We start from the raw sequence: 57,671 nt of genomic DNA on the forward strand, positions 1-57,671 counted from the left end.
GAGGACATTAATAATGAGCTATATTTTAGCCCTCTCTTTATCTTCGGAAATGAGGTAGACGAGTTTAATGATACTGAAAGAAAATATCCTTTAGACTTTAGATTTCCGTATCATAAGAGTTACAAGATAAATTTTACCATTCCAGATAATTATAAAGTAGTAAGCTTATTAGAGCCAAAAAATTTAGCGATGCCCGATGGGATTGCGAGCTTAAAGTATGATAATAATGTTTCGGGAAATCAAATACAGATCTCGATGGATTTTGAAATTAATTATTCGCTTTTAGGAGCTGATTATTATGAAGGTATAAAAAAAATTTTCACAGAATATTTTAAAATTTCTAACGCTAAAATTGTTTTAGCAAAAAAATGAAACAATGAAGTTTGTTTATTTATTACTAGTGAGTGTTGTTTGTCACATTTCGGCGTATGCCCAAGACTATAAATTTGGAGATGTGAGCATCGCAGAGTTACAAGAAAAGAGTGATACAGAGTTTCCCGAAGCAGATGCAAAAGTAATCACACGGGATGTGGAGTATAATTTTGGCGAAGTATTATATGTTTTTGAACGTATAAAAATTTATACAAAAGAAGGTTTTGAATATGCTAAATGGCAGATTGATTTTGACGATGTGGAATCATTAAAGGCAAATACTTATAATCTTGAAAACGGAAAAATAGTTGTCACAAAAGTTGAAAAGGGGAGTATTTTTAATGAGGAGATAAATGATGGAGAAGAGGTGAGTAAAATTTCGTTTCCCAATGTAAAAGAAGGATCCGTTTTAGAGTTAAAATATAAAGTGAGAGATATAGGACTTCGTTCCATTAATTCGCAAAGTTATATTCCTATTGAGAGTGTGAAAGTACTTATTAAAAATCCATATTCAAGAGAGCTAAAAATAACTCAGAATCCACTTAGTGATATAGCCTTAAAAACACTTGAAAAACCTTATGAACTTTTATACGTAGGAAAGGATATTCCACCGTTGAAAAAGGAAAATTATGTGACTAGCTTGAGTACTTATCAAGGAAAAATTTACATAGAGCAAGTAGGAACGTACGGTCAAAATAAAATGAAGAACTGGACAGATGTAGCAGAGTTTTATAATGATGCACATTATTTTGGCGCAGAGGTAAAGAGAAGCGGTTATTTTAAAAGCGACCTTGATCCCTTACTAGTAAATGAGATAGAGCCACTAGAACTTGCAAAAAACATTTACTACTTTTTACAAAAAAGGATGAAGTGGAATGAATTTTATAGTCGTGGCGCAGATGAAACTAGAACAGCTTATAAGGAAAAGGAAGGAAGTATAAGCCAGATTAATGTAACGCTTACAGCAATGTTACGAAAGGCAGGTCTTAAGGCAAATCCAGTACTGGCTGCTACAAAAAGCCGTGGTTATATTTTATTCCCCACAATAATTGGGTTTAATGCTATATTAACAGCCGTTGAGATTGATGACAAAATTTACTTATTAGATGCATCAAGAAAAAATGCCGCTTTTGGTGAGCTTCCTAGTAACTTAATTAATGGAATAGGACTTATCGTATATGAGAATGATATGTTTAAAACTATCCCTACTAGTCCTACAAAATCCTCAAAGAGTTTTGTGATTGCTAATGCAACATTAGATGTTACTTCTGGTGCTATCATAGGAGATTATAAACAACGATTAAGCGGTTATTTTGCAAATAGATATAGAAAAGACTATACAGATAAACAAGCAAATGCTTACTGGAATGATCTTCAAAAAGAAAATAATTTACTTTATTTTTCAAAGACAGATACTAAAGATATGGCAAATTTGACAAAGCCTATTATGCTGGAAACATCGTTTAAAAAAGAGTCTTATCTAGAAGAAATTTCAGGTAACTTATATTTAGATCCCTTGTTTATTTTTGGGTTAAAGGAAAATAAATTTACTGATGAAAACCGAAAATACCCTATAGATTTTGTGTTTCCTTATTCAAAAACTTATAAAATTACATTTAAAATACCAGATGGCTACACCGTAGAAAGTTTACCTGAAGGTGTTAATATTGCTATGCAGGATAACATAGCATCTATTAAATATGATAATAAAGTTTCAGGAAATTCCATTATGGTTTCGTTAGATGTTGAGGTAAATTACCCATTGATAGCGGCAGATTATTATGAGGGAATTAAAACCATATTTACAGAATATTATAAAATTTCAAACTCGAAAATAGTACTTTCAAAAAACTAATTTATATGAAAAAGATAGTTACATTAATAGCATTATTAATCGTTGTTGTTGCATTTCCGCAGAATTTTAAACCAGGGAAAGTTTCAAAAAAAGAATTAGAAGAAACTGAGAATGCATTGAATCCAAAATCTAATGCTGCAGTACTCTATAGGGAACACAGAACGGCTTTTGTGTATAATCAATCTAAAGGCTTTGAGCAAGTGACCAATGTCTTTGAGCGTATTAAAATCTATAACCCAGAAGGCTATCGTTGGGCTACTAAAAAAATAAAATCATATAATCATGGGTCTGATAGAGAAGAAGTAAGCTCAATTAAAGGAACTACTTTTAATCTTGTTGGCGGGAAAGTTAAAAAAACAAAGCTTGATAAAAGTAATGTTTTTAAAGAGCGATTAAATGATTATTTTATGGAGAACAAGCTTACGATGCCTAATCTACAGCCAGGTAGTGTGATTGAGATAGAATATACCGTGCAGTCTCCTTTTTTAGGAATTACAGACATACCATTGCAATACGAGATTCCCATTAATAAAATGATGGTGGATGTTAAAATTCCAGATTTTTATGTATACCGAAATTATGCAAATCCACAAGCTTCAAATTCATTCACATTTGAAGAGAGCGATAAAAATATAGAAGTTGTCATCAGAGAACGAAGTGGTTTAGGTACTGCTAATTATGGTAACTTTAAAAGAGGTGGTGGATCATCTGGTATACAAAGTTATAAAGAAAGGCGCTATTTATTAGAAGAGGTGAATGTGCCACCTATAAAAAGGGCTGCTTATATTGATAATCTAGATAACTATGCGGCAAAAGCAGTTTGGGAATTGACTGTTATAAAAAATGGAAATGGTATTCCTAAAATGCTATCAAACTCTTGGGAGAGTGTTTCAAAAACAATCTATGAACGAGATGATTTTATAAATAGCATAAATAACTCATCATTTTATGAAGATGATTTAAAAAACGCGCTTGGAGCTGAGACAGATCCTTCTGTTAAAATGCAAATTGTGTATGATTTAGTCAAAAATAAAGTACGATGGAATGGGTATTACGGGTATTTTCCAGAGCAAGGAACAAAGAAGGCTTATAAAGAAGGAAAAGGAAATGTTGGCGATGTAAACTTGTTACTAATATCTATGTTGCGAAAAGCTCAAATTAACGTGCTACCTGTATTAATTAGTTCAAAATCTAATGGAATTCCTTTATTCCCTACGCGTTATGGATTTAATTATCTAATTGCTCAAGTAGAAATAGGAGGAAATACCTATTTGCTAGATGCTACCAAATTATACACAACAATTAATGTGCTTCCAGAACGTGCCATAAACTGGCAAGGTCGAGTAATTCTCCCAGACGGAAGCTCAGATTGGGTGCCATTGTACCCAGATTTTAGTTCTCAAAAATTATCGTATGTTCAAGCCGAAATTAACCCCGATGGAACATTAAGTGCTAAAGTAAGAGGCCGAATGGGCGATCATTATGCAAAAGAATATAGAACCGAATTTTATGGTAAAAATGCTAATGACCAAATTGATGGAATGGATAAAAATGGTGAGGACGTCAAATTTTCAAATCTAGAAACGAAAGATTTAAATGCATTTACAAAGAATATTACATTAAGTTATGATGCAAATGCAACATCATTGGTTGAGACTATTAACGATGAAATTTATATTTCACCTATGTTGTTTTTTGCGCAAAAGGAAAATCCCTTTAAAGAAAACACTAGGGAATATCCTGTGTTTTTTGATTTTCCAAAATCTGATAAATACAATATCACAATAAAAATACCTGAAGGATATACCGTAAAATCATTACCTGAATCTGCAAAATCAGCATTAGCTGGAGATGCCGTGACTTATTCTTATTTGATAAGTGAGTCCAATGGAATGATTCAACTTGCAGTGGCTATGGATATAAATAAACCCATTTTACTTCCCAGCGATTATCAATTTATTAAGGATATGTTTGGACAAATCGTTGGAAAAGAAAATGAAAAAATAGTGCTCTCAAAAATCTAAATCATGGATATAAAAAACGCGCAAAAAGAAGTAGATAGTTGGATTAAAAACCATGGTGTTCGTTATTTTAACGAACTTACAAATATGGCGCAACTTACAGAGGAAGTAGGAGAGGTAGCCCGTATTATAGCAAGAAGATATGGTGAGCAAAGCGAAAAAGAGAGTGATAAAAATAAAGACCTAGGAGAAGAGCTAGCAGATGTCATGTTTGTAGTTTTGTGTCTCGCCAATCAAACAGGTGTTAATTTGCAAGAGGCTTTTGATAAAAAGTTAGACATTAAAACTAAACGCGATCACGACCGTCATCATAACAATGAAAAACTTAAATAATGTTTAAAAGGATAATAAATTATAAAGGTTTTTGGAAGTCCGTTTTAATTCTAGGTGTGAGTTTTGGGGTTATACTATTTCTTTTAAAATGGGCGTTTTCTGGTTTTTCATTTGAAAATCTATCACCCACACCTCGTTTTTTTATTGGTTGGGCGATGACCTCGCTTTTTTATGGTTTAATAATGACTTTCATAAAATTTTGGGCAAAGCTCAAAGAAAAAGACAATCGTAGTAAATGATAGCACAGCTAAAAAAAATAAATACAGTAAAAAACGCAGTCGTTGCTATCACTGGATCAAAAAGTGAGAGTAATCGATTGTTGATTTTACAAGCATTATTTCCAGACATTGCAATTGAAAACCTATCAAATAGTGACGATACTGTTGTGCTTAGTAAAGCATTAAAAAGCACTAACCCCGTTGTAGATATTCACCATGCGGGAACTGCAATGCGGTTTTTAACAGCGTATTTTGTAGCAAAAAAAGACTCAAATGTTGTGCTAACAGGTAGTTCAAGAATGCAAGAAAGGCCCATAGGGTTATTAGTACAAGCGTTACGAGAAATGGGTGCAAATATTGAATATCAAGAAAACGAAGGCTTTCCGCCACTGCAAATTAAAGGTGTTGAAAAGTTAAAAAATAAAGTAACAATAGCCGCGGGCGTGAGTAGTCAATATATTTCGGCATTAATGCTTATTGCGCCTAGTTTAAAAGAAGGACTAAAGATTGAATTGATAGGTGATATTACATCGCGTCCTTATCTTGAAATGACATTAAAATTACTAAAAGAAATAGGTGTCACATATCATTTTCAAGGTCAAAACATTACAATTTCTCCTCTTACAAAGATAGCTCCGCAAACAATAACAGTAGAGTCAGATTGGTCTTCGGCTTCTTATTTTTATAGTTTGGTAGCGCTCTCGAGTAACATGTCTGTGACGCTCTCTGCCTATAAAAAAGATAGCTTGCAAGGAGATGCTTCGCTAGCAACGGTGTATGAAAATTTTGGCGTGATTACTCAATTTAATGGCGATAATACCATTACTATAACTAAAGAAAAAGAGGTTGATTTAACAGAGATACACCTTAATTTAATCAACACGCCAGATATTGCTCAAACAATTGCAGTGACAAGTTTTGGGTTGGGTATTTCTTGTAATCTAACAGGTTTACATACGTTGAAAATTAAAGAGACAGACCGCCTTGAAGCTCTTAAAACTGAGCTCTCAAAACTTGGTGCTTCTATCAATGTCACTAATAAATCCTTGCACCTTAAAGCAAATAGTGTAGCAAAAATTTCAGAAGTTAAAACAATTGAGACATACCAAGATCACCGTATGGCGATGGCATTTGCTCCGTTAGCTTTGCTGTTTCCTGTCGCAATTGAAGATCCAATGGTTGTTTCAAAATCGTATCCAGAATTTTATAGTGATTTAGAAAAAATAGGAATTAGCACTACATTTTTAGAATAAATTTTTGATGTTAATATTTACTTCGGAAATGTGACTATTTTTAAATAACTGCTATTAATTAAACCTATTGTTTGCATTTTTCGTGATTATACAACTTAGTTTAATGAGATAAGAGCGCTTTGATACTTAATATTTCCGAAGAAATTAAAGAGTTTTGAAATTTCGGGAAAGAAAAGACTGCAAATTTCAACGTTTTATTTTTGTTTTTACCCTCATAATGAGATTCTTCAAAAGATAAATGCCGTTTTACTTGACAACGCCTATCGCCAGATTGTATATTTGCAGCTTTTAAAACCTAAAATCAAGAACTTATGGGGATGAAACTCTCACATTTTAATTTCGAATTACCTGAAGAACTTTTAGCTGAATATCCAAGTGAAGAAAGAGATGAGGCCAGATTGATGGTCTTAAACCGAAAAGAACAAACTATTGAGCATAAAATGTTCAAGGATTTAATTAACTACTTTGATGAGGATGATATTCTTGTATTAAATAATACGAAGGTTTTTCCTGCTAGATTGTACGGAAATAAAGAAAAAACTGGTGCGAGAATTGAGGTATTTTTGTTGCGTGAGTTAAATCCAGAAACAAGGCTTTGGGATGTATTAGTTGACCCAGCTAGAAAAATAAGAATAGGAAATAAATTATATTTTGGCGATGACGAAACATTAGTTGCTGAGGTGATTGATAATACAACATCAAGAGGAAGAACGCTACGTTTTTTGTATGATGGGTCTTATGAAGAGTTTAGAAATAAATTAACTGAGCTTGGTGAAACACCACTTCCTAAATATATTAAGCGTGAGGTTCAGCCAGAAGATGCTGAGCGTTACCAAACAATTTTTGCTAAGGAAGAAGGTGCTGTTGCAGCTCCAACTGCAGGATTACACTTTTCTAAGCATTTATTAAAACGCCTAGAGATTAAGGGTGTTAAATTTCCAGAAGTTACTTTACATGTAGGTTTAGGAACTTTTAGTGCTGTTGAGGTTGAAGATCTTTCTAAGCACAAAATGGATAGCGAAGAGATGCATATTCCTGAGTCTTCTGTAGAGGTTATTAATGATGCAATTGCAAAACAAAAACGTATTTGCGCAGTAGGTACTACTGTAATGCGCGCATTAGAAAGTTCAGTTTCATCAAAAGGAACTTTGAATGCTTATGATGGTTGGACAAATAAGTTTGTTTTTCCTCCTTATGATTTTAGTATTGCTAATACAATGGTTACTAATTTTCATACACCTAAATCAACATTATTAATGATGGTGAGTGCATTTGCGGGTCATGAATTTACTAAGAAGGCATACGAAGAAGCAATTAAAGAGAAGTACCGTTTTTACACTTACGGTGATGCTATGTTGATTATATAATCAACTTTTAAAATTAAAAAATCCCGATGGCAACACCGGGATTTTTTAATTTGTAGTGATTTGCTATTGATATGTGCTCTTTTTAAGTTATTTTAGTTGAGTTATTTATGGAGTTATATTAAGATTATTTTGAAAAAAATTACATATTTATTTTTTTTAATGGCAACAGGACTTTTGTTTTCACAAGAGCCCATAAGTTGGTCTTATGATTTTGATGTTGCGCCAGAAATTATAGAGCTTCCTCGTCTTGATTTAGAAATAATTCAAGAACAAGATAGTATTAATGATCTTGATAAAAGCCAGCCTTGGCGTTACGGAATTGAAAGACCTGTTAGTTTAGATTTACAAAATCAAGGGACATGGACAGATCTTCCAGATGAGAATGGCCGACTATGGCAGGCTGCTATATGGAGCAGAGGTGCAGTTAATTTGAGTGTTAACTTTGATTCGTTTTATTTACCAGAAGGAAGCAAATTGCAGTTTTTCAATGAGGATAAAACCGATGTTTCAAAATTGTATGGAAATAAAGAGAATACTCCAAATAATAAAATAGCCTCTTGGTTTGTGGAGGGTGATTTGATTTACGTAGAGTATTTTGAGCCTTATTCTGTTGCTACAAATGTTGTATTAAAAATTGGTAGTGTTATTCATGGTTATAGAATGGGTAAAGTACATGAGTTGTTTGATACTAATCGGGGGTTGAATGATAGTGGTGATTGTAATTATGATGTAAATTGTCCTGTGGGAGAGGATTTTGATAATTATAAAGTTATTATAAAAAAAGCTGTTGCCTTGCTTACACTAGGTAATGGGTATTTATGTTCTGCTTCTATGGTAAATAATACTGCTATGGATAAGACTCCGTATTTATTGACAGCAAATCATTGTTTACAAAATAGTGATCCATCTTTATGGAGCATCCGTTTTAACTGGGTAAGCCCAGATCCTGTTTGTGGAGAAGCTGTTAATAGCCTAGATATTCAAACAAATTTTACAATGAGTGGTACCGAGCTTATTTCTGCAAATGAGATAAGTGATTTTGCTTTAGTTAAGTTATATAATCCAGTACCAGTTTCATGGGATATTACATTTGCAGGTTGGGACAGGAGTGATTTGTTGCCGCAATTTCAAATTGGGATTCATCATCCTAACGGTGATATTATGAAAATATCTAGAGACGACGATGGTGCAACAAAAGAAAATGCAAATGGAACAGATGTTTGGCTTATAGGTGGAGTAAATGCTGGAAACGGCAACGGATGGGAAATAGGGACTACCGAAAGTGGATCCTCAGGGTCACCTCTATTTAATGAAAATGGAAAAATTATAGGGCAACTTTATGCTGGTCAAGCTTCTTGCTTAGGAACTGAAACTAATAATGACTATGATATTTATGGTAGATTCGCTAGTTCTTGGGATTCTGGAAACACGCCACAAACAAGGCTTAAAGATTGGTTGGACCCAATTAATAGTGGACAAACCTCAATAGAGTCTGTTCAAAACATTCTTGGTTTACCAGATAATCAAATTACAGGAATTCTTGAAATTTATCCTAATCCAGCAACAACATCACTAACCATAACAAATAGTAAATATCCACATTTAGTATATAGTTTCTATAGTGCTACTGGCCATAAGATAATGTCTGGTTCGCTTTCAAATACAGATAATAATTTGAATATAGCCAACTGTGCTGATGGTATCTATTTTTTAAATTTGGTTGATGAAGACTCAAATCAACAGATTACTAAAAAAATAGTAATTAATAAATAGGCACATTTTGATATTTGATATGGATTCCGTTTTCTACGGAATTTTTTTTGCTTCATTGCCATCCATAAATTGTATTTTTGCCATTAAATGAAATCAGATAAAAAAGACATACGGTCACTTTCTAAGGAACAGTTAAGAGAATTTTTCACAAGTATTGGGGACAAGCCTTTTCGTGGAAATCAAGTTTATGAATGGCTGTGGAGTAAAGGCGCTCATACATTTGATGGAATGACTAACATATCAAAAGAAACAAGAGCGCACCTTGAAGATAATTTTGTGATTAATCATATAGAAGTTGATAGTCTTCAACGTAGTGCAGATGGCACGGTTAAGAACGCTGTAAAACTCCATGATGGTCTTATTGTAGAATCTGTGCTTATTCCTACGAATAAAAGAACAACGGCTTGTGTGTCCTCTCAAGTGGGTTGTAGTTTAGATTGTAAGTTTTGTGCAACGGCGAAGCTTAAGCGAATGCGAAATCTTAACCCTGACGAAATCTACGACCAAGTGGTTGCTATTGATAAGGAAAGTAGGCTCTACCATAATCGTCCACTTTCAAATATTGTATTTATGGGGATGGGAGAACCACTTATGAACTACAAAAATGTTTTAGCTTCCATAGAAAAGATTACTAGCGAAGAAGGACTTGGGATGTCACCAAAACGAATTGTTGTATCAACTTCTGGTGTTCCTAAAATGATAAAAAAAATGGCAGATGATGATGTTAAATTTAATCTTGCAGTTTCACTTCATTCGGCAATTCAAGAAACAAGAGAGCAAATTATGCCTTTTGCTAAGTCATTTACGTTAACTGATTTAAAAGAAGCTTTAGAATACTGGTATCAACAAACAGGTAAGAGCGTTACCTATGAATATATTGTTTGGGGTGGTATTAATGATAAAGATGTGGATGTTAAAGCGCTCGTTCAATTTTGTAGTTATATTCCTTGCAAGGTGAATATTATTGAATACAACCCTATTGATGATGGGGAATTTCAGCAAGCAGAAAATGCAGCTATTGATAATTATATTTCAACTTTAGAAAAAGCCAGAATTCCTGTAACTGTTAGAAGAAGTAGAGGTAAAGATATTGATGCTGCTTGTGGACAATTAGCAAATAAGGCATAAAAAAAAGAGCGTTACAATATTGTAACGCTCTTTTTGATTAAAAGACGAATCTTTATTTTTTTACAAATTTGAAAGACTTTTCAGCTCCTTCTATTGAAACTTTACCAATGTAAACACCAGTGTTAAGATTTCCTAAGTTGATTTGAGCTTCAGTTAGGCCAATTGTTTGAGTCATAACTTGTTTTCCTGTAATATCAAAAACTGTAATATTATTCATTGCAACACGATTAGAAATGTTAAGCGTATTGTTTGCGTCTACAAAAAAGCTAAATGCTAAAAGATTTTGTTCTGGAGTATTTAACGCTCCTTGATCTCCAGCTGCAATTGCTGTGTCAGGAGTAGACTCATATGCAAAATCAGTTACTGTGAATCCGTCAGCTGTTACTCCTTCAAAACCAACCCACCCGTAGTGAGTATTACCATCAATTTGAAAAGCTACACCAGCAAAACCGTCAGGAGTGTTGTTTCCATCACCACAAAAAGTACCAGCAATTCCATCTAAATAACATAGTGATCCTACATTACCAAAATCTCCAGTTCCAGCGCTAATCATATCGCCTTCGTCAAGGTTAAGTGCATATGTGTAGTTACCTACTAAAGACCCTACAGTTAATCCAGAAACTTCAAGCATTTCATTATTAATAGCTGTAAACGCTTCACCAGCACCACCAACTAATCCATAAATCATTCTTAAGTCATCAGTCCCATCTGCATTAAAGTCAATGTAGAAAGGGTCAGTTCCAGCTGCTGATACAGCTACAAAATCAGGGTCAAGATCTGTGTAAACAACTTGTCCAGATGCATCTGCAACACCAGCAATGGCTAGTGATAAAGCTCCGTACTTAGCAACATTGTTTGATAAGTTTTTTTTAGTATTTTTTTTCATGATTTTTATTTTTAAAAGTTTACTTTCGTTTTTTTACGAAAAAAATTCAAGCGTAAATATACAAAAAAATAATAAACTCCTAATTTAGTTTGTATGAAAGGAAGAGGAAAAATTGTAACTAAAACATTATCAAATAGTAAGGGTTTAGATCCTTTAAGGCCAACCATTAATAGCTCTTTAGCTCATTTGGCATATGGTCATTTATCTTTTGTCGCATGGAGAGAATTAAAAAAGAAGAGCAATGAAGAAAAATAAAGTATTACTGATAGGTTGGGATGCAGCTGATTGGAAAATTATAGGACCTTTAATTGCTAAGGGGTTGATGCCTAATTTAAAAAAAATGATTCAGAATGGTGTTTATGGTAATATGAGTACAATGGATCCTCCATATAGTCCTATGTTATGGAGTTCTGTTGCTACTGGTAAGACACCTGATAAGCATGGAGTTTTAGGTTTTATTGAGGTTTCACCTCAAAACTCTCTTCGTCCAGTAACTGCTCATTCTAGGAAGTCTAGAGCTTTATGGAATATACTTCATAATCAAAATTTGAAAAGTAACATGGTTGGCTGGTGGCCTAGCTTTCCTGCTGAACCTATCAACGGGGTTATTGTTACAGATAAGTTTCAAAAAGTAGGGAAAGAGATTAACAAACTTAAAGTAATCAATGAAAATGCGATACACCCGCAAAGTTTGGCAAGTGATTTGAAGAAATTAAGAATGCATCCAAGTGAAATCACGAAAGAGCATATTTTGCCATTTATTCCTAAAGCCGCAAAAGTAGATCAAACAAACCCTGAGAAAGCAAAAAAGAATGGCTTGATTCCATTTGCACAAGTCATGGCTGAAAATGTTTCAATTCATAATGCGGCTACGTACTTATTAGATAATACTGAATGGGATTTTATGGGCATATATTATGATTATATAGATCATATGTGTCATGGTTTTATGAAATTTCACCCTCCAAAACTCGCTAGAATTGAACCTGAGGATTTTGAAATTTATAATGATGTTGTTAATAGTGCATATCGTTTTCAAGATATGATGCTAGGTCGTACTTTGGATATGGTAGACAGTAATACTACGGTTATAGTTATGTCTGATCATGGTTTTGAATCTGGAGATAAGAGGATATTAGAAATGCCTAAAGTTAATGCAGCACCTGCACTAGATCACAGGCAATTTGGGATGTTTGTAGCAATGGGACCCAACATTAAAAAGAATGAAAAAATATTTGGCATTAGTTTAATTGATATTGCACCAACTATTTTAAATCATTTTAATCTTCCTGTAGGGAAAGATATGGATGGAAAAGTTATTCTTGATATGTATGAAAAGCCCAAAGCTCCAAAATATATTAATAGCTGGGAGGATATAGAAGGTGATTTTGGTGAGCTTAAAAAAGAGGACGAGTCTGTTTTTTCTGATGAAGAAACAATGCAACAGCTTATTGAGTTAGGCTACATAGATAAGCCTGATGATAAAATTGAAGTTGCAGTCCATAATACTAAATGTGATTTAAAACATAATCTTGCAAGAGTTTATTCTGGTAAAAGGGATTTCATTTCTTCAAAAGAATTATTGTTAGAATTAGTCCAAGAGAAAAGTTCTAAGCATTTAGCTCATTATTATATTGATTTAATAAATGTATGCTTGAGATTAAAAGAATTTAATGATGCAGAAAAATTTATTAATGAATTTAAGGAAATAGATACAGATGTCAAATTTAACATTCATTATCTTGAGGCAGATATGTTTATTGGTAAAGGCAATTTAAGGGGAGCTGAAAAAGTACTAAAAGAAAAATTTAAAAATGGTGGGAATTCAGAAACATTATATAGGCTTGGTGAAGTGTTTAAAGCACAAAGCAAGTTTGATTTAGCTAAAGAGTGTTTTGAAAAAGCAATCGATAATGAGCCAGATAAGGCAAAATTTAATAAAGCATTAGCCGAAGTTCTAATTGAACTTGGGGAATATGAAGAGGCAGCAGAATATGCTTTTACAAGTATTGAATTAGTAAAATTCTACCCAGAAGCTCATTATGTATTAGGTAGAGCGTTAGAAAAGCTAGGTGATGTAGAAAATGCAAAACTAGCATTTGAAACTGCCGCAAAATTAAGGCCTCAAACTTATCACAGAGCACAAAAAGCTGCTGAGAATATGAGTGAAAAACTAGCTATGATTGAGCTAAATGATAAAATAACATTTAAACATAGAAAAAATCAAATAGTTATAGTATCGGGTTTACCTAGATCAGGAACTTCTTTAATGATGCAAATGCTAAATGAAGGAGGGCTACAACCGTTGGTCGATGGTAAAAGAGAGGCAGATGTTTCAAACCCCAAAGGATATTTTGAATTTGAACCAGTCATGTCAATTCATAAAGATAATTCTTGGTTAGATAGAGGGCAAGATAAAGCGGTAAAGATAGTTGCTCCCTTATTAAAGTATATAGACCCACAATTTCGCTATAAAATTATCTTTATGAAAAGAGATTTAAATGAGATTATTAAGTCTCAACGCGTAATGACTGGAAAGGATGCAGAAATAATGCCTGTTAACATATATAATTCCTATGTTAAACTTTTAGGAGATATTGATAAATGGAAAGAAAATGAACCAGGTGTAGAAGTTATCTATATGGATTATAAAGATGTATTAGAAAATCCAACTGTTGCCGCATCTAAAGTAAAATCGTTTGTAGGAACAGATTTAGATATTGACAAAATGGCTAGTTGTATAGATGTAAGTTTATATAGAAATAAGATTACAACTACAGCTAAATAAAAATTAAAGAAAATTTAGGATAGATAAAGGCACATTATTATTGATTTAATACTGTGCCTTATTTTTTACTGTATTTTTGATAAACAAATGAAAATAGTAGCGCAGATAAAATTACCCATAGTAGCCGAAATGGAACTTTTTGAAAAGAAGTTTTCAAAATCCATGACTTCAAAAGTTGCGCTTCTCAATCGCATAACACATTACGTTGTTAATAGAAAAGGAAAACAAATGAGACCTATGTTTGTTTTTTTAATAGCAAAAATGAACGGCGCTGGCGAAGTTAATGAGCGTACCTATCGAGGTGCCTCAGTCATTGAGTTGATTCATACAGCAACACTCGTTCATGATGATGTAGTTGATGATAGTAATAGAAGACGAGGTTTTTTCTCAGTCAATGCGCTTTGGAAAAATAAAATTGCTGTGCTTGTTGGAGATTTTCTGCTCTCAAAGGGATTGCTACTTTCAATAGATAACGGCGATTTTGATTTACTTAAAATAATATCAGTCGCAGTACGGGAGATGAGCGAAGGTGAGTTACTACAAATTGAAAAAGCGAGAAACCTTGATATTACTGAAGAAATTTATTTCGAAATAATCCGCCAGAAAACCGCTACATTAATTGCTGCATGTTGCGCCATGGGAGCCCAATCTGTAAATGCACCTCAAAATGCCGTAGCACAAATGCGTAAATTTGGAGAGCTAATAGGTATCGCATTCCAGATAAAAGATGATTTATTTGATTACGGAGAAGAAGCAATTGGTAAACCTACCGGAATAGATATTAAAGAAAAAAAAATGACGCTTCCTTTAATATATGTTATAAATAATGCTTCAGCTAAAGAAAAGCGATGGCTCATTAATTCTGTAAAAAATAAAAACCACGATAAAAAACGAGTTAAAGAAGTAATTACTTTTGTTAAAAATAATGGAGGGTTAGAATACGCTATAAAAACTATGAAAAGTTATCAGCATAAAGCATTACAAATTCTTCAAGAATACCCAAAATCTCAATATAGAGACTCCTTAGAGCTCATGGTCAACTATGTTATTGATAGAAAGAAATAATGGCAAGTTTAAATCATTCTTCTTTTAATGATAAAAATAAATCCTTTCTTCGGAAATTTTAATTAAATTAAAAACACTGAATATCAGTAGTTTGTGTCGTTTTGTTTCTAAGATTTAAATTTTCTTCACTTTTTTTTAAATCTCCAGACAACCATACCAACAATTGCTGCGTCTTTAAAATAGAAACCATCTGTAAGCTATATTTTGAAACTCATTTCATTACATAAAAATTACACCACTCTTATTGCAAAAGCAAGCAAAGGAAATAGAAAAGCGCAGCAGCAATTGTTTGAGCTTTTCGCTCCAAAAATGCTTAGCGTATGTCGTAAGTATATGAAACATCAAGACGCAGCAGAGTCTGTAATGTTAGCAGGCTTTTTAAAAGTGTTTACAAACTTAAACTCATTTAAAGCAGAAGGTAGTTTTGAAGGTTGGATACGAAGGATAATGGTGAACGAATCAATTTCGCAGCTTAGAAAAGATAAAAAGCTGGATTTTAAAGACACTGTGGTGATTGAGAATTCAATTGAGCATGTTACTTATCTAGAAAGTGAAATGGAAGTCGAAGAGATTCAAATAATAATAGACACATTACCAGATGGATACAAAACAGTTTTTATTCTATATGCTATTGAAGGATACAAACACAGCGAAATTAGCGAGATGTTGCAAATAAGTGAAAGCACATCAAAAACACAGTTGTTTAAAGCACGAAAAGTGTTACAACAACGCATTAATAAACTAGAAAATACGCATTATGGAACCCATTAAATTTGAAGAAAACAGCCGGGAGAAGTTTGAGGAGCGTGAGTTACAACCTTCGGCCGGAGCCTGGGACAAGTTAGAGGCTATGCTTGAAAAAGAGCAGCCTATTAAAAAAACTGGAGGATTCCCGTGGCTGGCAATTGCTGCAAGTTTTATAGGCTTTGTCATTATTGCATCTATTTATTTTAATCAAAATGATACAAAAGATAGTCTTGTAAATGAGGATATTCCTTCTGAAATTTTAAAAGAAGACCCAGCAAAATCTCCATACAAAACTGTAGAAGAAATTCAAAAAGAAAAAGAAGCGGTTGCCGAAACTGTAAAACAACATAAAAAAGCAAATCAAGCCGAAGATGAGAAAGTTAATGCAAATGAAAATCAAGTTGTTTCTGTGACTAATAAAAACACAAAGATTAAAAATAAAATTAATAACAATAATGCTGGCAAATTGCAAAAATCGCAGCAAGTAAATAGTAATACGCTAAAAAATATAAACAATACCCTTATTGATAATTTAGGTCAAATTTCGGCTTTGCCAATTAAAGAAAAACCAACAACGATAAATACAAATAAAGAGGACTTAAACTTACAAGTTACACCATCTTTAAATAAGGTTGACGCAGTTGTTGCTCAAATTAAAGACATTAAAAACAAAAATGGCAATGTTACCGAAAACGAAATTAATGCGCTACTTGCTACTGCTCAAGAGGAAATAAAATTACAACGTTTGTTTAATGCCTCGTCTGGCAAGGTAGATGCAATGGCACTGCTGGGAGAGGTTGAGATGGAAATGCAACAATCGTTTAGGGAGAAAGTTTTTTATGCTTTAGGCGAAGGGTTTGAGCAATTGCGAACCACTATAGCAGACCGTAATAATTAAATATAAATTATTGATTAAAAGTAAATTAAAAATAAAAACAATGTTTTGACTGTAAGACCTTCCGTCTTGCGGAAGGGACACTTAAACTCAAAAAACAATGAAAACACACACACTAGTATTCGCATTATCACTTTGGATTATATCAATTTTTGCAGCAGTTGCGCAAGAAGCCGAGATGGATAAAAAAAGAGATTTAATTGTGCAAGCTGAAAAAGCAGCATTAAAAGCAGAAGTTGATAATATTAATAAAAGGCTTGATAATGGAACAATTAATTTGCAAGAAGCAGAAGGGTTAAAAGTGGATGCTGCTACAAAACATGCTTTAAACATTGAAAATAAAGTTGCGATACTAGAAAATAGAGTAGCCTTAAATGAGCGTAATGGAGAGACGGTAGAAAGTAAAAGTAAATTTAAAATTACATTTGGAGATGACGGTTTAGATTTTAATAATTCAAATGATACAACTTATAAACGTAAAGAAGACATTCGCACGTACTCAAGCTTTACTTTTGCCTTTGGTCTTAATAATGCAATAGCAGATGGACGATCATTAGATGATTCGCCTTATAAAATAGGAGGTAGTCGTTTTGCCGAAATAGGGCTATCATGGTCAACAAGAGTATTTAAAGAAAGTAATTTTTTAAGGGTGCGATACGGACTTTCATTTCAATTCAACGGTCTAAAAGCTGATGATAATAAGTACTTTGTAGAAAATGGAGCGCAAACAGAATTAGAAGAATATCCGTTAGATCTTAACAAACAAAAATTAAGAATGGATCACCTAGTAATCCCACTTCATTTTGAGTTTGGTCCATCAAAAAAAATTGTTAGAGATGACTATTTTAGATACAATACAGAGAATAGTCTTAGAATAGGATTAGGAGGATATGCTGGAGTTAACTTATCTACAGTCCAAAAATTAAAATTTGATGATGAAGGGCAAGATGTGAAGCAAAAACAAAAAGGCAATTTTAATACAAACAATTTTATTTATGGTTTGAGTGCTTATGCAGGCTGGGGAGAAACTTCTATATATTTAAAATACGACTTAAACCCTATATTTAAAAACAATATTATCGAAGAGCGCAATGTCTCATTAGGGATACGTTTTGATTTTGAATAAACTACATTTGTGTTAGTTAGAAAAAAGAGATTTCAGGGAAACCAGAAATCTCTTTTTGATATTTTAGTAAAGTGTGGCCAAATTTTAAGGCAAAGCCGAAATGTGGTCAACATGCTACAAATTGTATTTCATTTATGTAATTTTGTTTTCTTCAATGAATACAAATGATTAGCCGTACCACCATAGATAATGTTTTTGAAACTGCTCGCGTAGAGGAAGTTATTGGTGATTTTGTGCAACTCAAAAAGTCTGGAAGTAATTTTAAAGGATTGAGTCCATTTACAGATGAGCGCTCTCCCAGTTTTATGGTGAGTCCCGTAAAACAAATTTGGAAAGATTTTTCTAGTGGAAAAGGTGGAAATGCAGTTACATTTTTAATGGAGCATGAGCACTTTACCTACCCAGAAGCCATTAAATACCTCGCAAAAAAATACGGTATTGAAATTGAGGAAACCGAACAAACCAGCGAACAAAAAGAACAAGCAAATGAACGAGAGAGTTTGTATCTCGTCAATGAATTTGCAAAGCAATATTTTCACAATACACTCTTAAAAACAGAGCCAGGAAAGGCTATTGGACTTTCTTACTTTAAAGAGCGTGGGTTTACAGATGATACAATTGAAGCATTTTCACTGGGTTATTCTATAGATGATTGGTCTGCTTTTACAGATGCTGCTGTCAAAAAAGGCTACAAATTAGAATTTCTAGAAAAAACGGGACTTACTATTATAAAAGGTGAGAAACAGTTTGACCGTTTTAAAGGACGGATAATGTTTCCTATATTGAGTATGAGTGGGCGCACGTTAGGTTTTGGAGGACGTATTTTAGTCAATGATAAAAAAGCTGCAAAATACTTAAACTCTCCAGAGAGTGAAGTGTATCATAAAAGTAAAGTGCTTTATGGTATTTATCATGCAAAGCAAAGTATTGCAAAGGAAGATAACTGTTATTTAGTAGAAGGATATACAGATGTTATCCAACTATATCAAAGAGGAATTCAAAATGTTGTTTCATCTTCAGGAACAGCATTAACACCAGAGCAAATAAGGCTTGTTAATAGACTTACAAATAACATAACAGTACTCTTTGATGGTGACGCTGCAGGACTAAGAGCATCTTTGCGTGGTGTAGATTTGATATTAGAGCAGGGGATGAATGTTCGTATTTGCACCTTTCCGGAGGGGGAAGACCCAGATAGTTTTGCAAAGAATAATACGCTAGAGGATATACAAGCATATTTATTGGAACAGTCACAAGACTTCATTTCATTTAAAGCATCACTCTTAGCAAACGAAGCTAAAAATGATCCTATAAAAAAAGCTGAAACCATTCGAGATATGGTGATAAGCATTTCTAAAATTCCTGATGTTATTAAACAGGAAGTTTATATTAAAGAGTGTTCTCGTATAATGGATATTAGCGAGGAGGTATTGTTCAACACACTAGCGCAAATCCAGCAAAAAGATAATAAGGAAGCTTCAAAAAAACAAGCAGAACCAAGTAAGCCTTTTGAAGTTATAACTGCTGAAAAGCAACCAGCTAAAAAGGTAGATGTTCAATTTGAGTTGGAACGAAAAATTATTCAATTGTTGCTTCTCTACGGAATGCAAGAAGAAGAGTTTGAGGATTTAATTCTTGAAACAAATGAAAAAGGAGATATATCATTTCAGCCCGAAATAATTACTACAAAAGTATTTGAGAAAGTCTACTTAGATCTACAAGAAGACGAAATAGAATTTACGAATGATGATTTTAAAAATTTGTATTTCATAATAATTGATAGCCTTAATCAGCAACAGGATTTTAAAGTAGATACATTTATCAATGAGCTAGAACCAGAAAATGCAAATGTGGTCTCTACCATATTGATGGAAGAGGAAAAGTATGTATTACACGACTGGAGTAGCAAAGAGATTTATGTGAAGCAAAAGACAACCACAGTTGCACAAGTAGTGAGCGAAACTATTTTAAACCTTCGCAGGTATTTAGTGACTAAAAAAATAAACGAGTTAATAACTTCGCCAGTTGAAGGCGGTGAGTATAAAGACAGAAGCGTATTGGAAACCGTTAAGGATTACAATACGCTACATCATATAATTTCAGAAAAGCTAAGACGCGTTGTTTAGCTTTATAATTTTTTACCCAAATTGAAACATTCTTGATTGGTGAATCAAATCTGCAAGATTATCAACTTTAAGTTTCTTTAATAATCTAGTTTTGTATGTGCTAACGGTTTTTTCGTTAATATCAAGCGCATTTGCGATGTCCTTATTTCTTTTTCCGCTAGAAAGTAAGTTAAGTACTTCAATCTCTCTTGAAGACAATTTTTTGTAACGGCTAATAGCGTTGCTCTCACCTACATTTCTACTTGTAAAGGTTGAAGTTAACTCTTCATTTAAGAATATACCCCCTTTAGCAATCTGCTTCATAGCTTTCATGAAGGTCTTTGTGTTAGCCGTTTTAGGAACATAACCAGCTGCGCCAGATTTGATAGAGCGTAAAGCATAAATCTCTTCAGGGTGACATGAAAAAATTAAAACACGCATTCCAGGAAATTCAGTTTTAATACCTCTTAGTGCATTTATACCATTAATGTTTGGAATATCAATCTCCATAATTAAAATATCAGGAGTGTTTTCTCTTAAACTATCGTAAAGTTCTTCTGCATTTGTAGCCTTACCTATAATAGAAAAAGTTTCATTTTTCTTAAGCATGCTAGTGATTCCCTTTCGGGTTATTGGGTGGTGATCTGCAATTAAAACGGTCTTCATAAAGCTTTTACTGTAAGGTTGCTGCTAGTTTATTATTAGAGGGAATAATCCTGTAATACTAATACTACAAACCAAATGTAGGTAAACATGTGATTCCTACATTTTCTTTTCGTTATAAGACTTATAAACTCGTTTAATAACGGTTATTTGCGTAAATTCGATGGAATTTCGCACACCGGGATAGGGTTCATTTTATGTTGATTAGCTCTGTTTAGCCTAGTGTATATATCAAAAACCTCTTTTTTTCGACCTGTAAAATCGTCAATATTTTTTCCTACATCAACCATTTGCATTGCCCATTCTAATTCGTCATAACTAGCCCCTATTTGATCTTCATCGGTTCTACTGTCGCCAAAGAGTCCATCAGTAGGTGCAGCTTTTAAAATGCTGTCTTGAACTTCTATATGTGCTCCAATCGCATAAACTTCACTCTTCATTAAATCTGCTATAGGACTTAAATCTACACCGCCATCACCATATTTTGTGTAAAACCCCACGCCAAAATCCTCAACTTTATTCCCCGTTCCTGCTACTAAGTACCTGTGTAATCCTGCAAAATAATAAAGTGTTGTCATGCGTAGTCTAGCACGTGTATTTGCAAGAGATAAGTCTAAAAAGGTGTCATCTGCTGTAAAAGGTACCTGAGATTTAAAACTCTCAAAAGTGGGAGTGAGGTTTACCTCTACATTAGTTACATTTAAAAAACGCTTTTTAAGTTGTGCAATATGTTCATCACCACGCGTTACTTGACTTTTCGCTTGGTGAATAGGCATTGTAACGCAAAGAGTTCTCAAACCTGTCATAGCGCATAGTGTTGAAGTTACCGCGCTATCTATACCACCGCTTACGCCTACTACAAAGCCATCCATTCCCGCTTTTTGAGCATACTCTTTTAACCAGTTTACAATATGGTTTGTTACTTTTTCTGTGTGCATATCTTTTTGTGTTTTTATCTTTAATTTACAATGCTTCGGAAATATAAAACCTCCTATTTTTTTTGGATATGTTTAAAGTATCACCAACCATTAAATTGTATTTTTGCAATCAACCAAATGATAAAAATAGCATTGCACTGTAAAATTAATAAAAAGGAATTGCGTTCCATAGGTTCATCATGTTTTAATTCTATGAAAAAGTTATTGTTGTTATTCATTTCCGTAGGCATGCTTATAGCTTGTGAGCAAAAAAGTACGGTTGAAAAGGAAATTGAAAAAATCTCTGTTGATGTTTCGGTATTGCGTTTTGATAAAGTTTTTGCAAAAGCATCTATTACAGATTTGCCAAAACTTAAATCTCAGTATCCAATGTTCTTCTCACCTCGTGTGTCAGATAGTATCTACGAGCAAAGATTGAACGATACATTACAGCACCAACTTGAAGATGAGGTCTTAAAAGCATTCCCGTCTGAAGAAAAATTAAGCGATGAATTAGGGCCTTTATTTCAGCATATAAAATATTATTTTCCACGATTTAATGAACCAACGATTGCAACTGTTATTTCAGATGTTGATTATGATAATAAAGTAATTATTGCAGATACGCTATTAGTAGTTTCACTTGACACGTATTTGGGGTCAGATCATTTTTTCTATTCAGACATCAGTAAGTTTATAACTAAGAATATGCGATCTGAACAGATAATGCCAGATATAGCAACGCAGTATGTAAGAAAATTAGTGAGTCCTCCAGGCTCAAACAGTCTCCTTTCTCAAATGATTTACTTCGGAAAAGAGCTGTATTTAAAAGATATTTGGTTACCAGAAATTTCCGAAGCAGAAAGAATAGGATATACAGATGCCGAAATGCAGTGGGCAAAAGCCAACGAAGAACAAATATGGCGTTATTTTGTAGAGCGAGAAATGCTATTTAATACTGACCCTAAACTGTCTCCACGTTTTATAAACCCTGCGCCTTTTACAAAATTTTATCTTGATATAGATAATGAATCTCCTGGAATGATGGGTAGATATATGGGATGGCAAATTGTACGCTCATTTATGGAAAAAAACGAAGTTACTCCGCAACAATTATTATTATTTGATGCCGAAACTTTATATCAAAAATCAAAATACAAACCAAAAAAATAAAAAGCTCATGGCAAAACAGCATACTTCACAAATTTCAATTAATGTAGCACTTGATGAAAATAAAGTTCCAGAAAAATTACATTGGACAGCTCAAGATGGCGGTATAAATAATCAAGAAACAAAAGCACTTTTGTTATCTGTATGGGACCAAAAAAACCAAGAGTCTTTACGTATTGATTTGTGGACAAAAGATATGCCGCTTGATGAGATGAAAGTCTTTTTTCATCAAACACTTAGCGCAATGACAGATACATTTCAACGAGCAACAAATGATGAGAAAATGGCAGATACCATGCGTGATTTTTGTGATTATTTTGCAGAAAAATTAGAAATTAAGAAAAAATAAATTTGTCTTTTAAGGCTTTTTTACTTTAGCTTATGAAGCTCATATTCGTCTATAATGCAAACTCTGGAGTTGTCAATGGGTTGTTGGACAGCGTGCATAAAATGGTAAGTCCTTCGACTTACGATTGCAGACTGTGCGATGTTACTTTTGGATTTTTTGCAGAAAAAGAGGAATGGAAAGAATTTAGAGAAACTTCAAATCTGGACATGGTGTTTTTGCATAAAGACGAGTTTTTAAAAAAATATCGTTCAAAGTGGTTAGCAAAATATACATTTCCTGTTATACTTCAAGAAGAGGGTGGGGAGCTTTTTGTATTTATAAATACCCCAACGTTGAATATAGTAGAAAATACAACTCAATTGATGACTGAAATAAATGAGAGGGTTTAATTTTGTAATTTAATAATCAAGTTTATCAATTGAGTCTGCAACTTCATCATTTACATTTTCAACATAGTCTAATAGCTCATCTCTCCCTATGTATTTGCTAGAAGATGTTATAAAGTACTGTGGCATTTCTTCCCATGTTTCGAGCATTTTTTGTTCGTAAGAGGCTAAATTTCTTTCAAGTGCACCTGGTTTTAGTTTGTCTGCTTTGGTAAAAATAATGTTGAATGGAATAGCGCTTTCGCCTAAATATTGCATAAACTCCATATCAATAGGTTGAGGTTCGTGACGACAATCTATGAGCACAAAAGCAAGTACCAATTGCTTGCGTTTTTCAAAATAATCGGTAATAAATTTTTGAAAAGTTTTTTTTGCTTTTTTTGATACACGCGCATAACCATAACCAGGTAAATCTACTAAAAACCAATTTTTGTTAATCAAAAAATGGTTTATTAACTGTGTCTTTCCAGGCCGCCCTGAGGTTTTTGCGAGATTTTTTTGGTCAACAAGCATGTTGATAAGTGAAGATTTACCCACATTACTTCGGCCTATAAAGGCATACTCTGGTAACCTGTCTTTAGGGCATTTAGCAACTTCACTGTTGCTCATCGTAAATTCTGCGCTTTTTATTTTCATATTTATTGTCGCGTATGCGGGTAGCTTTAAATTATTAGCTAATGTTTGAAGTGCGCTAAGGTGCGCTAGAGTTCATTCTGATTACAAAGATATGTAAAATGGATAGTGAGTACTATATGTAATTTTTTTAGGATTTAAAAACTGTATCATCCAAATGAAAAATTGTTGGTACGATTATTTATAAATTTAAGCTGAGCGGAATGAGGTATAATGTGGAAAAATTAGTTTTTGACTAAACTCTAAACCTTAGATTAATACCCTCGTTTTTCTAACCAAGCAAATAAAAGTTCATTGAAAGCATCTGGATGTTCCATCATTGCGGCGTGACCACATTTTTCAATCCAAAACAAATCACTATCAGGTAATTTTTCATTGAATTCTTTTGCAACTTCGGGTGGAGTAACGTTGTCATTCTCACCCCAAATAATGCAAACAGGAGTATTCATTTTAGGCAAATCTTTACCCATATTATGTCGTATCGCACTTTTTGCAATCGAAAGTGTGCGAATCAATTTATTACGATCATTAACTGTTTCGTAAACTTCATCAACAATTTCTTTAGTAGCTACTTTAGGGTCGTAAAAAACGTTTTCAGCTTTTTTCTGTATGTAGTCACGGTCGCCTCTTTTAGGGTAGCTTTCACCCATTGCGCTTTCGTAAAGTCCAGAACTTCCAGTGATTACTAAGGCTTTTATAAGTTCAGGATACAATTTTGTACATAGTAAACCTATGTGTCCCCCAAGTGAATTACCTAGCAATATTACATCTTTCATTTTTTTATGATCGATGAATTCCTTTACATATTTAGAGAAATTTTTAACATTAGTTTTAAGAATAGGCATGTCGTAAATAGGCAATACCGGAATTAAAACTTTATAACCTTTAGGTGGAAAAAAATTAGCAACCCCGTCAAAATTACTAAGACCTCCCATCAACCCATGAAGTATAATTATTGGAGTGCCTTCGCCAATTTCTAGATAGCTAAACTTTCCTTCTTTTTTAAGTTGATTGGTCATTGAGTTGATTGCAATTATAGAAACAAAAGTACATTATTTTTTTCGGAAATATTAACCACTTGTTAACCGATTAATTTCAAATTACTATCCGTTTTACGGAAGTTGTTGAAAACAATCTGATATTGTTGAGGCACAATGATTTATAGATTATTTGATGTGCATAAAATTTCCGAAGTGGTAAAACTTATCAACAAAGTGGTAAAGAGTGGGAAAAAGTGGGAAATACTTTTTATATTTGACTTCTATCGTTGTCGTATATAGTTTCGGCATTTTCAAGTAGTTAGCTCAAAAATCATGACCAATTTAATTGGAACATACGAATGTAAGGCAGACGTCAAAGGACGTGTGATGGTTCCTTCGGCTTTAAAAAAGCAGTTGGACCCTGTTGCAACGGGTGGTTTTGTGATTAAAAGAGCTGTATTTCAACCTTGCTTGGAGTTGTATCCAATGGTAGAATGGGATGCGTTGATGGAGAAAATGAGTAAGCTTAACCGGTTTAACCGCAAGAATGTGGATTTCATTCGCAGGTTTACTGCGGGGGTAAAAACGGTTGAGCTTGATGCGTCTGGTAGGTTAAACATACCTAAAGATCTTGCTTTGTTTGCAGGTATCACTAAGGAGATAGTCATTTCTTCGGCAATTAATATTGTTGAGATTTGGGATAAAGAAAAATATGAACAGGCTATTGACGATGCTGCCAACGACTTTGCGGACTTGGCAGAACAAGTAATGGGCGACGTAGAAAACAGCGATGGAATATCATAATCCAGTATTGTTACATGAGACGGTTGATGGTTTGGCTATTAAGCCAGATGGGGTGTATGTAGATGTTACGTTTGGCGGAGGTGGTCATTCAAGAGAGATTTTGAGAAGGCTTGGTGAAAACGGAAAATTAATTGCTTTTGATCAAGACAAGGATGCATTAGAGAATGCGCTTGATGATCCTAGGTTTTTGTTGGTAAATGAGAATTTTAGGTTTTTAAAGCGATTTTTAAGATTTCATGGTTACAAAGAAGTTGATGGAATTTTAGGAGACTTTGGAGTTTCTTCGCATCAATTTGATGTTGCGGAGAGAGGCTTTTCAACAAGATTTGAGGCTGATTTAGATATGCGAATGAATCAAGATAGTCCATTTTCTGCTTACGATGTTATTAATAAGTATGAGGAATCTCAATTGCGAGATGTGTTTTTTAAGTATGGCGAATTAAGGGCAGCAGCAGGAATGGCTAGAATAATTTGTGAGAACCGAAAAGAGACTCGAATTACGTCAAGTGATCAGTTAAAAAGTGCCTTAGGGCGATTTTTGCCTAAACACAGAGAAAATAAAATTTTAGCACAAATCTATCAAGCAATCCGTATAGAGGTTAATCAGGAGTTGGATGTTTTAAAAGAGTTTTTAGAGCAAACTGTAGATGTTTTAAAAGTAGATGGAAGGTTGAGTCTTATAAGTTATCATAGTTTAGAGGATAGATTAGTAAAACGATTTATGCGTAATGGTATGTTTGAGGGCGAGCCAGAGAAGGATGTTTTTGGTAGGGTAGAAGTGCCATTGAAGCCAGTAGGTAAATTCATTATACCTACTCCCGAAGAGATAAAAATAAATAACAGAGCAAGAAGTGCAAAATTGCGAGTTGCAAAAAAGCTATAAATGAAAAAAAGCTTTTTAAATTTTATTAAAGGAAAATTTTTAGTCAATGATGATGCTTTTAGCAATTGGAGGTTCATTATTTTTTTAAGTCTATTAGCCTTGGTGATGATTGGTAGCAGTCATACTGCAGATAAGAAAGTTCATCGCATAGCGGCACTTAATAATAAGGTGAAAGAGTTGAAAAGTGAGCGGTTAGATTTGCGAAAACAAGTTACTCAGCTAAAAATGGAAAGTAAAATTACAGCAGTAATGTTAAAAAAAGGGTTGGTTCCTAGTGAAACACCTCCACAAGTAATAACAATTATAAATAAAGAAAACTAGCGCGGTGCCTATACAAGAAAAAAACATATTAAACCGCTTATATTTTATTGCCGGAGGTATGTTTCTCTTCGCGCTTTTAATTGCGTTAAAATTAGTCGACATTCAATTTGTAGATGGAGATAAATATCGTGAACTCGCTACTAAGAACACGACAAAAAATGCAATAATCCCAGCAAATAGAGGTAACGTTTATGCAGATGATGGGAGTCTTCTTGCGAGCTCTGTGCCCAAATATGATATTAGGTTTGACGCTGTGACAGTTGCTTCAAAAGATTTTAAAGAATTTTTAGTTCCGCTTTCAAAAGAGCTAGGGGTAATGTTTGGAAAGCCAGCATCTTATTATCAAAATGTATTTAGAAAAGCACGAGCAAATAAAAACAGGTATTTGCTAATTGCAAAAAATCTTGGCTATTCAGATTATATAAAAATAAAATCAATGCCGCTTTTTGAAAAGGGGCCTTATAAGGGTGGAATTATAGTTGATCAAAAGACTGTTCGTGAACACCCTATGGGAAAAATAGGAGAACGTCTAGTTGGGAGTGAAGACAGAAATATTCCGGGTCATTATTCAATAGGATTGGAGGGTGCGTTTCATCAAATGTTAAGTGGGAAAGAGGGAAAACGATTAAAACAAAAAATTGCTAAAGGGCAATGGAAGCCTGTTTATGATGAAAATGAAGTAGAGCCACAAGATGGATATGATGTAATTTCTACTATAAATGTAAATATGCAAGACATTGCGCATCATGCGTTATTAAAACAATTAGAGGAGTATGAAGCAGATCATGGTAGTGTAATTGTCATGGAGGTGGCAACGGGCGAAATAAAGGCTGTTTCAAATCTAGGTAAAGGTGCTGGAAATAAATATTACGAAAGATTGAATTATGCGGTAGGGGAATCAACAGAGCCCGGTTCAACCTTTAAAACAGTAGCAATGACTGTAGCTTTAAATCATAAAGTGATTGATACAAGTACGGTTGTGGATACTAAAAAAGGGAGTGATAGATTTTATGGCAGAACAATTTCGGACTCTAAACATGGTGGTTATGGCGAAATTTCAGCAGCAAAAGCATTAGAGGTTTCTTCAAATATAGGGTTTGCTAGACTAATTGATGACGCCTACAAAGACAATCCAAAAAAATTTACAGACCAGGTTAAAAAGTGGGGTCTTGGAGAAAAATTAGGAATCCCTATAATCGGGGAGGCTAATCCTGTAATACCTGAGGAAGGTGATGCACTGTGGTCACGTAACGCATTGCCGTCTATTGCTTATGGTTATAATTTACAGATGACACCTTTGCAAATACTTACATTTTATAATGCTATCGCTAATAATGGAAAAATGGTTAAGCCACATTTTATTAAAGAAATTAGGGCTTGGGATGAACAGATTAAGCGTGTAGATGTAGAGGTGCTTGATGAGCAAATAGCTTCAGAAAACACCTTAAATAAAGTAAAAGCTATTCTTGAAAATATTGTAAAACGGGGAACAGGTAAAACGTTGTATTCAAAAAACTTTTCAATGGCAGGAAAAACAGGGACTGCTAGAAAGGATTACGGAAATTTTGAAGAATGGAAAAAAGAAAAAAAATACGTTTCGTCTTTTGCAGGTTATTTTCCGGCAGATAAACCTAAGTATAGTTGCATTGTGGTTATCCATGAGCCAAGTACAAAAAAAGGATATTATGGCGCAGATGTTACAGGACCGGTTTTTAAAAGAATAGCTCAAAAGATTTTTACAGACAGTCCTTTGCGTGCTCAAGTTGCAGATGTTGATGCTATAGATGTTAAAATTGAGAAGGATTATAGTACGTATTATAAAAATGCTCAAACTAGATTCCAAAAATTACCAGACGTGAGAGGAATGGCTGGGATGGATGCGGTTTCAATTTTAGAAAATTTAGGATACAAAGTTAAATTAAAAGGTAATGGAACAGTAAAATCGCAGTCCATTCCAGCAGGTCAATCTTTGAAAAAAGGAACTCAAATAGAACTCAATTTATCGTGATTATTTTAAAAGACATACTCTATAGGGTTTCCCTCAATAAAGTTGTGGGCAATACCGCTGTTGCTATTCGTGATATCAATTTTGATAGTAGAAAAGTAGGGTTAGATGACGTTTTTGTTGCCATTAATGGTGTGCAAAGTAATGGGCATGACTTTATAAAAATGGCGGTTGACAAAGGTGCTATTGCAATAATCTGTGAAAAAATCCCAGATATTACGGTTAATGGAATTGTATATGTAGAAGTCGCAGATAGTAAAAAGGCATTAGCAATAATGGCATCTAATTTTTACAATAATCCTTCTAAAAATTTAAGATTAGTTGGAGTTACAGGTACAAACGGTAAAACGACAATTTCAACATTGCTTTATAATTTATTTACTGAAGCAGGATATGAATGTGGGCTTCTTTCAACGGTTAAAATATTAGTCGGCAAAAAAAAATATAAAACATCACACACTACCCCTGATAGTTTAACAATTAATAAGTATTTAGCCGAAATGCTAGATGCTGGAGTAGAATTTTGTTTCATGGAAGTGAGTAGTCACGGCATTCACCAAAAAAGAACGGAAGGACTCCATTTTCAAGGCGGAATCTTTACAAATTTATCGCATGATCATTTAGATTATCATAAGGACTTTAAAGAATATCGTGATGTTAAAAAAGCTTTTTTTGATCAATTGCCAAAACAAGCTTTTGCGCTTGTAAATACTGATGATAAAAATGGAAATGTCATGTTGCAAAACACTGCAGCAAAAAAGTATACATACGCTTTAAAAAGCTATGCAGATTATCAAGCAAATATTTTAGAAAACCAATTTTCAGGTTTATTGCTTAAGATTAATAACAATGAGCTTTGGGTAAAACTCATAGGTAATTTTAATGCCTATAATGTATTAGCAATTTATGCAACTGCAGATTTACTTGGGCTAGAGTCTTTAGAGATTTTGCAATTATTGAGTACATTAGAAAGTGTAGATGGAAGATTTCAATACACTATTTCAGAATCAAAAATTACTGCTATAGTAGATTATGCGCATACCCCAGATGCACTTCAAAATGTTCTTGAAACAATCAACACAATCCGTACAGGAAATGAAGAGCTTATAACGGTTGTAGGTTGTGGAGGAGATAGAGATGCTACAAAACGTCCCAAAATGGGAGGAATCGCAGCACAATTAAGTACAAAAGCAATATTTACTAGCGATAACCCACGTACCGAAAATCCAGAAACAATAATAGAACAAATTGAAGCTGGTGTTTCACCTGTAGATTATAAAAAAACATTATCAATTTCAGATAGAAAACAAGCTATTAAAACCGCATGTCAAATGGCAAATGAAGGAGATATAATTCTTATTGCTGGTAAAGGACATGAAACATACCAAGAAGTAAACGGAGAACGTACAGACTTTGATGATTATAAAATTGTAAATAACCTTTTAATGACCCTAAATAAATAATATGTTATACTATTTATTCGAATTTTTAGAGAAGAATTATCAGTTGCCAGGGGCGGGTCTGTTTGGGTTTATCACCTTTAGAGCAGCATTAGCGGTAATTACTTCTCTACTTATAGCAACTGTTTGGGGAAAGAAAATCATTCGCATTTTGCAACGTAAGCAAATGGGAGAAACTATCCGAGATTTAGGATTGGAAGGTCAAGTTGAAAAAGCTGGAACACCTACAATGGGTGGTTTGATTATTATCCTCGCAACCTTAATTCCAGTACTGTTATTTGCAAGATTAGATAACATTTATGTAATCATGCTAATTGTAACAACGCTTTGGATGGGAGCAATTGGTTTTCTTGATGACTATTTAAAAAAGTTTAAAAATGATAAAGCGGGGCTTCCGGGAAAGTTCAAAGTGGTAGCGCAAGTAGGATTAGGAATATTTGTAGGAGCTATTATGATGTTCCATCCAGACGTAACTGTAAAACGAGAAAAAATCAATCCAAAAAATGGAACGGAGTTATTAACTCAAAATTCCCCAAGAGAGTTTTATCCTGCCGAAAACACCTTGCTAACAACAATCCCATTTGTAAAAGAAAACGAATTTAATTACGAGAGTTTAATCTCTTGGGCTGGAGAAAACTATAAAAATTATATCTGGTTGATTTTTATCCCTATTGTAATTATCATAGTCACTGCTGTCTCTAATGGTGCCAATCTTACTGATGGAATTGATGGACTCGCTGCAGGAACTTCAGCAATTATTGCGGTCACATTGGCTCTGTTTGCGTGGGTTTCGGGGAACGCAATATTTTCAGACTATTTGAATGTCATGTACATTCCTAATACCGGTGAAGTTACCATTTTTATTATGGCATTTGTGGGAGCACTCATTGGGTTTTTATGGTATAACGCATATCCTGCACAAGTTTTTATGGGGGATACGGGGAGTTTGACAATTGGTGGAATTATCGCCGTGATTGCAATTATAATTAGAAAAGAGCTTTTAATCCCTCTACTCTGTGGAATTTTCTTAATGGAAAATTTATCTGTAGTAATGCAGGTGGGGTGGTTTAAATACACAAGAAAGAAATTTGGTGAAGGTCGCAGGATTTTTAGAATGAGCCCGCTACATCATCATTATCAAAAAGGAGGTTTTCATGAAAGCAAAATTGTAACACGATTTTGGATTGTTGGGATTTTCTTGGCGGTATTAACTATTGTGACTTTGAAGATAAGATAAAGAGCCATAATGGAAAAAATGATAGCAATACTTGGAGCAGGAGAGAGTGGCGTGGGAACAGCATTGCTTGCTAAGAAGAATGGATATGAGGTTTTTGTGTCTGACTTCGGAAATATTAAGGAGAAGTATAAAAAGGTGCTCATTGAAAATATGATTAACTGGGAAGAAGGAGGTCATTCTCAAGCTAAAATTTTAAAAGCATCGCTTGTAATGAAAAGTCCAGGAATTCCAGAAAAGGCCCCTATTGTAAGGTTGTTAATAGAAAATAACGTTCCGGTAATTTCTGAAATTGAATTTGCATCACAATTTACAAATGCAACAATTGTAGCAATCACAGGAAGTAATGGAAAAACAACGACGGCATCATTGACATATTCGATTTTGAATTCAGCTTTAAATGTAGCACTAGGTGGCAACATAGGCGATAGTTTCGCGCAGCAAGTTTCCGAAGAAAAGTACGAGAATTTTGTACTTGAGTTAAGTAGTTTTCAGCTTGACGGAATTAAAAATTTTGCTCCGCACATTGCAATAGTGACAAACCTTAGTCCTGACCATTTAGATAGATATGATTATAAATATGAAAATTATATCGCTTCAAAATTTAGGATAACAATGAACCAGACGGAGGATGATTATTTCATCTATGATGGAGATGATGACGAGATTAAAAAGTGGTTGGATAGTAATCCAATTAAAGCAAATAAAATACCTTTTTCTATAACTAGAAAAGTAGATGAAGGAGCATATATAGAAAACAATAACATACATATTAATATACATAATACCCATTTTACTATGCCAATAGCAACATTAGGAATGCAAGGACAACACAATACAAAAAATGCCATGGCGGCATCAACTGTTGCGACACTACTTAAGATTAGAAAACAAACAATACGAGAATGTCTTGAAAATTTTCAAGGTGTAGAACATCGTTTAGAAAAAGTATTAAAAATTAATAATGTGATGTATATAAATGATAGCAAAGCAACAAATGTGAATGCTACATTTTATGCGTTAGATAGTATGCAAACACCTACGGTATGGATTGTAGGTGGTGTGGATAAAGGCAATGATTATGAAGAGCTTTTGCGATTAGTAAATGAAAAGGTTAAAGCAATTATCTGTTTGGGTGTAGATAATGAAAAAATCAAAGCGCATTTTAGCAATATAGTAGAAACAATAGTTGAAACTGCAGGAATGGAAGAGGCCGTGAAAGTGGCATATAAATTAGCAGATAGAAATGATACGGTATTGTTAAGTCCTGCATGTGCAAGTTTTGATTTATTTGAAAACTATGAAGATAGAGGAAGACAATTTAAAGAAGCTGTAAGAAAGCTTTAATGATTTAAAAATGTTGAATAGCACATTTTAAATAAGAATAATCATTTGGCATCAAATCTTAAACCTAAATAAAATTAAAGTTTAGATTATTATAAACAATAAAGTGAAACAGTTTTTTAAAAACATACAAGGAGACAGGACAATATGGGCGGTAGTAGGACTATTGGCTTTATTTTCGTTTTTGCCTGTTTACAGCGCAAGTAGTAACCTTGCATATTTGTATGGGGATGGAAGTACATTTAAGTTTTTAGCAAAGCATTTTGCCCATTTAGTTTTGGGGTTTGCAATTTTATACGGAGTTCATAAAATTCCGTACCGTTATTTTAGAGGTTTGTCAATAATAGCATTGCCAGCAGTCATAATTTTGTTACTTATTACTATAGCACAAGGAACTACCATAGGTGGTGCAAATGCGAGTCGCTGGATTAGAGTGCCTTTAGTAGGGTTTACTTTTCAAACATCAACCTTAGCAGCAGTAGTTTTAATGACATATGTTGCTAGGTATTTGTCAAGTATAAAAGATAAAGCTATTACATTTAAAGAAACTTTATTGCCTCTTTGGTTACCAGTTTTTCTAGTGTTGGCACTTATTTTGCCAGCAAATTTTTCTACCACAGCAATCATATTTGCTATGGTAGTTTTACTAGTTTTTATCGGGGGATACCCTTTGCGATATTTGGGTATTATACTTGGAGCAGGGTTCTTGATGCTCACATTATTTGTGCTAAGTGCAAAAGCTTTTCCAGGGGTTTTTCCTAATCGTGTTGATACATGGATTAGCCGAATTGAGAATTTTACAGATAAAAAAGATACCGAAGCAGATTACCAAATTGAAAGGTCAAAGATAGCAATAGCCTCTGGCATGGTGACGGGTCTTGGTCCTGGTAAAAGCGTGCAGAAAAACTTTTTGCCTCAATCATCATCAGATTTTATTTATGCAATTATCGTAGAAGAATGGGGTCTCGTAGGAGGTTTAGTACTTATGTTTCTATATCTCATATTGCTATTTAGACTGGTGATTGTAGCACATAAATCAAATTCAATGTTTGGTAAATTATTAGTTATTGGAGTTGGGTTGCCCATAGTATTTCAAGCACTCATAAATATGGCAGTTGCGGTAGAATTATTCCCAGTTACAGGGCAAACATTGCCTTTGATAAGTAGTGGAGGAACAAGTATATGGATGACGTGTTTAGCATTAGGGATGGTGTTGAGTGTAGCCGCAAAAAGAGAAATAGAGAAAAAAGATCTTGAAACAACAGATAATCCATTAGATGTTTTGTCTCAAGCGATGTAAAAAATTAAAAGAGTCCTTTCTACGGAAATATATTGCACCGTTTAAATGTTTTTATAAATAAAGAAAAGTATCAAAAAAGAACGACCATATCGATTTATAGTTTCAGGTGGTGGAACAGGCGGACATATTTATCCGGCTATTGCCATTGCTAATGAATTGAAGTTGCGTTTCCCAAATGCAGAGTTTCTTTTCGTTGGCGCAAAAGACCGAATGGAGATGGAAAAAGTTCCGCAAGCTGGATATAAAATTGAAGGATTGTGGATCTCAGGTTTACAGCGAAACCTATCATTCAAAAATTTAAAATTTCCGCTTAAATTAATTTCAAGTTTATCAAGATCTCGAAGCATTATTAAAAAATTTAAACCAGATGTGGCAATAGGTACAGGGGGTTACGCAAGTGCACCATTATTAAAAGTAGCTTCAATGCGTAAAATACCGTGCTTGATTCAAGAACAAAATGGACATGCTGGAATTACAAATAAGTGGCTTAGCAAAACAGTACAGAAAATTTGTGTCGCTTATGATGGTATGGAAAAGTTTTTTCCTGCTGAAAAATTAGTACAAACAGGAAATCCTGTGCGTCAAGATTTGCTAGATATTTCTGGGCAACGAGATGAGGCATTAAAGTTTTTCAAATTAGATAAAACAAAAAAAACATTACTTGTTTTAGGAGGGAGTTTAGGTGCTGGGAAAATTAATCAGTTAGTTGTCAATGCATTGAGTGTGTTTAAAAAAGAAAATGTTCAAGTTATTTGGCAATGCGGTAATTTGTATTATGAGCAATACAAAGAAGAAAATAAAGGAGTTATTCAAGTACATGCTTTTTTAAATAGAATGGATTTAGCATATGCTGCTGCAGATATTGTTGTAAGTAGATCTGGAGCGTTATCAGTTTCTGAGTTATGCTTGGTTGGAAAACCAGTAATATTTATTCCTTCGCCTAACGTTGCGGAGGATCACCAAACAAAAAACGCATTGGCAATCTCAGAAAAAGATGCAGCCATATTGTTGCAAGAAAAAGATGCAGATAATTCTTTTGAAGATACTATTAGTTCATTAATTAATGATACCGTAAAACAAGATGAGTTATCAAAAAATATAAAAAAAATAGCAAAACCAAACGCTACAAAAGATATTGTAAATGAGGTAGTTAGTTTGATTGAAAAATAAGATAATATACAAGATATTCGGGTTGCATCAATTTGTCGCTCCTCAACAAATAGGCGCTCCCGGATATTTTAAAATAGGATAGAAAATAAATGAGCATATTAAAAAATATAAACACCATCTACTTTATCGGCATTGGCGGGATAGGGATGAGTGCGCTTGCTCGTTTTGCAAAAGTAAAAGGATTAGATGTCTTTGGATATGATAAAACCGAAACTGCACTAACAAAGAAGCTAATTTCTGAAGGTATTACGGTAGGTTATGAAGATGAAATTTCGGCTTTGCCAAAAAACATTTCTCATAAAAAAAATGTATTAGTCGTTTATACGCCTGCGATACCTAAGGATAATGTTATATTTAATTGGTTTCAATCTGAGGGTTATGACATGATGAAACGTGCAAAATTGCTAGGCGAAATCACAAAAGATACCTTATGTTTGGCTGTCGCTGGAACACATGGAAAGACAACGACGTCGGCAATTTTAGGTCATTTGTTAGCGGAATGTAATATGCCAGTTACTGCTTTTTTGGGTGGTATAGCAGAAAATTATAAATCAAATTTTATTAGTCGCGGGACCAAAATTACTGTGGTTGAGGCTGATGAATTTGATCGCTCATTTTTAACCCTTAGCCCAGACATTGCCTGTGTTACGTCAATGGATGCAGACCATTTAGATATTTATGGAAGTGCTACAGAAATAGAAAAATCATTTAATGATTTTGCTGCATTATTATCTAACGAAGACCATTTATTATATAGAAAAGGCCTGCCTTTAAAAGGGCAATCTGTAGCTATCGAAGAAACTGCAGCATTTGAAGCACAAAATGTACGAATTAAAGATGGTGCGTATCGTTTTGATTTTAAAACACCAGATCAAATTTTAAAAAATTTGCAATTTTTATTGCCTGGACATCATAATCTACACAATGCAATAACAGCACTAGGAATGGCACTTCTAGCAGGAGCGCCAACTAGCGAGCTACCTAGAGCTCTCTCCGGTTTTAAAGGGGTTGAGCGCAGGTTTAGTTATAAGATAAAATGTGATAACTTAGTGTTGATTGATGATTATGCACATCATCCCACAGAGATTAATGCGCTTTTTCAGGCAGTTGCCGAAATGTACCCTGGCGATGAAAAGTTAATTGTTTTTCAGCCACATCTATTTAGCCGAACAAAAGACTTTGTTGATGGATTTGCCGAAAGCTTAGCCCAATTTGACCAGATACTGTTGTTAGATATTTATCCTGCAAGAGAAAAGCCAATTGAGGGTGTAAGTTCAGGTTGGTTATTGACAAAAATTCATACTGTTTTAAAAGACAGTAAAATGCAAGACAATCAAAGAAATAAGGAAATAGCTAAAATTGTAACAAAAACCGAACTAGTTAAGGAAATAAAAAAATCAAAATGTCGTATTAAACTGCTCGTAGGAGCAGGAGACATAGGAGCAGAAGTTGAAAACATAACTAAAATACTGAACAATGAAAGTTAATTGGGGCCTAATAAAGGTTATTGTTTTGGTTGGCTTAGTTGTGTTTTTGTACAGCTTTACCAACAAACGAAATAGTGCTAGAAATCTTTCAAAAATTGAAGTAGAATTTGTAGATGAGAATGACCCGTTTATAACGCTTAAAACAGTTGATAAATTGTTAATACAAAAATACAACAGTGTGACTAACGTCCTTAAAGAAAGATTAGTTTTGAAAGAAGCCGAAAAGCGCTTACTGCAGAACGATATGATACGTGATGCCCAGGTTTTTATAACTGTAGATGGTGTTCTAGGAGCAAAAATTGAACAGCGCAATCCAGTTGCAAGGGTAGCCGCAATAAATGATTTTTATATTGACGCAGATGGTAAAAAAATGCCATTGTCAAAAGTGTATTCTGCAAGAGTGCCTTTAGTCACTGGAAATATAGAAACAGATTTTACAGTATTGACTTCGCTACTCTTAACAATTAGAGATGATAATTTTTTGAATCAAACCATTGTAGGGTTGCACGTTTCTAAAAACAATTTTGTGATAATGAAAGTGCGAAAGCAGGACTTTCAAGTAAATTTTGGGAAGCTTATAGACGAAGATAAAAAGTTTCAAAATTTTAAGGCGTTCTATCAACAGGCACTAAATGATGGAACGTTGAGTGAGTATAAAAGTGTTGATTTGCAGTTCGGGAGTCAAGTAGTTGCAACAAAAAAGTAAGGTTATGGAACAAAAAAACATCGCTGTAGGACTAGATATTGGGACCACAAAAATTGTGGCAATGATAGGGGCTAAAAACGATTATGGAAAAGTAGAGATTTTGGGCATTGGAAAGTCTAAAAGTCTTGGTGTGCATCGTGGTGTTGTAAATAACATTACGCAAACTATCCAGTCTATACAACAAGCAGTACAAGAAGCAGAAACATCTTCTGGTTTAAAAATTGAAGATGTAGTAGTTGGAATTGCAGGACAACACATACGTAGTTTGCAACATAGTGATTATATAACACGCCACAATAGTGATGAAGTTATAGATGAAGATGATATTGATCGTTTGTGCAATCAAGTACACAAACTTGTAATGCTTCCAGGAGAAGAAATAATTCATGTATTGCCGCAAGATTTTAAAGTCGATGGACAGGCAGAGATAAAAGAGCCTATAGGAATGTACGGTGGTAGACTTGAAGCAAATTTTCATGTAGTTGTTGGGCAAGTAGCTTCGATAAAAAACATAGGGCGTTGTGTAAAAAGTAGCGGTCTTGAATTAAGTGGTATTACACTTGAACCTTTAGCTTCTGCAAACGCAGTGTTAAGTCAAGAAGAAAAAGAAGCTGGAGTTGCTTTAATTGATATAGGTGGTGGAACTACAGACCTGGCAATTTTTAAAGATGGAATTATTAGGCACACAGCAGTTATTCCTTTTGGCGGAAATGTAATTACCGAAGACATCAAAGAAGGATGTAGTATTATAGAGAAACAAGCAGAATTACTTAAAATAAAGTTTGGTTCTGCGTGGCCTGGGGAAAATAAAGACAACGAAATTGTTTCAATCCCTGGTCTTCGTGGCAGAGAACCAAAGGAGATTACGTTAAAAAACCTTTCAAAAATCATTCATGCAAGAGTGGTAGAGATTGTAGAACAGGTGTATTTAGAAATTAAAAATTATGGTCACGAAGATCAAAAGAAAAAATTAATAGCTGGAATAGTATTAACAGGTGGTGGAGCACAATTGCAACACCTTAAACAACTTGTAGAATATATTACAGGGATGGATACTAGAATAGGATATCCTAACGAGCATTTAGCTGGCGATAGTGATAGTGAAACTACTAGTCCATTGTATGCTACAGCTGTTGGATTAGTAATGAATAGTATTGAGTCTAAGAAGCGTGCAAAAATCCTTTCAGAGCAAGAAAAGATTGAAGAAAAGCAAAACAGAATTTTAGCTTCAGAAAAAATTGAAAATGAAGCAGAAATTTCCGAAGAAATTGAAGAGCCAAAAGTACAAAAACAAGGAAAAAGGTTTTTTGATAAATGGGCAGAAAAGTTTAAAGATTTTTTAGACAATGCAGAATAAGTAGAAGTTAGGAAAAAATAAAATTATAAGTAGAGTAAGAATCACTCTATTTTATTGATAATAAACCTCGCAAAAAAGTAATAATATGAGCAGTAACACAGAATTTGAAAACATTGCGTTTGATCTGCCAAAGAATCAATCTAACGTCATTAAAGTAATAGGCGTAGGTGGCGGCGGCAGCAATGCTATTAACCATATGTTTAATCAAGGAATCAAAGGCGTTGACTTTGTTATTTGTAATACAGATGCGCAGGCTCTCGAAAACAGTAGTGTGCCAAATAAAATACAGTTAGGTGTGGATCTAACAGAAGGTCTTGGGGCTGGTGCAAATCCTAAGGTGGGAGAACAGAGTGCTGTAGAAAGTATGGCAGATATTAAGAACATGTTAACTACAAATACTAAGATGATTTTTATCACGGCTGGTATGGGTGGTGGAACTGGAACTGGAGCTGCACCTATTATTGCGAGAATGGCGAAAGATCTTGATATTTTGACTGTGGGTATTGTAACAATTCCTTTTCAATTTGAAGGGAAGTTGCGTAATGAGCAGGCACTAGTAGGTGTTGAAAATCTACGTGCAAATGTAGATTCACTAGTTGTAATTAATAACAATAAACTACGTGAGGTCTACGGAAATTTAGGCTTCAAAGCAGGATTTTCAAAAGCAGATGAAGTATTAGCAACAGCAGCGCGAGGTATTGCCGAAGTTATTACACATCATTATACTCAAAACATTGACCTTAGGGATGCAAAGACTGTACTCTCAAATAGTGGAACTGCAATTATGGGTAGTGCAACTGCAAGTGGTGCAAACAGGGCGCATGATGCAATAAGTAAAGCATTAGACTCTCCATTGTTGAATGATAATAAAATAGCCGGAGCTAAAAATGTTTTACTACTAATCGTATCTGGAGCCGAAGAGATTACTATTGATGAGATAGGTGAAATTAGTGACCATATTCAAAATGAGGCAGGACACAGTGCAAATATTATTATGGGTGTTGGTGATGATGACGCTCTAGAAGGTGCAATTTCAATTACTGTAATTGCAACGGGTTTTGACGCGGAACAACAAAATGAAATTAGCAATACTGAAACCAAGAAAATAATCCACACGCTCGAAGAGGAGCAAAAGGCAGAGCAAGACTTGACAACAAATGTTACTGCTTCTCCAGTGGAACTTCCTAAGGCTGAAGTGCCTCCTGCTCCTGTTGTTCCAGAACCTGCAAAAGTGATTCGTCACACATTGTTTGAAGAGGAGGAAATACAAACAATCAAACTTACTCCCAAAGCAGTTGTTGAAGCACCAGTACAAAACAAAATTCCTTTTGAGGGCTATGTGGCTACATCAAATTTTATAAAAAATATTGATGTGGAATCTACAGCAGTAGATATACATGTACTTGCTGAGTTTGAGCAATTGATTATTAATGAAATTGATGTAAATGATTTTGAAATAGTTAAACCTAAAGAAGCTGAAGAAACCAAAACTCAAGAAGCTATAATTTCTTCGGAAATAGAACAACCTACTACTGTCGATTTTACAATAAACACAGTTAAAAAAGAAGTTTTTAATGAAGCGGAAATTTCCGAAGAGAAAGAAGAGGAAAGTGCAGTTGGGAATTCGATGTTAATGTTTGATATGCCAATAAATGATGTTGAAGAAGAGACTGCCGAAGTGATCAAGCATGATTTGCAAGTTGAGGATATTCAAGTAAATGACCATGTTGAAGTAATACCAGTTAATGAACAGACTAAAGATGGGATTAGGCGTTACAGTCTTGATGATTATCAAGAAAAAGAAGAAGAGTTGTTAAGCGCAAAACCTACGCAAAAAGTAGCTGAAGAAACGATTGTTTTTGAAACAAAGACGGTGCCTCAAACAGAAATAGAAGCTGATACTGAATATGAAGTTGCTGAGATTGATCCAATGAACGCTCCCATTTCACAATTATTGAAAGACCGTACTGAGGAACGTAAGCGTAAGTTGAAAGACTTTAACTACAAATTTAGGAACAGTGGATCAAAATTAGAAGATATTGAAAAGCAACCTGCTTATAAACGTGCTGGTATTGAGTTAGAGGATGCAAAAAATTCTGGAAGTAGCATCTCAAGAACTTCGGTAAATACTGATGATGACAATATTGATTTAAGAACTAATAATAGTTTTTTACATGATAACGTTGATTAAATTATAAAAACAGCTTAACCTACTAATTAAAAAACGAGTACTCTAATTTTGAGTGCTCGTTTTTGTTTTTATAAAATTTTTTTAATAAATGAGTACAATTAAAGAAGTAGTCTATTTGACAAATGTCAACTCAATGAGTAATTTTATCATTAAATACATTGTGATTATTATACTTTATATTTATACTTTAGAACTAAATTTATCATAGAGGGATTTTAAAGGTAAATAATTTTCTAATTAGCAATGTATTACTGAAAATTTAATTAATTAAGCCTTCTTAGTTTTTTAAAATAATTATCAAAGAAAGAAGTAGCAATGACAAAGAAGACAGCAGAGACAGCATCATTTATGGTGCGCTTTAATCAGAAAATTTATACAGAAAAAGGAGAGAACAAAGTGCAATGGCGTGGTAAAGTGAGTCATGTACAAGGTGGTGAAGAACTTAATTTTTTAGACTTTAATGATGCGGCAGCTTTTATTCAAGAACGTTTGGCTGCACTTACTTTAGATGCTACTCAAGATAAGTCTACTGAGGAGCAAGAGAGTATACTAAAAAAGAGTTATTCTCTGTTTAAGACATTTGCTGCTACAGGTCCGCAGTTTTTAAAAGAAACATTGAAAGATCCTCGAAAGCAAGTAGCGCATTTACAAGATCAACTAAATGAATACGGAGAAGAGTTGCTTGAAAAAGTGCCTATTGATCAATGGCGAAATGCTTCAAAATCTGATTTTCAAGATATTAAAGAGTCGATAAGTGCGCTAACAATAGCGGTTGCAAAGTTAAATAAAAAGGTAGAATCTTTAAATGGAGCTACGCTAGAGAAAAAGCCTGCATCAAGAAAAACTACAGTAAAGAAAACACCGCCAAAAAAAACTCCAGTTAATAAAAGTACTGTAAGTATTAAAAAAAAGACTACAGCAAAAAAGGCTAAACCTACAAAGAAGTAAACGGCTTTATGATTGAACTCACTACACAGCTTGATGAGCTTCTTAAATTTCAAGAAGAAGCACTTATAAGGTTTCAAACCTTAGGCAATTTTGTGCTTTGGCGTGAGGGAGTAAAAGTGAATTCTAAGGATTGGGGAAGAGATAAAACAGTACAACTTATACAATACCTTATTTGTTATAGACAGCGGCACGCTCTCCATAAGGAACATATTATGGAGCACCTGTGGGAAGAAGGTGATGACCGTGATTTTAAAGTGGCGCTACACGGAGTTAATAAAATATTAGAGCCAGACAGACCTTCTCGTACAGAACCACTATATGTAGAGCGCCAGGGTGTTACATACCAGCTCAACTTAGAAAAAGTATGGATAGATGCAGAAGCTGTTGAAAAATACATTGCAATCGGTAATGAAGCGCTTGCTTCTAATATTGTTTGTGCAAAAAAAGCATTTAAAGCTGCAATTTCAATGTATCAAGGGAGTTATTTGCCTAATAGGATTTTTGAAGACTGGACTACAGAAGAAAGAGAAAAACTTCAAATTTTAATTTTAGGTGCTTATACCGTACTTGCAGAATTGATTGTTGAAGAAAATCCTATGGAAAGTGTACGCCTTACACAACAAGCGATTGCCATAGATGCTACATGGGAAGACGCATACAAAATTCAGATGCAAGCTTATATTGCAAAAGGGAATCGTCCTCAGGCATTAAAAACTTATCAAAAATGTGTTGATGTACTTGATAAGGAATATGGCATTGATCCATTACCTGCAACTAAAAATCTTCTTAAAGAGATTGAAGCTATAGCTTAAAGTACTTCGGAAATATATTTATTTTAAAATTTCCGCGAAAGCGAAATCCTTACTATCAAAGAGTTTCTATCTATTTTCAATATTAATTTTCTTGTTTATAAGTTATCTGTAACTCATCTGTAACTGCTTGATTATATGTTTGCAGCATAAAAATTAATAATCCAATCTCACAATACACATATTATGGCAACAAAACCAAAAAGAACAAAGCAAACACTTATTGAAAAAGCAGCGAACGGAGCACTTGCTTTAACTACTAAAGCAAATGACTTTGCACTTAAAACAACGGAGCGTGCTTTTAAAACTTCTTTTAAAATGACAGAGAAATGTATGGGTGTTACTTATAAGATGGTAAAAAAAGGATTAGAGGTTTCTGCAACTCAGCAAGAAATGACTTTTGATGTTTTGAATAGTATTAAGAAAAAAGTAATTAAAAAATAAAACGCTAAATATCTAGCAATCAACTTTGCAACTCATCTGTAACTCGCAGATTGTATGTTTGCATCATAATTAAAACAATAACATAAAAACAATATATAAAATGGCTACAACAAAAAAGAATATAACTAAGAAGACTGCTACAAAAGCAACATCTAAAGTAAATAAATTGAACAACTCATTAGTAAATGCTTCAATGGCAGCGATCAATACAACTGTTGAAAATGGAGAGAAATGGCAAAAATTGACTAAAAAATTAATTAAGCAATCTGAGCCTATTCGCACGAAGCAAATGAATATGATTTTTGAAACTGCAACTGCTGTAAAAAATCAAGCGACCTCTGGAAAAGAGCGTATGATGGATTTAGTAGGGTATGATGGAACTACTGTAGATAAAGCGGTAAAGTACGCAAAAAACAATCCTGTTAGTAAAAAAGTAATTAGCACTGCAGAAGGTGTAATTGAGAAAGTTACAGAGAACCCGATGGTGAAGAAAGTTGAAAAAACAACTGACGGAATCAAAAAAATGAGCATCGCTAAATTTAACGATGTAAAAGAAGATGTTCTTGAACAAGCTCAAAAAATACTTCATAGAGGAGAAGAGATTGTAGAAGATGCTAAAGCTCCTAAGAAAACTTCAAAGCAAGTAAAGGCTAAAGGTGCTGCTAAAGTAAAAGCGGTTCGTAAGACTACAACTAAGAAAACTACTGTAGCAAAGAAAGCTACTGCAAAAAAGGTAAAAGCTGTAAAAGAAACTGCTAAAGCGATTGTAAAGGAAGTAAAAGCTCAGGGTACTGATAAGGTAGCTGATATTAAAGAAACTGGAAAAGAAAAAGTTGCAGAAGTAAAAACAGCTACTAAGAAAGCGGTAAAAACTATAGCAAAGGATGATTTAAAAATTATTCACGGAATTGGACCTAAATTAGAAGGTGTTTTTAATAAAAATGGAATAAACACTTACGGTGAACTTGCAAAAGTTGATGCTACTAAGATTGAAGCGATTTTAGATGAAGCTGGACCTGTATTTAAAAATATTGACACAAAGGACTGGAAGAAACAAGCAGAGGTAGGTGCAGAAGGTGGTGAAGAGGCTCTTAAAACATGGGTAGCTCGTTATAGAACTGTATAATTAATGATTATAATTTTATAAAATATACAAGATGAAAAAGAAAGTAAATGTGAAGAACGCTAAAGGAATGATTTCTAAGGCAATGAATACTTCAAAAACAGCAGTAACAAAAGCAAATGATTTTGCTTTAAACACTACAGAGGTTGTGGTTACTGGATCATTAGAAGCTACTGCACAGTGGCAAACAGTTGCAGATAATGCTATTAAAGGTGGTCTTAAGCTTGCTAAAAACCAACAAGATTTAGTGTTTGACGTATTAAACGAAATTAAAAGCCAAGTAAAAGAAAGTAAAAAGAGATTCTCAAAACTTGTGGCTTAAATATTAGATTTTAAGTAATTAATAATTGGAAGAAACCGAGTTGTATATTATAATGCAGCTCGGTTTTTTTATTTAAGAAAAGCACATTAAATACATTCTAATTTTGCTATTTTTAACAAAATCTGCTTTTTAAAATCCTTTTAGTATTTATTGTGTTTTATAAAGTCTGAAATGAGGTATATTAAATTAATTAGTATTTGTTGTAAATTTTGGCCAAACAAAACAAAATAACGGAAGCACACATTATCGATTTTTATATGGATGATGTAACAAATCTAGGTGAAAAACCAGATGATGTTGAATTGTTTGCTGCATCACATAAATTTGAAGCAGCGCAATTTTATAAACATTTCGAAGATTTTAAAGATTTAGACCGTAGCATTTTTAAAATCCTGATTGACACATCTATCGCCACACTTGCAGAAAGTGGAGATTTTATTTCGTTTAATAAAAAAGACAAACTTTTAAGTCTATTTTTCACCTTCTTTGAAAACCTGAATTTAAATAGAGATTTTTGTGTTATTACTATAAAAAGTTATGGAATTAGTTTGAGTACTTTATCATTATTTTCTGAGCTTAAAGAAAGTTTTATACAATTTATGGACTCTTTGAAACTCGAGACTTTAAGTATTAACCTTGAAGCGTTAGAGTCTATCCAGAAAAAATCAATAAATGAAGCTGCTTGGGTACAACTTTTGCTTACTATTAAATTTTGGATGACAGATGAATCTGAGCAATGTCAAAAAACAGATATTTTCATTGAAAAATCTATTAATACCAGTCTAGAACTGCTCAATACTCAATCGCTAAATAATATTATTGATTTAGGAAAATTTCTGTACGCCGAAAAATTTAAGTCCTAAAAGAATATTATGAAAACTACTAAAGATATACCACTATCAAAAATACACCGCGCTTCTAAGTTATTGCAAACAGGAGCAAAAGTGGGTGTAAATTATCTTAAATATTATGGAGATAAGATGGTGAGTTCAGAAGAAGAAGCAAAAGAGCGCTTAAATGAAAATAATGCAAATGATATTTACGACAGTTTAAAAACTCTTAAAGGTAGTGCGCTAAAAATGGCTCAAATGATGAGTATGGAGAAAAATATAATGCCTAAAGCATTTGTAGAAAAATTTTCGCTATCTCAATTTTCGGTGCCACCATTATCTGCTCCTTTAGTTTTAAAAACGTTTAAAAAATCTTTTGGAAAATTTCCAGATCAATTATTTGATAGCTTTAATACAACAGCTACAAATGCAGCTAGTATAGGGCAGGTACATCAAGCAAAAAAGGATGGAAAAATCCTTGCGGTAAAAATCCAGTACCCTGGGGTAGCGCATAGTATTCAATCAGATCTAGCCATCGTAAAGCCAATAGCGATGAAAATGTTCAATATAAAAGGGGAGCATTCTGAGCGTTATTTTAATGAAGTTGAAAATAAGCTTATTGAAGAAACAGACTATGTTCTAGAATTAGAGCAAAGTGAAGAAGTAGCAAAAGCTTGTACACATATTTCCAATCTCCATTTTCCAGTATATTATCCAGAATATTGCTCAGATCAAATCATTACAATGGATTGGATGAAAGGTATTCACTTGTCTGAATTTACTCAAATTAATACGGATCAAGAAGTAGCAAATAAATTAGGGCAGGCGCTTTGGGACTTTTATATGTATCAAATTCATGTCTTACGTAAAGTTCATGCAGATCCCCATCCCGGCAATTTTTTAGTTTCTGAAACTAACGAACTCGTTGCGCTTGATTTTGGTTGTATGAAAATGATACCAGATACATTTTATAATCCTTATTTTGAGCTTTTTAAAAGGGATGTAATTGATGATCCAAAAAGCTTCAAAAAAAATCTTATGGCTTTGGAAGTGTTACGAAAGGATGATTCAAAAGAAGAACTTACATTTTTCACACAGATGTTTTACGAGGTGTTGGAGTTATTTATTTCGCCATTTCAAAATGATACTTTTGATTTTTCAGACGAGACATTTTTTGAGAAAATTTCGGCATTAGGAGAACAATATATGAAAAAATCAAACCTTAAAAATATGAATGGAAATAGAGGATCTAGACATATTATTTATATGAATCGTACCTTTTTTGGGCTTTTTAGCTTGATGTTTGACCTTAAAGCAAAAAATATTAAAATTCGAAATTATAACACTTTCGCGTTAGCAAAATAAAATTAATCACCCATTAAATTGCATATAACAACAATGGCAAAGAAATTAGATATAAAAGATATTGTACAAGACGCTCTAGATGGCTCAATTAAACAGATTTCAGGTTCAGATGCAGCTTTTTTATATGCTGAATCACCTACAAGTCCTATGCATATTGCATCATTGAACATCGTTGAAGGCTCCTTAAATTTTAAAGATTTTAAGAAAATTGTTGCTTCAAAAATGCACTTGATTCCAAAATTTCGCCAACGATTGCTTAATGTGCCAATGAATCTAGATTATCCTTATTGGGTAGATGATCCTAATTTTGACTTAGATCTTCATCTCAACCGTATAAAGTTGCCAGATCCTTCTAATTGGAAGACATTGAGGTCATTAACCTCTAGTATTTTCAGTGCGCCGTTAGATCTTCGCCGTCCATTGTGGTCAATTCATTTTATTGAAGGAATTGATGAGATTGCTCAAGTACCTAAGGGTTCAGTAGCAATTGTAAGTAAAGTGCATCATGTAATGATAGATGGTAGCTCTGGAGTAGGAATTATGGGTGTGCTTTTCGACAATGAAAAGAATTTAAAAGATATTAAGCGTGATGCTCCTAAATCCTTTGATCCAGATCCATTACCGGATGATTTGAGTTTGCTGCTTAAAAGTGGATATGGTTTTATAAAAAATCCGTTTAAAATACCTAAAACTATTGTTGAGACTACATACTCTTTTATAAAAAACAAAGCTTCTAAGACGCTTAGTATACAAAAAGAGTTTGCTTCTGCTAGGTATCCAGTTCCTATTACGATTTTTAATGAAAATATTTCAGCAAAAAGAACTTGGGGAACAGCAATATTATCATTTGATCGTATTAATACACTTCGCAAAATAACTGGTGGAAGTGTAAACGATATTATTCTTGCTTTTTGTGCTGGAGCAATTCGGAAATACCTTAAAGATAGGGAGAAATTGCCTCTACAGCCACTTGTAGCAAATGTGCCTATATCCATTCGTGGAGAAGATACATCTCATAATAATCAAATTGCAAATATGATGATACAACTAGCGACTCACATAGAAGATCCGCTAGAGCGTCTTGAATATATTCAAGAACAAACAATGTTAGGGAAGTCTAGACATAAAACAATGGGAGCTAAAACGTTATCAAAAATGGCAGATGCTGTTCCTTTTGGTTTAGCAAACTTAGCTGCTGGATTGTATAGCAAGTACAATATTAAGGACTTACATAGACCTCCATTTAATGTTACAATTACAAATGTTCCTGGACCTCGTAATACACTCTATCTTAATGGTCATAAAGTAGTTTCTGTTTTTACACTTACACCAGTTGTTGATGGATTTGGTCTTATTATAGCGGCTTTTAGTTATAACGAAAATGTAACCATTACAGCAACTTCAGATGCTAAAACAATGCCTGATGCAGATAAGTTTGCTCGTTACATTCGTGAGTCTGCAAATGAACTTGAAAAAATTATTTTAGATAATGAAAAGGCTAAAGTTAAAGTAACTAAAGTCAAAAAAGATAATAGTAAAAGTGCTTCATTCTTTAGTACGTTTAAACGGTATTTAAACAAACAAAAATCCATTGATAGTAAATTAAAAGGGATTTACCATATTGATGTAGATATGGGTGTAACCAGTCAATGTTGGGAAATAAACCTTACACAAGAAAAGCCTACAATAAAGAAGTCAAAAAACCTCGATCCTACTACTTTAATGGAAATTGAAGACGCAAATTTATACGATTTATATAAGGGTAATTTACTTTTTGATGAGTTGAAAATTCAACAACGATTAAAATTATCTGGAACTGTAGCAAACAAGAAAAAGTTTACTAACCTTCTTAAGGCTTTTTTGAACAGATAATATGCATTATAATACCCATACCTTTACTGCCAATGATGGCGAAATCATTTGTTATTATAAATGGAGTTGTGATTCAGCTATTTCTCAACGAGGTATTATTCAAATAGCGCACGGTATAGGCGAACATGCAGGACGGTATGATACTATTGCACACCGATTACAAAAAGAAGGATTTACTGTATATGCCAATGATCACCGAGCCCATGGTAAAACTGCAGAAGTTAAAAGGCTTTTTGGCTATTATGACGGTGGGGATTATTTTAAGGATGTGGTAGAGGATATGCATAGTCTTTCACAACTTATGCGGGAAGAAAATCCTAATAAAAAGTTTATTCTTTTTGGTCATAGTATGGGCTCCTTGCTTAGCCGTAAATATGTACTCAAATTTGGCAATGAAATTGATGCTTTGATTCTTTCTGGTACAGCAAACTTTATAAAAGGCTTAGGACATTTTGGACTTGCAGCTACTAAGGCCGTTGTTGCAATTAGAGGTCGAGAGAGAGGGAATGAAACCTTACGGACTTTATTTTTTGATGAATTTAATAAAAAATTTAAGCCTAACCGTACAAAACTGGATTGGATAAGTAGTGATGAAAATGCTGTAGATATATTTGAAGCAGATCCTTATCGTATTGAAAATTTTTCTTTAGGAGTATTTGCAGATATTATTTCAAATTCACGCTTATTAAATAAAAAAGAGGCATTTATAAAAACGCCTGATAATCTCCCCATATTAATATTTTCAGGAGATAAAGATCCTGTAGGAGAGATGGGAAAAGGGGTTACAAAAGTGGCTGAAAAATATAAAAATAATGGCAATGAGGACCTTACATTTAACCTTTATGAAGATGGTCGTCACGAGATGCTGAATGAAACTAATAGTAAAGAAGTAGAAGAAGACATTATAACGTGGCTCAACCTACAAATCCCCAAATAAATGAACGATAAACTGCCCTTATATAAAACCTTTATAAAATTTGCCGCTACGCTAGGCACTCTCAATGGATTATCAATTTCAGAAAGTAAAAAAGTACTTTTAAATAATTTTGAGATACACCCTAATAATGAGCAAATTTTGCCGCTTATTGAAAAATTAGAAATTGAACAAGATGAGGATATACGGTTTTTATTTAATGAGTGTATTCGCATTTGCGATGAGCTAGGTCCTAGTCGAGAATATATCACTTTGTTAGTAATTCTTGAGGGGATTACTTCAATAGTTTCAGAAAACGGAACGCTAAAACAAAATGAAATTGCGAATTCAGTACTTCAAAAATTTAAAGATGAAATTACCTTAATCAACCAGAAAATACCTAAACCTCCATTATTTAATATGTTATTAGAAACACGTTCACTTATAGAATGGACGTCAATCTATTGTATTTATCCTTTTATTCCGAAACGGATTAAAGGTGAAGGTCGTCCCGTTTTGTTGATACCACCGTACTTAGGAGATGATTATTCTACATCATTTGTCCGAAAGTATTTAACATCACTTGGATTTAAAACCTATAAATGGGAAATGGGTTTTAATATGGTTAAATCACATTATATTCCTAGATTAGAAGAAAAATTAGACGATATTTATCAAGCACATGGTGAAAAGGTAAGTATAGTAGGCTGGAGTGGAGGAGGTATTTTCGCAAAGATTATGGCAAATCGTCATCCTAATCAAGTAGAACAAATAATAACAATTGCATCACCAGTATGGGGTGTAATGGAGATGAAAACACCAGTGTATGGTATTCTAGAGTTTTTTAGAGGAAAGTCCTTAAAAGACAGAAATAAAAGATTTCTAGAAGAACTTGAGCCTATACCTGATGTGCCAGTAACCTGTATTTATACAAAAACTGATGGTCTTGTACCTTGGAAACACTGTATGGAAGCAGAGAGCTACCGCAACAATATTCGTAACATCGAAGTTTTTGGGAGCCATTCTGGTCTTGGTGCAAATGCTAGTGTACTTCTGATAACTGCAAATGCATTAAGCGCTAATATTCAGGGACAGACGATCCAAGAGGCTACAAACAATATAGAGCGAGTGCTATATCCATTTTATTGGAAAAATAAAAAACGTAGATTCTCTTTTAAGAAGAAAAAAATATAGTTATAAGTTAAAACCAATGGAACATATAATCAACCATCCCAATTTTCAAAAAGCCTTAAAACGAGTAGCGAGAGAAGAAGATATCCCGTTAGCAAAAGTGCAAAAAGAAGGAGAGAAATACATCAGAGAATTGTATGCGGAGCAACACCCAATGGCAAAAATGCTGTCCGTTCGTGGGTTTGATTATATTCTTTCTAGAGCTTATAGTGACAAAATTGATGTTGACCCTAAGGGGATTAAAAAGTTGATGAAGTTAATGCGTCAAAATTCTGTCGCATTTATAATGACACATAAAACATATTTAGACACCTTAGTTCTTATATCAACTTTAGCTCGCTATGGGATGCCAGTTCCATATTCTTTTGGAGGCAAAAATCTTGCTTTTCCAGGGCTTAAACAATTAGGTAACAACGCTGGACTTATTTTTATTCGTCGAAGCTTTAAAGACAATGCTATTTATAAGGTAGCATTACGTCACTACATATCTACAATTATTGATAAAGGGGACCATCTCACTTGGAATATTGAAGGAACTCGCTCTAGAACAGGAAAAATTCTGCACCCACAAATGGGCATCTTAAAGTATATTATGGATGCTGAAAAGCAGAGTAGTAAATCCATAAAATATGTTCCTGTCTCTATTGTTTATGACCTTATCCCAGATGTAAAGGAGATGACAGAACAAGCTAAAGGTGGACAAAAACAATCTGAAAATCTTAAAAAAGGGTTTGACTATGTACGTAATTTAGCAAACGATTTTGGTCGTGCAGCTATACGTTTTGGTGATCCTGTTGAAATGGATGATAGTCATAATGCAATAGTACCTCAATTAGAAGAAAATACATACAAGAATAAAAATTCACTACCAAGATTTGCTTTTGAGCTTATTCATCAAGCTTCAATGATAACACCTGTTACAACAGTTTCACTAGTTTGTAATGTACTGCTCAATGATTTTGCCCTTACCAAAAAGGAGATAGAGTTTAAGGTGAATAAGTTGATGGAATATATTGAAAAAAAACAACAAAATTCATTGCTTGATAGAGGCAATCCTATTGCTGTAAGCATTCAGAAAGCTCTTAATTTATTGCAAGGAGCAGGAATTGTTCAAAAAAGCCGTGCAGGTCAAAAGGCACAGTATAGTTTAATCTCATCAGAATATCTCCCAGCTACGTATTATGCAAATATGGCTGCGGGACATTTTTATCATGCCGCCTTCATAGAAATGGCACTTGCTAAAATTAAGGATGATACTTCTAAAAACCGTATTGTACGTTTTTGGGAAGAGATTATGAATTTACGAAACTTATTTAAGTTTGAATTTTTTTATACAAATAAACCCAAATTTAGCGCGGAGATTGAAGAAGAATTGAGTCGTTTTCATAGAAATTGGCGCTCTATATTAAGTGATCCATCTAAAAATGTGGAAGACATTTTGAAGAAGCAAAATTTATTTGTTTCTAGAGCACTTTTATTGACATATTTAGAGGCAGATAAAGTTGTTTGTCACACGCTCAATAATTGGGATGAAGATGACAAATTTAAACCAGCTGAGTTTCTAGAGCTTTGTATGTTTAAAGGTAAAGAATTACACTGGCAAACGCGTATTACAAGATTAGATAGTGTTTCAAAACCATTTTTGAGTAATGCTTTACGTTTTGCTGAAAATGCAAAATTGACACCTGTAAACCAGCAACTAGATTATAAAAAGCTAGAAAATTGGATGTTGCAATTAGAAGACCTTACGCAGAGGCTAGCATATCTCAAATCTATTGAAGTTGATCCTAGTGTAAAAGTACTTGAGCAAATGGCAAGCCAGCAGGGTCTTGTTCCGCTTTCTGAGGACAAAGCAAAAATAAAAAAAGCAGATGCTCAAGAGGGTGGACCACATATTGCTGCGTATTTTGATATGGACAGAACACTTATCAATGATTTTTCGGCAAAGAAGTTTATGACCACTCGTTTATTTAGTGGTGCAACAACAATTAAAGAATATCTCACGCAATTTATGACGGCGCTTGTATTTTCATTTGGAAATAGAGATTTTGAAATTTTGACAAAAATAGCAGCCTTAGGAGTTAAAGGAATTTCCGAAAAGTCTTTTGTTCAATTAGGTCAGGATGTTTTTGATGATTATTTAGCAACTACAATATATCCCGAGTCGAGGAAACTTGTGGAAAAACATTTAGAACTAGGGCATAGAGTGGTTATAATTTCCGCAGCTACTACATATCAAATAGAACCTATTGCTAGGGAGTTAGGAATTTCCGAAGTATATGCAACAAGAATGGAGCTTCGTAAAGGTAAGTTTACAGGTCGTGTTGCTGAGATGTGCTGGGGAGAAGGTAAGGCTCGCGCTGCTCGTACTTTTGCAAAAAAGAATGATATAGATCTTTCAAAAAGCTTTTTCTACTCAGATGCTATAGATGATTACCCACTTTTTAAAATTGTAGGTAACCCAGTAGCAACAAACCCTGATAAAGCACTTTCTCAAGTTGCTTTTGAAAATGATTGGCCTATTTTGCGTTTTGAACAACCTGCTGTGAAACCTGTTGTAAATGGGTTGCGAACTGGGCTTGCTATTGCTAGTATTTATCCTTCTGCAATGAAAGGAGCGGTTAAGGGGTTAATAACAATGTCTAGGCAGGAAGCGGCAAATACTACTTTTGCAAGCATAGGTAATTTAGGGACTAAACTAGCAGGTCTAGAGGTTTCGGTTAAGGGTGCTCACAACTTAAAAGATTTTCGTCCAGCGGTATTCTGCTTTAATCATCAAAGTGCAGCAGACTTTTTTATTTTGATGAAAATTTTAAGAAACAATATTACGGGTGTTGCAAAAAAGGAATTAGAGAGAACTCCTATAGGTCCTATTTTTTCAGCTTTAGGAGCGATATATGTAGATAGAAGTAATAAAGAGAAAGCTATTGAAGCTATGGAGCCAGCTGTAGAGGCATTAAAAAATGGAATATCTGTCGTCATTGCCCCAGAAGGTACGCGTAGTGGTAGTGTTGAGCTTGGTAAGTTTAAAAAAGGAGCTTTTCACTTAGCAATGCAAGCTGGAGTACCCATTATCCCTATTGTGATAAAAAATGCTTATAAAGCAATGCCAAAAGGTACCACGGCATTACGACCAACACATATTGAGGTAGTAGCTCTAGATCCAGTTGATACTGGTTTATGGAAATTAAAGGATATTGATAAGAATATTGAGTATGTACGTAATCTTTATTTAAAAGAACTCAACAATTAAATTATTGAAGTAACTGAAATTAAAACCAATGTTATGAAATTAAAAGTAGGATTATTGGGTGGTGGTTCTTGGGGAACTACCGTAGCTTCATTAACGTCAAAAAACGCAAAAACTACGCTTTGGGCAAGAAATCAAGAAACTGTCGATGAAATTAATGAGCATCACACTAATAGCAAATATTTACCTGGGGCACTTTTGCATAAAGGTTTAAGAGCATCATCAAGTATTGAGGAAGTTGTGAGCACGGCAGATGTTTTGGTAATGGGTGTGCCTTCTCAACATTTTAGAGATGTTCTAAAAGATGCGAAAAAATATATAAGACCGTGGATACCTATCGTAAGTCTCGCTAAAGGATTAGAACTTGGTACAAAAATGAGAATGACTCAAATTATTGAAGAAGAACTACCAGGTCATCCAGCTGGGGTACTTACGGGACCAAACCTTGCCAAGGAAATTCATAGCGGTCAAGCTGCAGCTGCAGTTATAGCTATGGTTGATAAAACAATAGCAAAAGAGCTACAAGGAGTTTTTAATTCGGGACTCTTTAGGGTTTACAGAAATACAGATGTAGTAGGCTGTGAGCTGGGCGGAGCATTAAAAAACATTATGGCGATTGCTACAGGAATGGGAGATGGTGCAAATGCTGGTGATAATACGCGTGCTGCATTGATTACAAGAGGACTATCTGAGCTTACCAGACTAGGTACTGCGATGGGAGGACGCCGTCGTACATTTGCTGGCCTTGCAGGCATGGGAGATTTAGTAGCCACGTGTTCAAGTTCAAAAAGTAGAAATCATCATGTAGGGTTTGAAATAGGAAGAGGTAAAAGTCTAGAACAAATCATTGCGGAGATGAATGAAGTCGCAGAGGGAGTAAAAACAGCAAAAGCGGTTATGGAACTTGCTAAAGAACATAATGTGAGCATGCCTATTTCTGAGGAAGTCTATAAAGTATTGTATGAAGGAAATTCTGTTTACGATGCTTTCAAAGGGCTTATTAACTTAGAGAGTGGCTCAGAAGCAGAACCAGGATAGCCTTTATTATTTGCCCAATTAAATAAATGAATAAATTAAATGTTTTTATTCAGACAAAGCACTATTTAATAAATGCTGAGTAGTGAAAATTGATTGTTTACGTATTTATTTATATCTACTCGCTTAAAAGTAAGTAACATCAAAGTTATGTTCTCTTCGGAAATATTAATGCATTAAGCCATTTTAAAATAATTAAAATTTCCGAAGAAAAGCATATATCTTCAAATAACAATATCTATAAATTTATAGAGTAAATTTCTCTTAAGTAAAATTATTTCTAAAAGAAGGTATTGTTAAAAATCTTTGTAAATTACTGCTTGTAATCACAAAGAGTTTTAACAATAACCAATTATTGTTTACCAATTATTAAATTAATATCAAGCACAAACGTGGATTGATGCACAAAATAATTTTTATTAATGAGTAATTATCACATAAAACATCTTGAAGAATATTATCAAGTTTATAGAAAGTCGGTACGAAATCCAGAGTCGTTTTGGGAAGAAATAGCAGAGGAACATTTTTTGTGGCGAAAAAAGTGGGATAATGTTCTTAGTTGGGATTTTAAAAAACCAGAAGTTAAATGGTTTGAGGGAGCAAAATTAAATATCACTGAAAACTGTATTGATAGACATCTTGCTACAAGAGGGGATAAAACGGCTATTTTATTTGAACCCAATGATCCAAATGAGGGAGCAGAACATATTACTTACAAGCAATTATATCATCGTGTTAATCAGTTTGCAAATGTTTTAAAAGAACAGGGTGTTAAGAAAGGTGACCGCGTTTGTATTTATGTGCCAATGATTCCTGAGTTAGCAATCTCTGTACTTGCTTGTGCTAGGATAGGTGCAATACATTCGGTAGTATTTGCAGGATTTTCATCCACAGCCTTATCAACTAGAATAAATGATAGTGATTGTAAACTGGTTATTACCGCAGATGGTTCATACCGTGGTTCAAAAACAATTGACTTAAAAGGTATTGTAGATGAAGCCTTAGAATCATGCAATGGTGTTGAAACTGTATTAGTTGCAAAGCGAATTAATTCAAATATTTCTATGAAAGAAGGTCGTGATACTTGGTTGCAACCTTTGTTAGACGAAGCTTCAAATCAATGCAAAGCAGAAATTATGGATGCCGAAGACCCGTTGTTTATTTTATATACTTCGGGCTCAACAGGTAAACCAAAAGGGATGGTTCACACAACGGCAGGTTATATGGTTTATACGGCATATACTTTTAAAAACGCATTTCAGTATAAAGAAAACGATTTGTACTGGTGTACTGCAGATATAGGTTGGATTACTGGCCATAGTTATATAGTGTATGGTCCATTAGCAAACGGGGCAACAACCGTATTGTTTGAAGGAGTACCAAGTTATCCAGATTTTGGACGTTTTTGGGATATTGTAGATAAGCACAAAGTAAATCAATTTTATACAGCTCCAACAGCTATTAGAGCTTTGGCAAAACAAGGAGTTGAACTAGTTGAAAAGTATGATTTGTCTTCTTTAAAAGTTTTAGGTAGTGTAGGGGAACCGATAAATGAAGAAGCGTGGCATTGGTATAACGACAATGTGGGAAAAAATAAAAGTCCAATTATAGACTCTTGGTGGCAAACAGAAACTGGAGGAATAATGATTACCCCTATTCCATATGTTACTCCCACAAAGCCTACTTACGCAACATTGCCTTTTATAGGTATTCAACCTTGTTTAATGGATGAAAATGGTGTAGAGTTAAAAGGCAATCAAGTAGATGGCCGTCTATGTATTAAGTTTCCTTGGCCTAGTATTGCCAGAACTATTTGGGGAAATCACCAGCGATATAAAGACACTTATTTTTCAACTTATGAGAATATGTATTTTACGGGAGATGGAGCGTTGCGTGATGAGGTGGGCTATTATAGAATTACAGGAAGAGTAGATGATGTTATTATTGTATCTGGGCATAATCTGGGGACAGCGCCTATTGAAGATGCTATAAATGAACATCCCGCTGTTGCAGAAAGTGCCATCGTGGGATTCCCTCATGATGTAAAAGGGAGTGCTTTATATGGTTATATAACTTTAAAGGATGTGGGTGAAAGTAGAAATCATGATAACCTTAGAAAGGAAATAAATCAATTAATTTCTGATAGAATAGGTCCAATATCAAAATTAGAAAAAATTCAATTTACACAAGGATTACCAAAAACGCGTTCTGGTAAAATTATGCGTAGAATTTTACGAAAAATTGCCGAAAAAGATACAAGTAACCTAGGTGATACAA

General features: G+C 33.9%; 49 protein-coding genes (2 of these 49 cut by a window edge). 44 read left to right on the forward strand and 5 right to left on the reverse strand.

Features of this window, described 5'->3' with window-relative positions; genetic code table 11:
* The 8 genes from GB234_RS12185 to rlmN all read left to right on the forward strand — a co-directional run.
* On the forward strand, window positions 1-372 hold the end of the coding sequence (locus GB234_RS12185; protein ID WP_151894853.1) for a DUF3858 domain-containing protein. The gene continues 1,476 nt to the left of window position 1, outside the view; 372 of the gene's 1,848 nt are visible here — the last part of the coding sequence; the start codon falls outside the window, past its left edge; its stop codon occupies window positions 370-372.
* Between the two features lie 4 nt (window positions 373-376).
* Entirely contained in the window at window positions 377-2,227 is a 1,851-nt protein-coding gene (locus GB234_RS12190; protein ID WP_151894854.1) for a DUF3858 domain-containing protein, read from the forward strand.
* Window positions 2,228-2,232: 5 nt separating this feature from the next.
* Window positions 2,233-4,251, forward strand: coding sequence for a DUF3858 domain-containing protein (locus GB234_RS12195; protein ID WP_151894855.1), 2,019 nt, complete (start codon window positions 2,233-2,235; stop codon window positions 4,249-4,251).
* A gap of 3 nt (window positions 4,252-4,254) precedes the next feature.
* Complete coding sequence (locus GB234_RS12200; protein ID WP_151894856.1) at window positions 4,255-4,581, forward strand: nucleotide pyrophosphohydrolase; 327 nt, start codon at window positions 4,255-4,257, stop codon at window positions 4,579-4,581.
* 235 nt (window positions 4,582-4,816) lie between these two features.
* Window positions 4,817-6,052 (forward strand): 3-phosphoshikimate 1-carboxyvinyltransferase, encoded by a 1,236-nt coding sequence (locus GB234_RS12205; protein WP_151894857.1) that lies wholly within the window; start codon window positions 4,817-4,819, stop codon window positions 6,050-6,052.
* Window positions 6,053-6,369: 317 nt separating this feature from the next.
* Window positions 6,370-7,419 carry a tRNA preQ1(34) S-adenosylmethionine ribosyltransferase-isomerase QueA gene (gene queA / locus GB234_RS12210; protein ID WP_151894858.1) on the forward strand — a complete coding sequence of 350 codons (1,050 nt, stop codon included), beginning with the start codon at window positions 6,370-6,372 and terminating at the stop codon, window positions 7,417-7,419.
* A 159-nt stretch (window positions 7,420-7,578) separates the two neighbouring features.
* Window positions 7,579-9,192: a T9SS type A sorting domain-containing protein gene (locus GB234_RS12215; RefSeq protein WP_151894859.1), complete on the forward strand. Its 1,614-nt coding sequence runs from the start codon at window positions 7,579-7,581 to the stop codon at window positions 9,190-9,192.
* An 87-nt stretch (window positions 9,193-9,279) separates the two neighbouring features.
* Window positions 9,280-10,320, forward strand: coding sequence for a dual-specificity RNA methyltransferase RlmN (rlmN, locus tag GB234_RS12220; RefSeq protein WP_151894860.1), 1,041 nt, complete (start codon window positions 9,280-9,282; stop codon window positions 10,318-10,320).
* Window positions 10,321-10,372: 52 nt separating this feature from the next.
* Here the strand turns inward: rlmN and GB234_RS12225 are convergent, their stop codons facing one another.
* Window positions 10,373-11,206 carry a T9SS type A sorting domain-containing protein gene (locus GB234_RS12225; protein WP_151894861.1) on the reverse strand — a complete coding sequence of 278 codons (834 nt, stop codon included), beginning with the start codon at window positions 11,204-11,206 and terminating at the stop codon, window positions 10,373-10,375.
* A 93-nt stretch (window positions 11,207-11,299) separates the two neighbouring features.
* Here GB234_RS12225 and GB234_RS15090 point away from each other — a divergent pair, with 93 nt between their 5' ends.
* From GB234_RS15090 to dnaG, 7 genes are all read left to right on the forward strand, one after another.
* Window positions 11,300-11,461, forward strand: a complete 162-nt coding sequence (locus GB234_RS15090) for a hypothetical protein (protein ID WP_172966884.1) — start codon at window positions 11,300-11,302, stop codon at window positions 11,459-11,461.
* On the forward strand, window positions 11,448-13,994 hold the full coding sequence (locus tag GB234_RS12230; RefSeq protein ID WP_151894862.1) for an alkaline phosphatase family protein: 2,547 nt from the start codon (window positions 11,448-11,450) through the stop codon (window positions 13,992-13,994). Before GB234_RS15090 ends, GB234_RS12230 begins: the two co-directional genes overlap by 14 nt.
* Window positions 13,995-14,081: 87 nt before the next feature.
* Complete coding sequence (locus GB234_RS12235) at window positions 14,082-15,059, forward strand: polyprenyl synthetase family protein (protein WP_151894863.1); 978 nt, start codon at window positions 14,082-14,084, stop codon at window positions 15,057-15,059.
* A gap of 204 nt (window positions 15,060-15,263) precedes the next feature.
* Window positions 15,264-15,830: an RNA polymerase sigma factor gene (locus GB234_RS12240; RefSeq protein WP_151894864.1), complete on the forward strand. Its 567-nt coding sequence runs from the start codon at window positions 15,264-15,266 to the stop codon at window positions 15,828-15,830.
* Window positions 15,817-16,704, forward strand: coding sequence for a hypothetical protein (locus GB234_RS12245; protein WP_151894865.1), 888 nt, complete (start codon window positions 15,817-15,819; stop codon window positions 16,702-16,704). The genes GB234_RS12240 and GB234_RS12245 overlap by 14 nt, the downstream gene beginning before the upstream one ends.
* A gap of 97 nt (window positions 16,705-16,801) precedes the next feature.
* Window positions 16,802-17,827, forward strand: a complete 1,026-nt coding sequence (locus tag GB234_RS12250; RefSeq protein WP_151894866.1) for a porin family protein — start codon at window positions 16,802-16,804, stop codon at window positions 17,825-17,827.
* 164 nt (window positions 17,828-17,991) lie between these two features.
* A complete protein-coding gene (gene dnaG, locus GB234_RS12255; protein ID WP_151894867.1) occupies window positions 17,992-19,953 on the forward strand; it encodes a DNA primase in 1,962 nt (653 codons plus the stop codon).
* A 12-nt stretch (window positions 19,954-19,965) separates the two neighbouring features.
* Here the strand turns inward: dnaG and GB234_RS12260 are convergent, their stop codons facing one another.
* Window positions 19,966-20,598, reverse strand: coding sequence for a response regulator (locus GB234_RS12260; protein ID WP_151894868.1), 633 nt, complete (start codon window positions 20,596-20,598; stop codon window positions 19,966-19,968).
* 143 nt (window positions 20,599-20,741) lie between these two features.
* A complete protein-coding gene (gene nadE, locus GB234_RS12265) occupies window positions 20,742-21,533 on the reverse strand; it encodes an NAD(+) synthase (RefSeq protein ID WP_151894869.1) in 792 nt (263 codons plus the stop codon).
* Between the two features lie 192 nt (window positions 21,534-21,725).
* Here nadE and gldB point away from each other — a divergent pair, with 192 nt between their 5' ends.
* From gldB to GB234_RS12280, 3 genes are read left to right on the forward strand one after another with little or no spacing between them, the layout of a single operon-like run.
* Entirely contained in the window at window positions 21,726-22,685 is a 960-nt protein-coding gene (gene gldB, locus GB234_RS12270) for a gliding motility lipoprotein GldB (RefSeq protein WP_151894870.1), read from the forward strand.
* A 7-nt stretch (window positions 22,686-22,692) separates the two neighbouring features.
* A complete protein-coding gene (gene gldC / locus GB234_RS12275; protein ID WP_151894871.1) occupies window positions 22,693-23,031 on the forward strand; it encodes a gliding motility protein GldC in 339 nt (112 codons plus the stop codon).
* A 32-nt stretch (window positions 23,032-23,063) separates the two neighbouring features.
* A complete protein-coding gene (locus GB234_RS12280) occupies window positions 23,064-23,420 on the forward strand; it encodes a GTPase (protein ID WP_151894872.1) in 357 nt (118 codons plus the stop codon).
* A gap of 9 nt (window positions 23,421-23,429) precedes the next feature.
* On the opposite strand, the gene yihA is transcribed toward GB234_RS12280, so the two are convergent.
* Window positions 23,430-24,053: a ribosome biogenesis GTP-binding protein YihA/YsxC gene (gene yihA, locus GB234_RS12285; RefSeq protein WP_151894873.1), complete on the reverse strand. Its 624-nt coding sequence runs from the start codon at window positions 24,051-24,053 to the stop codon at window positions 23,430-23,432.
* Between the two features lie 251 nt (window positions 24,054-24,304).
* The gene (locus tag GB234_RS12290; RefSeq protein ID WP_151894874.1) at window positions 24,305-25,069 is read right to left on the reverse strand and encodes an alpha/beta fold hydrolase; all 765 of its coding nucleotides are present in this window, start codon (window positions 25,067-25,069) and stop codon (window positions 24,305-24,307) included.
* A 294-nt stretch (window positions 25,070-25,363) separates the two neighbouring features.
* On the opposite strand from GB234_RS12290, the gene mraZ reads away from it, so the two are divergent.
* From mraZ to acs, 26 genes are all read left to right on the forward strand, one after another.
* The gene (mraZ, locus tag GB234_RS12295; RefSeq protein ID WP_151894875.1) at window positions 25,364-25,834 is read left to right on the forward strand and encodes a division/cell wall cluster transcriptional repressor MraZ; all 471 of its coding nucleotides are present in this window, start codon (window positions 25,364-25,366) and stop codon (window positions 25,832-25,834) included.
* The gene (rsmH, locus tag GB234_RS12300; RefSeq protein WP_151894876.1) at window positions 25,821-26,717 is read left to right on the forward strand and encodes a 16S rRNA (cytosine(1402)-N(4))-methyltransferase RsmH; all 897 of its coding nucleotides are present in this window, start codon (window positions 25,821-25,823) and stop codon (window positions 26,715-26,717) included. Before mraZ ends, rsmH begins: the two co-directional genes overlap by 14 nt.
* The gene (locus GB234_RS12305; RefSeq protein ID WP_151894877.1) at window positions 26,718-27,038 is read left to right on the forward strand and encodes an FtsL-like putative cell division protein; all 321 of its coding nucleotides are present in this window, start codon (window positions 26,718-26,720) and stop codon (window positions 27,036-27,038) included.
* A 4-nt stretch (window positions 27,039-27,042) separates the two neighbouring features.
* Window positions 27,043-29,046, forward strand: a complete 2,004-nt coding sequence (locus GB234_RS12310) for a PASTA domain-containing penicillin-binding protein (protein WP_151894878.1) — start codon at window positions 27,043-27,045, stop codon at window positions 29,044-29,046.
* Complete coding sequence (locus GB234_RS12315) at window positions 29,043-30,506, forward strand: UDP-N-acetylmuramoyl-L-alanyl-D-glutamate--2,6-diaminopimelate ligase (RefSeq protein WP_151894879.1); 1,464 nt, start codon at window positions 29,043-29,045, stop codon at window positions 30,504-30,506. Before GB234_RS12310 ends, GB234_RS12315 begins: the two co-directional genes overlap by 4 nt.
* A gap of 1 nt (window position 30,507) precedes the next feature.
* Entirely contained in the window at window positions 30,508-31,740 is a 1,233-nt protein-coding gene (gene mraY, locus GB234_RS12320; RefSeq protein WP_151894880.1) for a phospho-N-acetylmuramoyl-pentapeptide-transferase, read from the forward strand.
* A 9-nt stretch (window positions 31,741-31,749) separates the two neighbouring features.
* A complete protein-coding gene (gene murD, locus GB234_RS12325) occupies window positions 31,750-33,084 on the forward strand; it encodes a UDP-N-acetylmuramoyl-L-alanine--D-glutamate ligase (RefSeq protein WP_151894881.1) in 1,335 nt (444 codons plus the stop codon).
* A gap of 103 nt (window positions 33,085-33,187) precedes the next feature.
* Entirely contained in the window at window positions 33,188-34,381 is a 1,194-nt protein-coding gene (locus GB234_RS12330; protein ID WP_151894882.1) for an FtsW/RodA/SpoVE family cell cycle protein, read from the forward strand.
* A gap of 69 nt (window positions 34,382-34,450) precedes the next feature.
* Window positions 34,451-35,551, forward strand: a complete 1,101-nt coding sequence (gene murG, locus GB234_RS12335) for an undecaprenyldiphospho-muramoylpentapeptide beta-N-acetylglucosaminyltransferase (RefSeq protein WP_151894883.1) — start codon at window positions 34,451-34,453, stop codon at window positions 35,549-35,551.
* 89 nt (window positions 35,552-35,640) lie between these two features.
* Window positions 35,641-37,038 carry a UDP-N-acetylmuramate--L-alanine ligase gene (locus tag GB234_RS12340; RefSeq protein ID WP_151894884.1) on the forward strand — a complete coding sequence of 466 codons (1,398 nt, stop codon included), beginning with the start codon at window positions 35,641-35,643 and terminating at the stop codon, window positions 37,036-37,038.
* Window positions 37,028-37,744, forward strand: a complete 717-nt coding sequence (locus GB234_RS12345; protein WP_151894885.1) for a cell division protein FtsQ/DivIB — start codon at window positions 37,028-37,030, stop codon at window positions 37,742-37,744. Before GB234_RS12340 ends, GB234_RS12345 begins: the two co-directional genes overlap by 11 nt.
* 4 nt (window positions 37,745-37,748) lie before the next feature.
* On the forward strand, window positions 37,749-39,101 hold the full coding sequence (gene ftsA, locus GB234_RS12350) for a cell division protein FtsA (protein ID WP_151894886.1): 1,353 nt from the start codon (window positions 37,749-37,751) through the stop codon (window positions 39,099-39,101).
* An 85-nt stretch (window positions 39,102-39,186) separates the two neighbouring features.
* Window positions 39,187-41,292 (forward strand): cell division protein FtsZ, encoded by a 2,106-nt coding sequence (gene ftsZ / locus GB234_RS12355; protein ID WP_151894887.1) that lies wholly within the window; start codon window positions 39,187-39,189, stop codon window positions 41,290-41,292.
* A gap of 315 nt (window positions 41,293-41,607) precedes the next feature.
* The gene (locus tag GB234_RS12360) at window positions 41,608-42,240 is read left to right on the forward strand and encodes a hypothetical protein (RefSeq protein ID WP_208997326.1); all 633 of its coding nucleotides are present in this window, start codon (window positions 41,608-41,610) and stop codon (window positions 42,238-42,240) included.
* An 8-nt stretch (window positions 42,241-42,248) separates the two neighbouring features.
* Window positions 42,249-43,052: an AfsR/SARP family transcriptional regulator gene (locus GB234_RS12365; RefSeq protein WP_151894888.1), complete on the forward strand. Its 804-nt coding sequence runs from the start codon at window positions 42,249-42,251 to the stop codon at window positions 43,050-43,052.
* 183 nt (window positions 43,053-43,235) lie between these two features.
* Window positions 43,236-43,493 carry a hypothetical protein gene (locus tag GB234_RS12370; RefSeq protein WP_151894889.1) on the forward strand — a complete coding sequence of 86 codons (258 nt, stop codon included), beginning with the start codon at window positions 43,236-43,238 and terminating at the stop codon, window positions 43,491-43,493.
* A 100-nt stretch (window positions 43,494-43,593) separates the two neighbouring features.
* Window positions 43,594-44,619 (forward strand): helix-hairpin-helix domain-containing protein, encoded by a 1,026-nt coding sequence (locus GB234_RS12375; protein ID WP_151894890.1) that lies wholly within the window; start codon window positions 43,594-43,596, stop codon window positions 44,617-44,619.
* Between the two features lie 31 nt (window positions 44,620-44,650).
* Window positions 44,651-44,938 carry a hypothetical protein gene (locus GB234_RS12380; RefSeq protein ID WP_151894891.1) on the forward strand — a complete coding sequence of 96 codons (288 nt, stop codon included), beginning with the start codon at window positions 44,651-44,653 and terminating at the stop codon, window positions 44,936-44,938.
* Between the two features lie 209 nt (window positions 44,939-45,147).
* Window positions 45,148-45,801, forward strand: coding sequence for a TetR family transcriptional regulator C-terminal domain-containing protein (locus GB234_RS12385; RefSeq protein WP_151894892.1), 654 nt, complete (start codon window positions 45,148-45,150; stop codon window positions 45,799-45,801).
* Window positions 45,802-45,810: 9 nt separating this feature from the next.
* The gene (locus GB234_RS12390) at window positions 45,811-47,133 is read left to right on the forward strand and encodes an ABC1 kinase family protein (RefSeq protein ID WP_151894893.1); all 1,323 of its coding nucleotides are present in this window, start codon (window positions 45,811-45,813) and stop codon (window positions 47,131-47,133) included.
* 33 nt (window positions 47,134-47,166) lie between these two features.
* Window positions 47,167-49,005 carry a WS/DGAT/MGAT family O-acyltransferase gene (locus tag GB234_RS12395; RefSeq protein WP_151894894.1) on the forward strand — a complete coding sequence of 613 codons (1,839 nt, stop codon included), beginning with the start codon at window positions 47,167-47,169 and terminating at the stop codon, window positions 49,003-49,005.
* A 1-nt stretch (window position 49,006) separates the two neighbouring features.
* Window positions 49,007-49,942 carry an alpha/beta fold hydrolase gene (locus tag GB234_RS12400; RefSeq protein ID WP_151894895.1) on the forward strand — a complete coding sequence of 312 codons (936 nt, stop codon included), beginning with the start codon at window positions 49,007-49,009 and terminating at the stop codon, window positions 49,940-49,942.
* Window positions 49,943-51,112, forward strand: a complete 1,170-nt coding sequence (locus GB234_RS12405; RefSeq protein ID WP_151894896.1) for an esterase/lipase family protein — start codon at window positions 49,943-49,945, stop codon at window positions 51,110-51,112.
* Window positions 51,113-51,128: 16 nt separating this feature from the next.
* Entirely contained in the window at window positions 51,129-54,362 is a 3,234-nt protein-coding gene (locus GB234_RS12410; protein ID WP_151894897.1) for an HAD-IB family hydrolase, read from the forward strand.
* Between the two features lie 33 nt (window positions 54,363-54,395).
* On the forward strand, window positions 54,396-55,397 hold the full coding sequence (locus GB234_RS12415) for an NAD(P)H-dependent glycerol-3-phosphate dehydrogenase (RefSeq protein WP_151894898.1): 1,002 nt from the start codon (window positions 54,396-54,398) through the stop codon (window positions 55,395-55,397).
* A gap of 419 nt (window positions 55,398-55,816) precedes the next feature.
* A protein-coding gene (gene acs / locus GB234_RS12420; protein WP_151894899.1) for an acetate--CoA ligase crosses the window boundary here: on the forward strand, window positions 55,817-57,671 show its 5' portion. Its footprint extends 53 nt past the window's final position; 1,855 of the gene's 1,908 nt are visible here — the first part of the coding sequence; its start codon is at window positions 55,817-55,819; its stop codon lies beyond the right edge, outside the window.

This window comes from Patiriisocius marinistellae, from assembly GCF_009014635.1.
Lineage (GTDB): Bacteria > Bacteroidota > Bacteroidia > Flavobacteriales > Flavobacteriaceae > Patiriisocius > Patiriisocius marinistellae.

Coding starts and splice junctions, on each gene's coding strand:
- murD (WP_151894881.1), top strand. CDS start 31,750: ATGGAAAAAATGATAGCAATACTTGGAGCAGGAGAGAGTGGCGTGGGA.
- nadE (WP_151894869.1), bottom strand. CDS start 21,533: ATGCACACAGAAAAAGTAACAAACCATATTGTAAACTGGTTAAAAGAG.
- GB234_RS12260 (WP_151894868.1), bottom strand. CDS start 20,598: ATGAAGACCGTTTTAATTGCAGATCACCACCCAATAACCCGAAAGGGA.
- GB234_RS12415 (WP_151894898.1), top strand. CDS start 54,396: ATGAAATTAAAAGTAGGATTATTGGGTGGTGGTTCTTGGGGAACTACC.
- GB234_RS12290 (WP_151894874.1), bottom strand. CDS start 25,069: ATGACCAATCAACTTAAAAAAGAAGGAAAGTTTAGCTATCTAGAAATT.
- mraY (WP_151894880.1), top strand. CDS start 30,508: ATGTTATACTATTTATTCGAATTTTTAGAGAAGAATTATCAGTTGCCA.
- rsmH (WP_151894876.1), top strand. CDS start 25,821: ATGGAATATCATAATCCAGTATTGTTACATGAGACGGTTGATGGTTTG.
- GB234_RS12280 (WP_151894872.1), top strand. CDS start 23,064: ATGAAGCTCATATTCGTCTATAATGCAAACTCTGGAGTTGTCAATGGG.
- mraZ (WP_151894875.1), top strand. CDS start 25,364: ATGACCAATTTAATTGGAACATACGAATGTAAGGCAGACGTCAAAGGA.
- GB234_RS12230 (WP_151894862.1), top strand. CDS start 11,448: ATGAAGAAAAATAAAGTATTACTGATAGGTTGGGATGCAGCTGATTGG.
- GB234_RS12305 (WP_151894877.1), top strand. CDS start 26,718: ATGAAAAAAAGCTTTTTAAATTTTATTAAAGGAAAATTTTTAGTCAAT.
- ftsZ (WP_151894887.1), top strand. CDS start 39,187: ATGAGCAGTAACACAGAATTTGAAAACATTGCGTTTGATCTGCCAAAG.
- queA (WP_151894858.1), top strand. CDS start 6,370: ATGAAACTCTCACATTTTAATTTCGAATTACCTGAAGAACTTTTAGCT.
- rlmN (WP_151894860.1), top strand. CDS start 9,280: ATGAAATCAGATAAAAAAGACATACGGTCACTTTCTAAGGAACAGTTA.
- GB234_RS12200 (WP_151894856.1), top strand. CDS start 4,255: ATGGATATAAAAAACGCGCAAAAAGAAGTAGATAGTTGGATTAAAAAC.
- GB234_RS12380 (WP_151894891.1), top strand. CDS start 44,651: ATGAAAAAGAAAGTAAATGTGAAGAACGCTAAAGGAATGATTTCTAAG.
- GB234_RS12390 (WP_151894893.1), top strand. CDS start 45,811: ATGAAAACTACTAAAGATATACCACTATCAAAAATACACCGCGCTTCT.
- gldC (WP_151894871.1), top strand. CDS start 22,693: ATGGCAAAACAGCATACTTCACAAATTTCAATTAATGTAGCACTTGAT.
- GB234_RS12190 (WP_151894854.1), top strand. CDS start 377: ATGAAGTTTGTTTATTTATTACTAGTGAGTGTTGTTTGTCACATTTCG.
- GB234_RS12410 (WP_151894897.1), top strand. CDS start 51,129: ATGGAACATATAATCAACCATCCCAATTTTCAAAAAGCCTTAAAACGA.
- GB234_RS12235 (WP_151894863.1), top strand. CDS start 14,082: ATGAAAATAGTAGCGCAGATAAAATTACCCATAGTAGCCGAAATGGAA.
- gldB (WP_151894870.1), top strand. CDS start 21,726: ATGAAAAAGTTATTGTTGTTATTCATTTCCGTAGGCATGCTTATAGCT.
- GB234_RS12205 (WP_151894857.1), top strand. CDS start 4,817: ATGATAGCACAGCTAAAAAAAATAAATACAGTAAAAAACGCAGTCGTT.
- GB234_RS12225 (WP_151894861.1), bottom strand. CDS start 11,206: ATGAAAAAAAATACTAAAAAAAACTTATCAAACAATGTTGCTAAGTAC.
- yihA (WP_151894873.1), bottom strand. CDS start 24,053: ATGAAAATAAAAAGCGCAGAATTTACGATGAGCAACAGTGAAGTTGCT.
- dnaG (WP_151894867.1), top strand. CDS start 17,992: ATGATTAGCCGTACCACCATAGATAATGTTTTTGAAACTGCTCGCGTA.
- GB234_RS12345 (WP_151894885.1), top strand. CDS start 37,028: ATGAAAGTTAATTGGGGCCTAATAAAGGTTATTGTTTTGGTTGGCTTA.
- GB234_RS12400 (WP_151894895.1), top strand. CDS start 49,007: ATGCATTATAATACCCATACCTTTACTGCCAATGATGGCGAAATCATT.
- GB234_RS12370 (WP_151894889.1), top strand. CDS start 43,236: ATGGCAACAAAACCAAAAAGAACAAAGCAAACACTTATTGAAAAAGCA.
- GB234_RS12360 (WP_208997326.1), top strand. CDS start 41,608: ATGACAAAGAAGACAGCAGAGACAGCATCATTTATGGTGCGCTTTAAT.
- GB234_RS12215 (WP_151894859.1), top strand. CDS start 7,579: ATGGCAACAGGACTTTTGTTTTCACAAGAGCCCATAAGTTGGTCTTAT.
- GB234_RS12365 (WP_151894888.1), top strand. CDS start 42,249: ATGATTGAACTCACTACACAGCTTGATGAGCTTCTTAAATTTCAAGAA.
- GB234_RS12405 (WP_151894896.1), top strand. CDS start 49,943: ATGAACGATAAACTGCCCTTATATAAAACCTTTATAAAATTTGCCGCT.
- GB234_RS12250 (WP_151894866.1), top strand. CDS start 16,802: ATGAAAACACACACACTAGTATTCGCATTATCACTTTGGATTATATCA.
- ftsA (WP_151894886.1), top strand. CDS start 37,749: ATGGAACAAAAAAACATCGCTGTAGGACTAGATATTGGGACCACAAAA.
- GB234_RS12340 (WP_151894884.1), top strand. CDS start 35,641: ATGAGCATATTAAAAAATATAAACACCATCTACTTTATCGGCATTGGC.
- GB234_RS12195 (WP_151894855.1), top strand. CDS start 2,233: ATGAAAAAGATAGTTACATTAATAGCATTATTAATCGTTGTTGTTGCA.
- GB234_RS12245 (WP_151894865.1), top strand. CDS start 15,817: ATGGAACCCATTAAATTTGAAGAAAACAGCCGGGAGAAGTTTGAGGAG.
- GB234_RS12395 (WP_151894894.1), top strand. CDS start 47,167: ATGGCAAAGAAATTAGATATAAAAGATATTGTACAAGACGCTCTAGAT.
- GB234_RS12375 (WP_151894890.1), top strand. CDS start 43,594: ATGGCTACAACAAAAAAGAATATAACTAAGAAGACTGCTACAAAAGCA.
- GB234_RS15090 (WP_172966884.1), top strand. CDS start 11,300: ATGAAAGGAAGAGGAAAAATTGTAACTAAAACATTATCAAATAGTAAG.